The 57671-nt window shown below is 63.9% G+C and carries 46 protein-coding genes, 4 tRNA genes and 1 pseudogene (1 of these 51 running past the window's edge); 22 read left to right on the plus strand and 29 right to left on the minus strand.

Going from position 1 to position 57671, the window contains the following annotated elements; genetic code table 11:
• Nucleotides 1–155: 155 nt before the first annotated feature.
• Complete coding sequence (locus P3G66_RS29315; RefSeq protein WP_003945330.1) at nucleotides 156–518, plus strand: DUF3817 domain-containing protein; 363 nt, start codon at nucleotides 156–158, stop codon at nucleotides 516–518.
• Between the two features lie 105 nt (nucleotides 519–623).
• Complete coding sequence (locus tag P3G66_RS29320) at nucleotides 624–1520, plus strand: tetratricopeptide repeat protein (RefSeq protein WP_193604728.1); 897 nt, start codon at nucleotides 624–626, stop codon at nucleotides 1518–1520.
• An 18-nt stretch (nucleotides 1521–1538) separates the two neighbouring features.
• On the opposite strand, the gene P3G66_RS29325 is transcribed toward P3G66_RS29320, so the two are convergent.
• Genes P3G66_RS29325 through P3G66_RS29335 form a run of 3 tightly spaced genes read right to left on the minus strand, consistent with a single transcriptional unit; the run spans nucleotide 1539 to nucleotide 7212 of the window.
• The gene (locus tag P3G66_RS29325; protein ID WP_276117533.1) at nucleotides 1539–2987 is read right to left on the minus strand and encodes a neutral zinc metallopeptidase; all 1449 of its coding nucleotides are present in this window, start codon (nucleotides 2985–2987) and stop codon (nucleotides 1539–1541) included.
• Nucleotides 2987–5188 (minus strand): 1,4-alpha-glucan branching protein GlgB, encoded by a 2202-nt coding sequence (gene glgB / locus P3G66_RS29330; RefSeq protein WP_003945366.1) that lies wholly within the window; start codon nucleotides 5186–5188, stop codon nucleotides 2987–2989. The genes P3G66_RS29325 and glgB overlap by 1 nt, the downstream gene beginning before the upstream one ends.
• On the minus strand, nucleotides 5188–7212 hold the full coding sequence (locus P3G66_RS29335) for an alpha-1,4-glucan--maltose-1-phosphate maltosyltransferase (RefSeq protein WP_042925800.1): 2025 nt from the start codon (nucleotides 7210–7212) through the stop codon (nucleotides 5188–5190). The genes glgB and P3G66_RS29335 overlap by 1 nt, the downstream gene beginning before the upstream one ends.
• A gap of 177 nt (nucleotides 7213–7389) precedes the next feature.
• Between P3G66_RS29335 and glgP the strand changes: the two genes are divergently transcribed.
• Complete coding sequence (gene glgP, locus P3G66_RS29340) at nucleotides 7390–9990, plus strand: alpha-glucan family phosphorylase (protein WP_276117534.1); 2601 nt, start codon at nucleotides 7390–7392, stop codon at nucleotides 9988–9990.
• A 68-nt stretch (nucleotides 9991–10058) separates the two neighbouring features.
• Here glgP and P3G66_RS29345 read toward each other — a convergent pair whose 3' ends face one another.
• From P3G66_RS29345 to P3G66_RS29355, 3 genes are read right to left on the minus strand one after another with little or no spacing between them, the layout of a single operon-like run.
• On the minus strand, nucleotides 10059–12107 hold the full coding sequence (locus P3G66_RS29345; RefSeq protein ID WP_050656794.1) for an ATP-dependent DNA helicase: 2049 nt from the start codon (nucleotides 12105–12107) through the stop codon (nucleotides 10059–10061).
• Nucleotides 12108–12116: 9 nt separating this feature from the next.
• Nucleotides 12117–12764 carry a nicotinamidase gene (locus P3G66_RS29350; RefSeq protein ID WP_042925786.1) on the minus strand — a complete coding sequence of 216 codons (648 nt, stop codon included), beginning with the start codon at nucleotides 12762–12764 and terminating at the stop codon, nucleotides 12117–12119.
• Nucleotides 12761–14101 carry a nicotinate phosphoribosyltransferase gene (locus P3G66_RS29355; RefSeq protein ID WP_030537905.1) on the minus strand — a complete coding sequence of 447 codons (1341 nt, stop codon included), beginning with the start codon at nucleotides 14099–14101 and terminating at the stop codon, nucleotides 12761–12763. Before P3G66_RS29355 ends, P3G66_RS29350 begins: the two co-directional genes overlap by 4 nt.
• Before the next feature lie 121 nt (nucleotides 14102–14222).
• On the opposite strand from P3G66_RS29355, the gene clpS reads away from it, so the two are divergent.
• The 7 genes from clpS (at nucleotide 14223) to rdgB (ending at nucleotide 19303) form a co-directional block, all read left to right on the plus strand.
• A complete protein-coding gene (gene clpS, locus P3G66_RS29360; RefSeq protein ID WP_029255695.1) occupies nucleotides 14223–14534 on the plus strand; it encodes an ATP-dependent Clp protease adapter ClpS in 312 nt (103 codons plus the stop codon).
• Between the two features lie 56 nt (nucleotides 14535–14590).
• Nucleotides 14591–15181: a DUF2017 domain-containing protein gene (locus P3G66_RS29365; RefSeq protein WP_003945318.1), complete on the plus strand. Its 591-nt coding sequence runs from the start codon at nucleotides 14591–14593 to the stop codon at nucleotides 15179–15181.
• Nucleotides 15178–16245, plus strand: a complete 1068-nt coding sequence (locus P3G66_RS29370; protein WP_276117535.1) for a P1 family peptidase — start codon at nucleotides 15178–15180, stop codon at nucleotides 16243–16245. The genes P3G66_RS29365 and P3G66_RS29370 overlap by 4 nt, the downstream gene beginning before the upstream one ends.
• Nucleotides 16246–16337: 92 nt before the next feature.
• Nucleotides 16338–16997 (plus strand): rhomboid family intramembrane serine protease, encoded by a 660-nt coding sequence (locus P3G66_RS29375; protein WP_007733273.1) that lies wholly within the window; start codon nucleotides 16338–16340, stop codon nucleotides 16995–16997.
• A gap of 97 nt (nucleotides 16998–17094) precedes the next feature.
• Nucleotides 17095–17853, plus strand: coding sequence for a cyclic nucleotide-degrading phosphodiesterase (locus P3G66_RS29380; RefSeq protein WP_007733274.1), 759 nt, complete (start codon nucleotides 17095–17097; stop codon nucleotides 17851–17853).
• A gap of 52 nt (nucleotides 17854–17905) precedes the next feature.
• Entirely contained in the window at nucleotides 17906–18691 is a 786-nt protein-coding gene (rph, locus tag P3G66_RS29385; RefSeq protein ID WP_003945332.1) for a ribonuclease PH, read from the plus strand.
• Nucleotides 18692–18694: 3 nt separating this feature from the next.
• Nucleotides 18695–19303, plus strand: a complete 609-nt coding sequence (rdgB, locus tag P3G66_RS29390; protein ID WP_019749148.1) for an RdgB/HAM1 family non-canonical purine NTP pyrophosphatase — start codon at nucleotides 18695–18697, stop codon at nucleotides 19301–19303.
• Between the two features lie 62 nt (nucleotides 19304–19365).
• Here the strand turns inward: rdgB and P3G66_RS29395 are convergent, their stop codons facing one another.
• Together P3G66_RS29395 and P3G66_RS29400 are read right to left on the minus strand one after the other, a co-directional pair.
• Nucleotides 19366–19746: a DUF3817 domain-containing protein gene (locus P3G66_RS29395; protein ID WP_003945334.1), complete on the minus strand. Its 381-nt coding sequence runs from the start codon at nucleotides 19744–19746 to the stop codon at nucleotides 19366–19368.
• Entirely contained in the window at nucleotides 19743–20150 is a 408-nt protein-coding gene (locus tag P3G66_RS29400; protein WP_020970031.1) for a hypothetical protein, read from the minus strand. Before P3G66_RS29400 ends, P3G66_RS29395 begins: the two co-directional genes overlap by 4 nt.
• A 210-nt stretch (nucleotides 20151–20360) precedes the next feature.
• Here P3G66_RS29400 and P3G66_RS29405 point away from each other — a divergent pair, with 210 nt between their 5' ends.
• The gene (locus P3G66_RS29405) at nucleotides 20361–21080 is read left to right on the plus strand and encodes an aspartate/glutamate racemase family protein (protein WP_030537908.1); all 720 of its coding nucleotides are present in this window, start codon (nucleotides 20361–20363) and stop codon (nucleotides 21078–21080) included.
• Nucleotides 21081–21139: 59 nt separating this feature from the next.
• Here the strand turns inward: P3G66_RS29405 and P3G66_RS29410 are convergent.
• Together P3G66_RS29410 and P3G66_RS29415 are read right to left on the minus strand one after the other, a co-directional pair.
• Nucleotides 21140–21221, minus strand: a tRNA-Leu gene (locus tag P3G66_RS29410).
• A gap of 73 nt (nucleotides 21222–21294) precedes the next feature.
• Nucleotides 21295–22011 carry a hypothetical protein gene (locus P3G66_RS29415; protein WP_030537909.1) on the minus strand — a complete coding sequence of 239 codons (717 nt, stop codon included), beginning with the start codon at nucleotides 22009–22011 and terminating at the stop codon, nucleotides 21295–21297.
• A gap of 419 nt (nucleotides 22012–22430) precedes the next feature.
• On the opposite strand from P3G66_RS29415, the gene P3G66_RS29420 reads away from it, so the two are divergent.
• Together P3G66_RS29420 and P3G66_RS29425 are read left to right on the plus strand one after the other, a co-directional pair.
• Nucleotides 22431–31742: a type I polyketide synthase gene (locus P3G66_RS29420; protein WP_276117536.1), complete on the plus strand. Its 9312-nt coding sequence runs from the start codon at nucleotides 22431–22433 to the stop codon at nucleotides 31740–31742.
• A 10-nt stretch (nucleotides 31743–31752) separates the two neighbouring features.
• Entirely contained in the window at nucleotides 31753–32151 is a 399-nt protein-coding gene (locus P3G66_RS29425) for a holo-ACP synthase (protein WP_003945362.1), read from the plus strand.
• Between the two features lie 58 nt (nucleotides 32152–32209).
• On the opposite strand, the gene P3G66_RS29430 is transcribed toward P3G66_RS29425, so the two are convergent.
• A complete protein-coding gene (locus tag P3G66_RS29430) occupies nucleotides 32210–32911 on the minus strand; it encodes a TetR family transcriptional regulator (RefSeq protein ID WP_003945379.1) in 702 nt (233 codons plus the stop codon).
• A 290-nt stretch (nucleotides 32912–33201) separates the two neighbouring features.
• On the opposite strand from P3G66_RS29430, the gene P3G66_RS29435 reads away from it, so the two are divergent.
• A complete protein-coding gene (locus tag P3G66_RS29435; protein WP_007733289.1) occupies nucleotides 33202–34551 on the plus strand; it encodes a dipeptidase in 1350 nt (449 codons plus the stop codon).
• On the opposite strand, the gene bcp is transcribed toward P3G66_RS29435, so the two are convergent.
• Nucleotides 34548–35021: a thioredoxin-dependent thiol peroxidase gene (gene bcp / locus P3G66_RS29440; RefSeq protein ID WP_007733290.1), complete on the minus strand. Its 474-nt coding sequence runs from the start codon at nucleotides 35019–35021 to the stop codon at nucleotides 34548–34550. The genes P3G66_RS29435 and bcp overlap by 4 nt on opposite strands.
• A gap of 145 nt (nucleotides 35022–35166) precedes the next feature.
• Here bcp and P3G66_RS29445 point away from each other — a divergent pair, with 145 nt between their 5' ends.
• Complete coding sequence (locus tag P3G66_RS29445; protein ID WP_007733292.1) at nucleotides 35167–35388, plus strand: DUF3618 domain-containing protein; 222 nt, start codon at nucleotides 35167–35169, stop codon at nucleotides 35386–35388.
• A 66-nt stretch (nucleotides 35389–35454) separates the two neighbouring features.
• Here P3G66_RS29445 and P3G66_RS29450 read toward each other — a convergent pair.
• The 3 genes from P3G66_RS29450 to P3G66_RS29460 all read right to left on the minus strand — a co-directional run bounded on the left by P3G66_RS29450 (nucleotide 35455) and on the right by P3G66_RS29460 (nucleotide 37235).
• Nucleotides 35455–35527, minus strand: a tRNA-Lys gene (locus P3G66_RS29450).
• A gap of 93 nt (nucleotides 35528–35620) precedes the next feature.
• Nucleotides 35621–37051 (minus strand): amidase, encoded by a 1431-nt coding sequence (locus tag P3G66_RS29455; RefSeq protein ID WP_276117537.1) that lies wholly within the window; start codon nucleotides 37049–37051, stop codon nucleotides 35621–35623.
• 111 nt (nucleotides 37052–37162) lie between these two features.
• A tRNA-Lys gene (locus P3G66_RS29460) sits at nucleotides 37163–37235 on the minus strand.
• 302 nt (nucleotides 37236–37537) lie between these two features.
• On the opposite strand from P3G66_RS29460, the gene P3G66_RS29465 reads away from it, so the two are divergent.
• Nucleotides 37538–38773 carry an Ig-like domain-containing protein gene (locus P3G66_RS29465; RefSeq protein ID WP_050656803.1) on the plus strand — a complete coding sequence of 412 codons (1236 nt, stop codon included), beginning with the start codon at nucleotides 37538–37540 and terminating at the stop codon, nucleotides 38771–38773.
• A gap of 133 nt (nucleotides 38774–38906) precedes the next feature.
• Here P3G66_RS29465 and P3G66_RS29470 read toward each other — a convergent pair whose 3' ends face one another.
• Entirely contained in the window at nucleotides 38907–39869 is a 963-nt protein-coding gene (locus P3G66_RS29470; protein WP_039973324.1) for an oxidoreductase, read from the minus strand.
• Nucleotides 39870–39924: 55 nt separating this feature from the next.
• On the opposite strand from P3G66_RS29470, the gene P3G66_RS29475 reads away from it, so the two are divergent.
• Entirely contained in the window at nucleotides 39925–40335 is a 411-nt protein-coding gene (locus tag P3G66_RS29475) for a MerR family transcriptional regulator (RefSeq protein WP_042923889.1), read from the plus strand.
• Nucleotides 40336–40627: 292 nt separating this feature from the next.
• Here the strand turns inward: P3G66_RS29475 and P3G66_RS29480 are convergent.
• Nucleotides 40628–40700, minus strand: a tRNA-His gene (locus tag P3G66_RS29480).
• Nucleotides 40701–40784: 84 nt separating this feature from the next.
• Complete coding sequence (gene orn, locus P3G66_RS29485) at nucleotides 40785–41384, minus strand: oligoribonuclease (protein WP_024487359.1); 600 nt, start codon at nucleotides 41382–41384, stop codon at nucleotides 40785–40787.
• A gap of 120 nt (nucleotides 41385–41504) precedes the next feature.
• On the opposite strand from orn, the gene P3G66_RS29490 reads away from it, so the two are divergent.
• The gene (locus P3G66_RS29490; protein WP_210377402.1) at nucleotides 41505–43244 is read left to right on the plus strand and encodes a helicase HerA-like domain-containing protein; all 1740 of its coding nucleotides are present in this window, start codon (nucleotides 41505–41507) and stop codon (nucleotides 43242–43244) included.
• A gap of 19 nt (nucleotides 43245–43263) precedes the next feature.
• On the opposite strand, the gene lysA is transcribed toward P3G66_RS29490, so the two are convergent.
• From lysA to P3G66_RS29515, 5 genes and pseudogenes are all read right to left on the minus strand, one after another.
• Complete coding sequence (lysA, locus tag P3G66_RS29495) at nucleotides 43264–44607, minus strand: diaminopimelate decarboxylase (protein WP_058038878.1); 1344 nt, start codon at nucleotides 44605–44607, stop codon at nucleotides 43264–43266.
• A 150-nt stretch (nucleotides 44608–44757) separates the two neighbouring features.
• Nucleotides 44758–45195 (minus strand): hypothetical protein, encoded by a 438-nt coding sequence (locus P3G66_RS29500; protein WP_210377400.1) that lies wholly within the window; start codon nucleotides 45193–45195, stop codon nucleotides 44758–44760.
• 172 nt (nucleotides 45196–45367) lie between these two features.
• On the minus strand, nucleotides 45368–46171 hold the full coding sequence (gene cmrA, locus P3G66_RS29505) for a mycolate reductase (RefSeq protein WP_019749133.1): 804 nt from the start codon (nucleotides 46169–46171) through the stop codon (nucleotides 45368–45370).
• Nucleotides 46172–46190: 19 nt separating this feature from the next.
• Nucleotides 46191–48221, minus strand: a complete 2031-nt coding sequence (locus tag P3G66_RS29510; RefSeq protein ID WP_276117538.1) for an NADPH-dependent 2,4-dienoyl-CoA reductase — start codon at nucleotides 48219–48221, stop codon at nucleotides 46191–46193.
• 110 nt (nucleotides 48222–48331) lie between these two features.
• Nucleotides 48332–48856, minus strand: a pseudogene (locus P3G66_RS29515) (PadR family transcriptional regulator); the annotation flags it as partial.
• A gap of 128 nt (nucleotides 48857–48984) precedes the next feature.
• On the opposite strand from P3G66_RS29515, the gene P3G66_RS29520 reads away from it, so the two are divergent.
• Nucleotides 48985–50346, plus strand: a complete 1362-nt coding sequence (locus P3G66_RS29520; protein WP_007733331.1) for an MFS transporter — start codon at nucleotides 48985–48987, stop codon at nucleotides 50344–50346.
• On the opposite strand, the gene P3G66_RS29525 is transcribed toward P3G66_RS29520, so the two are convergent.
• From P3G66_RS29525 to P3G66_RS29535, 3 genes are all read right to left on the minus strand, one after another.
• The gene (locus P3G66_RS29525; RefSeq protein ID WP_276117539.1) at nucleotides 50336–51157 is read right to left on the minus strand and encodes a thioesterase family protein; all 822 of its coding nucleotides are present in this window, start codon (nucleotides 51155–51157) and stop codon (nucleotides 50336–50338) included. The genes P3G66_RS29520 and P3G66_RS29525 overlap by 11 nt on opposite strands.
• Nucleotides 51158–51232: 75 nt before the next feature.
• Nucleotides 51233–52072 (minus strand): alpha/beta hydrolase, encoded by an 840-nt coding sequence (locus tag P3G66_RS29530; protein ID WP_276117540.1) that lies wholly within the window; start codon nucleotides 52070–52072, stop codon nucleotides 51233–51235.
• A gap of 35 nt (nucleotides 52073–52107) precedes the next feature.
• Nucleotides 52108–52803 carry a TetR family transcriptional regulator gene (locus P3G66_RS29535; protein WP_003945327.1) on the minus strand — a complete coding sequence of 232 codons (696 nt, stop codon included), beginning with the start codon at nucleotides 52801–52803 and terminating at the stop codon, nucleotides 52108–52110.
• A 168-nt stretch (nucleotides 52804–52971) separates the two neighbouring features.
• Between P3G66_RS29535 and P3G66_RS29540 the strand changes: the two genes are divergently transcribed.
• From P3G66_RS29540 to P3G66_RS29550, 3 genes are read left to right on the plus strand one after another with little or no spacing between them, the layout of a single operon-like run.
• Nucleotides 52972–54105 (plus strand): ferredoxin reductase, encoded by a 1134-nt coding sequence (locus P3G66_RS29540; RefSeq protein WP_276117541.1) that lies wholly within the window; start codon nucleotides 52972–52974, stop codon nucleotides 54103–54105.
• 35 nt (nucleotides 54106–54140) lie between these two features.
• The gene (locus P3G66_RS29545; RefSeq protein ID WP_276117542.1) at nucleotides 54141–55313 is read left to right on the plus strand and encodes an acyl-CoA desaturase; all 1173 of its coding nucleotides are present in this window, start codon (nucleotides 54141–54143) and stop codon (nucleotides 55311–55313) included.
• 13 nt (nucleotides 55314–55326) lie between these two features.
• Nucleotides 55327–55572 (plus strand): hypothetical protein, encoded by a 246-nt coding sequence (locus P3G66_RS29550; protein WP_276117543.1) that lies wholly within the window; start codon nucleotides 55327–55329, stop codon nucleotides 55570–55572.
• A gap of 154 nt (nucleotides 55573–55726) precedes the next feature.
• On the opposite strand, the gene P3G66_RS29555 is transcribed toward P3G66_RS29550, so the two are convergent.
• The 3 genes from P3G66_RS29555 to P3G66_RS29565 form a co-directional block, all read right to left on the minus strand.
• The gene (locus P3G66_RS29555; protein WP_003945367.1) at nucleotides 55727–55894 is read right to left on the minus strand and encodes a hypothetical protein; all 168 of its coding nucleotides are present in this window, start codon (nucleotides 55892–55894) and stop codon (nucleotides 55727–55729) included.
• Nucleotides 55895–56137: 243 nt separating this feature from the next.
• Nucleotides 56138–56281, minus strand: a complete 144-nt coding sequence (locus tag P3G66_RS29560; protein WP_003945326.1) for a hypothetical protein — start codon at nucleotides 56279–56281, stop codon at nucleotides 56138–56140.
• A 363-nt stretch (nucleotides 56282–56644) separates the two neighbouring features.
• Nucleotides 56645–57671, minus strand: the 3' portion of a protein-coding gene (locus tag P3G66_RS29565; protein ID WP_003945374.1) for a helix-turn-helix domain-containing protein. It continues 233 nt past the right edge of the window; only the last 1027 of its 1260 coding nucleotides appear in the window; the start codon falls outside the window, past its right edge — the gene reads right to left on this strand; it ends in the stop codon at nucleotides 56645–56647.

Raw genomic sequence — 57671 nt, forward strand, 5'->3', positions numbered from 1 at the left:
CTGCGGCGGCGGCGGACAAGGCGACGCACTCATCGTCCGCGTCCCCAAGGCCTGAGTGTCTAAATACACCTGAACGAGCACTCTCGCTCTGCGACGCCCCGTGGTTTTCCTCACACAACTACGGGGCGTCGTAGTTGTTCGGGCACAATGGCCTCATGGCGAACATCTTTGACGTATCCACTCCCGCGAAACGCTTCCGTCTGGTGGCGTGGTGGGAAGCTGTGACCTGGGCGGCCTTGCTGGTTGCCATGTTCTTCAAGTGGGTCCTCGGACACGAAGAAGCGATTCGCATCCCCGGAATGGTCCACGGAACCGCCGGCTTCCTGGTGTTCATCGTTGTTGCACTCCTGACCGCGTGGTCGCTCAAGTGGGACGTCAAGACCACGATCCTTGCGCTGATCTCGAGCGTTCCGCCCTTCGGCACCGTCATCTTCGAACGCTGGGCAGTGCGAAACGGCAAGCTCGGTGAGCTGTCCACGGAGTTCGAGGCGTCCAAGGGCAACGCGGCGCTCGTCTGAGTGCTGCATCCCTCTACGTAGCTTCTCGCAACTCGTGACAAACTGGGAGCCGTGACTCGACCAGGTTCCAGGCCCCCCGCGCGTTCGTCCGCAGTTGCTGCCGCCATGAGCGGCGCAGTCGACTTGTCCGCCTTCAAAGAGCGGGCCACGGCCCCACCACCGCCGCGTAACACCAGCGGCGACGGGGCCGTTTCTGCTGTCTCCGGGGCAGTGATCGAGGTCACCGAGGAGAACTTCGAAAGCGAAGTCCTGCTGAAGTCGAGCCAGGTGCCGGTGATCGTCAACATCGGTGGCCGCGCATACGAGCCCTCGGTCGTATTCACCGAAGTTCTCGAATCATTTGCAGCGCGAGCCGGCGGCAAGTGGATTCTTGCCAACGTCGACGTCGACGTGAGCCCTCGTATCGCGCAGGCATTCGGTGTCCAGTCGGTTCCGACGGTTGTTGCTGTCGCGGCTGGTCAGCCGTTGGCCGATTTTCAGGGCGCTCAGCCAGAGGCGCAGCTCAGCCAGTGGTTCGACGCAGTCCTCCAAGCTGTCGAGGGCAAGTTGAGTGGGCCGGTCTCCGACGCGGACGAACCGGTGGAGGAGGTCGAGGATCCTCGCTTCGTGGCCGCTGAAACCGCGCTGGACGAGGGCGATCTCGACGCCGCCATCGCTGCGTACCAGGTGATTCTCGACGCCGAACCCAACAATGCGGAGGCCAAGAGCGCTGTCCGCCAGGTGAAGTTCATGGCTCGGGTTCAGGGTGTCGATCCCGAGTCGATTGCGGCCGCGGATGCTGATCCGTCCGATCTCGAACTGCAGTTCGCTGCGGCCGACCTGGAAATGTTCGCCCAGCAACCCGAGGCGTCGTTCGCCCGCTTGATCTCGGTGGTCTCGCGAACTGCCGGCGACGACAAGGCTGCCGCTCGGACGCGCCTGCTCGAACTGTTCGAACTGTTCGACCCGGCAGAACCGATCGTCATCGCGGCCCGTCGTAAGTTGGCTTCCGCTCTCTACTGACGTGTGGACCGGCGGTCGCTACTCCGTGTAGCGGCTGTCGCACACTTCCCGGCCACCGAGAACGCCGGTCCGGAACGCGTCGACACGTGCGAACCCGCTCGGAACCGTCTCACCGTTGACGTCACTGGCAGCCAGGCCGTCGGTCAGCAGCCCCGATACGGCTTCGTCGAGGTCGCCGGGGGAGAGTGTGACCTGTGCTCCGGACGCCGCGGCGTTGGTGGGACTGAGCGCTGCGGTGATGACGCCGGACAGGCAGGCGGCGCGCAAGGCAGTCTGCGGAGTGTCGAGCGATTGGCCGTTCTCCTTCTGCATCGCGAGGGTGTACCTCGACGCGAGCAGGACATAGGCGTTGTAGTCACCGGTGATGTTGGTCTGGATCAACTCGCGTCGCCCGACGCGACCCGGCGTGCCGCGCTCGGCAAGGTCGTCGACGCTGATTCCGATGGTGTTCGTCGACGGGCAGTACGAGACGGGTTCGGTCGCAACGGCATCGCTGCACCCGGTGTCTGCGCCGGTGAACACGACCTTCGGTGGCTGCGGTAGATCGAAGATCGCTTGGAAGGTCGTCACGAACTCGTCGAGAGTTGCCTCGGTGACGGGCAGTTCTCCGGAATCGTTGCCCTCGGCGAACTGCTGCGGGAGGTCTGCACGTCGTGACTCGATTTCGTCGGCGTCCATCTTCGCGCACGCACCGGCGCCGTCGGTGAAGCCGATCTGAGTGGCGGTGACGCGCTCGAACGCCGAACCATGGTGGCTCTCAGGATCATTAGGGTCTTCGTCGCGGATGGCGACCGCCGACGCCAACACCTTGTTGAGTCCGTCGGAGGTGTTCATCGTGAAGTGCGCGGCCTTGTCCTCGGCGACGTGCCGCAAGAAGGCGCCACCGAAACAGTCGGCTTGCTGTTCTCGCACCAGGGCTGCGTCTCGTTTACCGCCGACGATCCCGGCCTTGCGTTGAACGGCATGGCCGTACTCGTGCGCAAAGATGAACGCGACGGCCACTTCACCGAACTTCTCCCGCACCTCGGGCAGCAGCAATTCACGATCCCAACCGATGGTGTGATCGATGCTGCAGTACCCGGCGTTGATGAGTTCTTCGGTGGTCTCCTCACAGAAGTCCGGGCCGTTCGATTCGGTGGGGTCCCACGAGATCAGCTCGTCGACCGGTTCGAAGGGCTTGTCGAACAGAGCCGGGTACTCGGCGGCCCAGTAGGTTTCGATGTCTGTGATGGCGTTGGCTGCCAGCGCGTCGATGTCCCCGCCGTCGGTGCCGGTGATTGCTCGGTCGGCGTTGGGGGCTCCCGGACGCAACCCACTTGGTCCTGCCGTTGCGTCGAGTCCGGCGACGCGGAAGGGATCGTGATAAATCGAGACGGCGTGGCCACTCGTTCCCTGGGCACAACCGGCGAGCAGTGCGGCCACTGCCAACAGTGACGACGTGACAATGACTACTCGCCGGCCGACCATCAACGCTCCAGACTTATCCAAATCGCTCCAGCAGCTGGCAGCGCCACCTGTGCGGAGGCTGGCCGACCGTGCCACGAATGCGACGTTGCTGTGACCGCTCCGAGGTTCCCGACTCCGGAGCCGCCGTACACCTCGGCATCGGTGTTGAGAATTTCCACCCATCGGCCGGGCTCTGGTAGCCCGACGCGGTAGCTCGAGTGCTCACTGCCCGAGAAGTTGAACAGGCAGGCGACAATCGAACCGTCAGTACCGTAACGCAGAAAACTGAGGACGTTGTTCTCGGTGTCGTTGGCGTCGATCCAGGAGTATCCACCGGGCGAGGTGTCGAGGGTCCACATGGCCGGATGACGTCGGTACGCGGAGTTGAGATCGCCGACCAGTCGCTGGACGCCGCGATGGAGAGTGCCGGTGTACTGATCGTCGAGCTGCCACCAGTCGAGGCCGCGTTCTTCCGACCATTCCGCACTCTGACCGAACTCCTGTCCCATGAACAGCAGTTGCTTGCCTGGATGCGCCCACATGTATGCAAGCAGTGAGCGCAGGCCGGACGCCTTGGCGAAGTCGTTCCCGGGCATCCGGGTCCACAGAGTTCCTTTGCCGTGCACCACTTCGTCATGGCTGATCGGTAGCAGGTAGTTCTCACTCCACGCGTACATCAGTGAGAACGTGATCTCGTGATGGTGGTAGGTCCGGTGTACCGGGTCGTGACCGAGGAACCCGAGGGTGTCGTGCATCCACCCCATGTTCCACTTCATGTTGAATCCGAGGCCGCCGACATTGGTCGCCCGAGTGACTCCGGGCCACGCCGTCGACTCCTCGGCGACGGTGACGACTCCTCGATGGTTCTTGTGGACGGTGGCGTTCATCTCCTGCAGGAACGCAACGGCTTCGAGATTCTCGCGGCCGCCGTGAATGTTGGGAGTCCATCCACCTTCCGGGCGTGAGTAGTCCAGGTACAGCATCGATGCGACAGCGTCGACGCGAAGTCCGTCGATGTGGAACTCCTCGAGCCAGAAGAGTGCATTGGCGACGAGGAAGTTCCGCACCTCGCGGCGACCGAAGTCGAATACGTATGTGCCCCAGTCCAACTGCTCGCCGCGACGCGGATCGGCGTGCTCGTACAGGGGAGTTCCGTCGAAACGAGCCAGGGCCCACTCGTCTTTGGGGAAGTGTGCAGGCACCCAGTCGACGATGACACCTATCCCTGCGGCGTGCAGGTGGTCGACGAACCAGCGGAAGTCGTCCGGGGTGCCGAAGCGGGAGGTCGGTGCGTAGTACGAGGTGACCTGGTATCCCCACGAACCACCGAACGGATGCTCGGAGACGGGCAGCAGTTCGACGTGGGTGAATCCGGTTTCGGTGACGTAGACGGCGAGTTGCTCGGCCATCTGCCGGTAGTCGAGTCCCGGACGCCACGATCCGAGGTGCACCTCGTACACGCTCATCGGGGACTGCGAAGGATCGACACCGGCGCGGGTTTCGAGCCAGGCCGCGTCGTTCCACTCATGCGAACTGGTGGTCACTCGCGATGCAGTCGCCGGCGGGACCTCGGTACCGAATGCCATGGGATCGGCCTTGTCGCGAACGGAGCCGTCGTGGCCGTGGACCCGGAACTTGTACAGCGAACCGACTGCGATGTCGGGCAGGAAGAGTTCCCAGACCCCAGTGGATCCGAGGACTCGCATGGGGGCGAATTGCCCACTCCACCCGTCGAAGTCGCCGACGACGGTCACGCCGCGGGCGGCCGGAGCCCAGACGGCGAACGAGGTGCCGTCGACGGGTCCATCCGGTGTCTCGTAAGAACGCGGATGTGCACCGAGGATGTCCCACAGTCGTTCGTGCCGACCTTCGCCGAACAGGTGTAGGTCGAGTTCACCGAGAGTAGGCAGGAACCGGTAAGGGTCGGCTGCGAGAACCGTGTGTCCACCCGGGTACGTCACGGAATAGCGATAGTCGATCAGGTCGGGGTAGGGGACCAGAGCCGCGAAGATTCCGTTCGAAACATGTTCGAGAGGAAAGTTTTTGCCGCCGATGACGGCACTGACGGACTCGGCGTTGGGACGCAACGCACGCAGAACGGTGCCGTCGGCGTGGGGATGGGCGCCGAGGACACTGTGCGGATCGTGATGTTCACCGCGCGCCAACAGCTCCAGATCGTGATTGTCCGGTGCGATACCCGAAGGGAACTTCTCGGTTGACATCACTTGCCTCCACCTGCGCGGTGCGCATTGCGTGCTTGGTAGGCCAGAGAGATCCGGGCCGGATACGGAACGGGTGGGAGCGCGAGGATGTGCGCCACCGAACGCCAGGGCTCGAGGCGGACGAAATTGGCTTGGCCCCAATTGAACTGCTCACCGGTTACCTCGTCGAGCACGGTCATGTGGTCGTGCCATTCGCGTCCGAGCGCCGGCATGTCCAACCAGACGGTGCCCTCTTCTGCAGCGAACGGGTTGAGGTTGATCACCGTCAGGACGGCGTCACCGGTCGAGGCGTCGAACTTCGAGTAGGCGATCAACGCGTCGTTGTCGATGTGGTGAAAGTGCAGGTTCCGCAACTGTTGCAGGGCCGGATGTGCACGCCGGATGCGGTTGAGCGCGGTGATCCACGGCTCGAGAGACTCGCCTCGCGCTGCTGCTTCGGCGAAACGGCGCGGCCGAAGTTCGTACTTCTCGGAGTCGAGGTATTCCTCGCTGCCGGGGCGAACGGCTTGGTGTTCGTAGAGTTCGTAACCGGAGTAGACGCCCCACGTCGGCGCCAGGGTGGCGGCGAGAGCTGCTCGCAGTGCAAACATTCCGGGCCCACCGTGCTGGAGGGACTCGTGCAGGATGTCCGGCGTGTTCACGAAGAGGTTCGGTCGGGCTTCGTCGGCCTTCGCCGCCAGCTCGTTACCGAATTCGGTGAGCTCCCACTTCGCAACTCGCCAGGTGAAGTACGTGTACGACTGTGTGAACCCGCGCCGGGCAAGGCCGTACATGCGCGCCGGACGAGTGAAAGCCTCGGCGAGGAACAAGACGTCGGGGTCAGTTTTCTTGACCTCCGAGATGAGTGTCTCCCAGAAGTTGGGCGGCTTGGTGTGCGGGTTGTCGACACGAAAGATCTTGACGCCGGCACTGATCCAGTGTCGGACGACTCGCAAGATTTCCTTGTCCAGACCGCGAGGATCGGTGTCGAAGTTGATCGGGTAGATGTCCTGATACTTCTTGGGCGGGTTCTCGGCGTAGGCGATGGTGCCGTCGGGAAGGACGTTGAACCACTCCGGATGCTTCTTGGCCCATGGATGATCCGGGGCACACTGCAGCGCGAGATCCAGTGCCACTTCGAGATCGAGCTTGCGGGCCGCAGCGACGAAGGCCTTGAAGTCCTTGAGCGTGCCGAGTTGCGGGTGAACAGCGTCGTGCCCGCCGTCGACCGAGCCGATGGCCCACGGCGAGCCGACGTCACCGGGTTCGGGAGTGAGAGTGTTGTTGCGTCCCTTGCGGTTGATCTCGCCGATGGGATGGATCGGCGGAAGGTAGACGACGTCGAAACCCATTGCGGCGATGCGGGGTAGTTCTTCGGCCGAGGTTCGGAAAGTACCGTGTTGCGGCACCCCGTTCTCGTCCCAACCGCCCGTCGAGCGGGGGAAGAACTCGTACCACGATCCGAACAGTGCACGGTTGCGATCGACGACGACAGGGTGGGACTCGCCCTTGGTGACCAGTTCACGGAGCGGAGTGGCGCGGAGCAGTTCGGCGACGTCGGAGGCGAAGGCCGGCGCGACGCGAGCAGTCAGCGCCTGATCGCTGCGCAGCGACGCCGTGACGGCCTCGAGCCTGGACCTGTTGCCCCGCGGTACCTCGTGCGCGGCCTGTTCGAACAGGCGCGCACCGATTTCCAGGTCGTTGGCCAACTCGGCCGCCCCTTGCCCGACGGCGAGCTTTGCTTCCACGGCGTGCTTCCAGGTGGCGATGGGATCGCTCCACGCCTCGATCCGGAACGACCACATGCCTTCGGCGGACGGCGTGAACACCGCGTCGACGGTGTCCGGTTCGGTGCCGGGGTCCATCGGAATGCGCAGCGGCTTGGTACCGCGCGGACCACGCACGACCAAAGTGGCGGAAATGGCGTCGTGGCCTTCTCGCCACACGGTTGCGTGCACTGGGAAGACTTCACCGACCACGGCCTTTGCCGGATAGTTACCCGAGATCTCGGGTACCACGTCGTCGATACCGAGGCGTCCTGACACGGGAAGCTCCATTTCTGGTGATGGATCGCGGTAAAACTTTCTTTCGCCGGGTTCAACCGTAGTGGGTGCGGCGCTGGAGTGCTGATAACGACGAATTCGGGTCTGTCGGTGGTCAGGTCGGCTCGGGCGTTCGGTTCCACCGGACAGAGTGCGAGGAACTCGACTAGGGTTCGCGGGGTGAAAGCCTTGCGTCGGTTCACTGTCCGAGCCCACCTTCCGGAGCGCCTCGCCGCGCTCGGCCCCCTGTCCACCAACCTTCGGTGGTCGTGGCATCCCGAGACACAGGATCTGTTCTCGCGACTCGACCCCGAACTCTGGCAAGCAGTCCAGTTCGATCCGGTCCGCATGCTCGGGGAAGTCGACCCCACCCGTCTCGACGAACTCAGCAGTGACGAGGCATTTCTCGGTGACCTCGACACTGCAGCAGCCGATCTCGATGCTTATCTGAGCACCCCGCGTTGGTATCAGTCCCAGCAGGCCAAGGGCACATCGTTAGCCGGCGGAATTGCGTACTTCTCCATGGAGTTCGGAGTCAGCGAAGTTCTGCCCAACTACTCCGGCGGATTGGGCATCCTCGCGGGCGATCACCTCAAGGCCGCGTCCGACCTCGGACTGCCGCTCATCGGCGTCGGACTGCTCTACCGATCCGGCTACTTCCGCCAGTCACTGACTGCCGACGGTTGGCAGGCCGAGCACTACCCGCCGCACGACCCTCAAGGGTTGCCTCTTCGTTTGCTGACGGACGCAGGCCCGGCTTCCGAAGACGGATCGCCGGTCGTCATTCACGTCGCCATGCCCGGTGGCCGGGTGCTGCGTGCGCGAGTGTGGATCGCTCAGGTCGGACGAGTGCCGTTGCTGCTGCTCGATTCCGACATCGCCGAGAACGACGCGGATCTGCGCGGCGTCACGGACCGTCTCTACGGCGGGGACCAGGATCACCGCATCAAGCAGGAGATCCTCGCGGGTATCGGCGGCGTCCGCGCGGTGCGCGCCTACACCGCGGCGTACGGATTGCCCGATCCCGAGGTGTTCCACATGAACGAGGGGCATGCCGGATTCCTCGGCATCGAACGGATTCGGGAACTTGTCACCACCAGCGGTCTGGACTTCGATTCGGCTCTGGCCGCGGTCCGTGCCGGAACGGTCTTCACGACGCACACTCCGGTTCCCGCCGGAATCGACCGCTTCCCGGCGGATCTGGTCCGTCACTACTTCGGCGGAGCGAACGGCGAGAACGAGTCGAGTTTGCTTCCCGGCCTGACCGTCGACCGCATCGTCGGGATGGGGCGTGAAGCCGATCCGTCGATCTTCAACATGGCGCACATGGGTCTTCGCCTGGGCCAGCGAGCGAACGGCGTCTCGAAGTTGCACGGCATCGTCAGCCGCGACATGTTCAACGGTCTCTGGCCGGGCTTCGACGCCGACGAGGTGCCGATCGGTTCGGTCACCAACGGTGTTCACGCGCCGACGTGGGCGGCGCCGGAGTGGATGGACGTGGCCAGGCGGATCGTCGGTCAGGAGCAACTCGAAGAAGCACGCGGGTGGGAGCGCCTGCACGAGTTGTCGGCAACCGAACTGTGGGAAACACGTAATGCGTTGCGCGGCAAGTTGGTCGACGAAGTCCGTCGTCGCGTCCGAGCGTCCTGGCTCGAACGCGGCGCGACCGAGGCCGAACTCGGCTGGACCACTGGAGTTTTCGATCCCAACGTCTTGACAGTCGGATTCGCGAGGCGCGTTCCGACGTACAAGCGGTTGACGCTGATGCTGCGTGATCCCGAGCGTCTGCGTGCGATGTTGCTCGACGAGAAACGTCCGGTGCAGTTGGTGGTGGCCGGCAAGTCGCACCCCGCCGACGACGGCGGTAAGGCACTCATCCAGCAGGTCGTGCGGTTCGCAGACGAAGCGGATGTGCGTCACCGCATCGTCTTCCTGCCTGATTACGACATGTCGATGGCCCGCTACTTGTACTGGGGCTGCGACGTGTGGCTCAACAACCCGCTTCGCCCCCTCGAGGCGTGCGGTACTTCCGGCATGAAATCCGCGCTCAACGGCGGCCTCAACCTCTCCATTCGCGACGGATGGTGGGACGAGATGTACGACGGCGAGAACGGGTGGGCCATTCCGACGGCCGACGGTGTTCTCGACGACGTGCGGCGTGACGATCTGGAAGCCAGCGCCCTCTACGAACTTCTCGAGCACGCGGTACTGCCGACGTTCTACGACCGTGATGCAGCCGATCTGCCGACGCGCTGGGTCGAGAGGGTTCGCCACACCCTCGAGAATCTGGGCCCGAAGGTGTTGGCATCACGCATGGTTCGTGACTACGCCGTCGACTACTACGCCCCTTCGGCAGAATCAGCTCGAGCGGTAGTGGCGGACGATTTTGCCGGCGCGCGTGAGGTGGCCGGGTTCCGTCGTCGCATCGAATCGCAGTGGCCGTCCGTCGCCGTCGAGCAGGTGGACGGTTCCGGCTTGCCGGACACTCCGGAGATCGGTGCGACCATCTCTTTGAAGGCCAAGGTCCGCCTCGGCGGCTTGTCGGTCTCGGATGTGGAGGTTCAGGCAGTCCTGGGACGCGTCAGCCCAGGCGAGGAACTCACCGACGTGGTGACGTTCCCGATGACACACTTCGGCGCCGAGGACGGAACCGAGATCTTCGAAGCCGAGGTTGCGCTTCCGGTCTCCGGCTCCGTGGGATACACCGTGCGGGTGCTGCCGCATCACCGGTTGTTGGTCGATGCGTCCGAACTCGGGTTGGTGACCACTCCGAGCGTCTGACGTAATACATTCTGCCCCGGTCCGTTCGGTCGGTACCGGGGCAGAATTGTGCCCGCGTGAGAACCGGCTCAGGGACGTGAGTCGCGGATGCGGGTGAGCGCCTTGCGGACGACTTCGGGGTTGGTCGTCTCCCAGAACGGAGGCAGCGATGCGCGAAGGTAACCCGCGTATCTCGCCGTGGCCAGACGCGGATCGAGCACGGCCACCACGCCCTTGTCGTCGGTGCTACGAAGCAGACGGCCGACGCCCTGTGCCAGGAGCAGCGCCGCGTGATTGGCCGAGACGCTGAGAAAGCCGTTACCGCCATGGGATTCGATAGCCTGCTGGCGAGCCATCAAGAGTGGGTCGTCCGGGCGCGGGAACGGAATCCGGTCCAAGATGACGAGGCTCAGTGACGGACCCGGAACATCGACGCCCTGCCACAGGGACAACGTGCCGAACAGTGACGTGGGTTCGTCCTTGGCGAAGGCCTTGACGAGGGTGCCGGTGGCGTCGTCGCCCTGGCACAGGATGGGGGTGTCGAGGCGTTCACGCATCGCCTCCGAGGCGGCTTTGGCGGCGCGCATCGACGAGAACAGGCCGAGGGCGCGTCCGCCCGCAGCCTCGACGAGTTCGGCGATCTCGTCGAGATAGACCGGGGAGAGGCCGTCGCGGCCGGGCGTGGGGAGGTGGCGGGCAATGTAGATGATGCCGGCCTTTGCATGGTCGAAGGGCGACCCGACGTCGAGTGAGTTCCAGCGGAAAGCCGAAGCGTCAGAAGGTGCTTCGGTGCCGATGGCGGTACCCGAGTCGGGGCGCGCGGACGATTCCGCAGGAAGACCCCAGTTGACGGCGAGACCGTCGAACGATCCGCCGACGGTCAGTGTCGCGGAAGTGAGAACGACGGTGGATTCGGCGAACAGTCGCGAGCGCAGCAATCCGCCGACGGAGAGCGGAGCCATCCGGACGGAGCGCCGCACCGATCCGCGGAACTCGTCCGAGGACAGCCAGACGACGTCCTTGCGTTTTGCCGGGTCTGGTTCGTCGAAAGCGGTGAGAATACGCACGGCACTGTCGTGGACGTCGTCGACGGACGAGAGCGCAGCGTTGCGGGCCGCAGCGGCTTCGGGGTCTGCGGCTGCCATGCCCGGTTTGGCCGGACCGATCGCGGTGCGCAGCGACCAGGCCGCGTCGCGTATCGCGGCCAGTGCGGGCGCCGCACCGTCCGGGAGGCCTTCCCATCGACCTGGGCGCAATTCCTCGAGGAGTCCAGCCCAACCCTCGCCGGCAGCTTCGAGTCGGTCGGCGTCCTGCTCTTCGGCGATCTTGCCGCAACGCCTGGCCGCGGCACTGATCGAGGCGGCAGTGAGATCGGCCGTGGCGACGCCGGTGACGCGGTCGACCAACTCGTGGGCCTCGTCGATCACCACGACGTCGTGGTCAGGCAGGATCTGGATGCCGGTGATGGCGTCGATAGCGAGCAGTGCGTGGTTGGTGACCACTACGTCGGCCTTCGACGCCTCGACTCGGGCGCGCTCGGCGAAGCAGTCCTCACCGACCGGGCACTGGTTCTTACCGATGCATTCGCGGGAGGTGACACTGACCTGCCGCCACGCCTGATCGGATACGCCCGGCACCAATTCGTCCCGATCACCTGTTTCGGTGTCGGAGGACCATTCGGTGAGGCGGACGACCTCCCGGCCGAGACGCGAGACCGTGAACGGATCGAACAACTCGTCCTCGGGTGGCTGTTCGGACGCGCCTGTGTGGATCTTGTTCATGCACAGGTAGTTGTTGCGGCCCTTGAGGATTGCGAACTCTGCGCGTCGGCCGAGTGGCTTCTTCAGGGCATCGGCGAGCCGAGGCAGATCTCGGTCGACGAGCTGACGCTGCAGCGCGATGGTGGCGGTGGACACGACCACGGTGCGTCCCGATTCGACCGCGTGGCGCAGGCTCGGAACGAGATAGGCGAGCGACTTACCGGTACCGGTGCCGGCCTGGACGGCCAGATGCTCGCCGGTGTCGATCGAGTGCGCCACGGCGGACGCCATCGTCAGCTGACTGGTTCGTTCGGCACCGCCGAGCGACCGCACCGCTGTCTGGAGCAGTTCGGGAACGTTCGGGAGTTGATCGGCCACCCACGAAGGTTAATGGATCCCTACGTCAGAAACGTCCACGGATGATTCCCGGGGTAGTTCCCCGGCATTCGAGTCTTCTTCCGACGAGGCCTCGTCTCGCCCGATCAGCTGCACTCCCGCCTCCCGCATCTGCACCAATGCCGACTCGATCGTGGCGGTCGACACACCAGCGGTGAAGGGGAGAAGGACAGTCGTGGCGAATCCCGCGCGCGCGGCATCGACGGCCGTGGCCTTGACACAGTGATCCGTGGCAATTCCGATCACGTCGACGTCGGTGATCTCGTGGGCGCGGAGCCAGTCCTCGAGCGTCGTTCCGTCCTCGGCTGCTCCTTCGAAACCGGAGTAGGCCGCGCTGTAGGCGCCCTTGGAGAAGATCGCCGACCCGGCGACGGAAGCATCGAACGCCGGATGGAACTCGGCGCCGGCTGTCCCGACGACGCAGTGAACCGGCCAGCTGTCGATGAAGTCGGGATTCTCGGAGAAGTGCGCCCCAGGGTCGATGTGGAAATCGCGAGTCGCGACTACGGCGTCGTACTCGTGGGAGTTGACGAAATCGTTGACGGCTCCCGCAACCGCAGCACCGCCGTCGACTGCAAGAGCGCCACCTTCGCAGAAATCGTTCTGAACGTCGACAATTATCAGTGCTTTTGCGCTCACTGGTGCTCACCTCCGGTGAATCGAACGGGCACAGCCGAGTCTCCGCGCGAGAGTTTGAGGCCTTCCCACGGCAGGCTCACGAGCCCTGCCTTCAGAACTGCTCTGCTCTCTTCGAGCGTCGGCGCGCTGTCGACGACCTTGCCTTCGCGAACCAGCGGGATCAGCAGTTCGGTCGCTCCGTCCGCCTCGGAGACAGGTGACGGTGATCCGGCGGGGTAGATGACTTCTTCGACGATCGTGCCGGTCGGACGCACTACGCGCAGTGCCTTCTTTGCGCCGCCTCGAGATGCCTTGTTGGTGCTTCTCTTCTCGACCGCGATTCCGTCGACCTCGACCAGCTTGTAAACCATGCCTGCGGTGGGTGCGCCCGATCCGGTGACCAGTGAAGTACCGACGCCGTACGAGTCGACGGGTTCGGCGCGCAGAGCCGCGATCGCGTACTCGTCCAGGTCGCCTGAGACGACGATACGTGTCTTGGTAGCGCCGAGATCGTCGAGTTGTTGGCGTACCTGACGAGCAAGAACGCCGAGATCGCCGGAGTCGATGCGAACTCCACCCAGTTCGGGACCGGCAACGGCGACAGCCGTTTTCACGCCCTCGGTGATGTCGTAGGTGTCGACCAACAAGGTGGTGGATACGCCCAGAGCGGCGACCTGACCGCGGAATGCCGCGGCTTCGTCCGGACCGTCCTCGGTGGTGTGCAGGAGCGTGAAGGCGTGCGCGCTGGTACCTGCGCTGGGTACGTCGTGACGCCGCGCGGCTTCGAGGTTGGAGGTGGCGTCGAAACCGGCGAGATAGGCGGCACGTGAAGCGGCGACGGCGGCCTGTTCGTGTGTACGACGCGAGCCCATCTCGATCATCCGTCGACCGCCCGCTGCGCTCACCATGCGGGCTGCGGCCGAAGCGATCGCGCTGTCGTGGTTGAGGATCGAGAGAATCAAGGTTTCGAGGATGACGCACTCGGCGAATGTTCCGCGGACCGAGAGGATCGGTGAGCCGGGGAAGTAGAAGTCGCCCTCGCGGTAGCCGTCGATGTCACCGGAGAATCGATAGTTGCGCAGCCACTCGACGGTCGTGTCGTCGAGAAATTTTGCAACGATCGCCAGTTCCGGTTCACCGAACCGGAACTGCTCGAGTGCGTCGAGAAGGCGTTCGGTACCGGCGACGACGCCGTAGCGACGACCGTCTGGCAGCCGCCGTGCGAATACCTCGAAACTGCAGTTGCGGAAGGCAGATCCGTCGGCGAGAGCCGCCGAGAGCATGGTCAGTTCGTACTGATCGGTGAGCAGTGCGGTGCTGGCACCGGCGTCGCGGATGTCGGAAATTTGCGTAGGCACGCACACAACTCTATGCGCGAGACGACGTGGGTGGGTGTTGTCGCCTCTCGTCGCGCCGTACCCTGGATACATGGTTTTCGGCGGCGCGACCGTGTCCGGCACTTACTCGGCGAACGTAACGATGAGAGGCGCTACGGCTTCCTCTCCTCAAGCCACGCCCGAGCAGTCGGAGGCTGTTGCGACCATCGAAGCCGCAGATCGGCCCTGGGTGACCATCGTCTGGGACGACCCGGTCAATCTCATGCATTACGTGACTTACGTGTTCCAGAAGTTGTTCGGCTACAGCAAAGCCAAGGCTACCGACCTGATGATGCAGGTCCATTCGGAGGGCAAGGCCGTGGTCTCGAGCGGTTCGCGCGACAAGATGGAGGCCGATGTTCGTCGCCTCCACGCTGCCGGTCTCTGGGCCACGATGCAACGCGACGACACCTGAGAAAAGCACTTTTTCGACCGATTTGTTCGCCTAACTCGTAGACGGGAGTCCGACGCGTGCGGACGTGGAGTAGGAAGAGTTCACTCGGCGGAGTGAAGTTCAAGTCCGAGATGGACGGCCACGAGGCGGCGGTTCTGCGCTCGCTCGTGGAGTCGGTGACCGGGCTTCTCGACGAGCGTGCGTCTTCGGCGCCGCAAGACGAGCTCGCCGCCCTGACGGGCCTTCGTACCGGAAATTCGGAGACACCCGACAATCCGGTATTGGCGCGTTTGCTGCCCGACTTCCAGCGCACCGATCCGGACAAGGTCGCTCCGGACAGTGACGATCTCGACGACGCCGGCGCCAATGTCAACGGCGCGCTGCGAAGTTTGCACGAACCCGAGATCATCGACGCCAAGCGTGAGTCCGCTCGCATGTTGTTGGCTTCGCTTCCGGAGGCCGGCGGCAAGGTCGTTCTCACGCAGGAACAGGCCGACGCCTGGCTGTCCTCGCTCAACGACGTCCGTCTCGCGCTCGGAACCAATCTCGGCATCGACGCCGACACACCGGAGAGCCTCGAACCCGACGACCCGCGAGCCCCGCATCTCGACGTCTATCACTGGTTGACGTGGATGCAGGACTCCCTCGTCCAGGCGCTCATGCCATGACCACGACGCGGACCGGGCCCACTGATTCACTGACAGATGTCGCCGGCCTCGCCGTCGGTCATCACCACAAGCTCGACGAGGGAGCCACTCTCGGAAGCGGCGCAGCCACCGGCTGCACGGTCGTGCTCGCATCGGCCGGTGTGGTCGCCGGAGTCGACGTCCGGGGCGGCGGTCCGGGTACCCGCGAGACCGATCTGCTCGACCCGAGCCATTCGGTCCAGCAGGTCAATGCCGTGCTGTTGACCGGCGGTAGTGCCTACGGACTTGCCGCGGCCGACGGAGTGATGCGCTGGCTCGAGGAACACGATCACGGGATCGCGATGGGCGCTCGCGGCCAGGTGGTACCGATCGTGCCCGGCGCCGTGATCTTCGATCTGCCGGTGGGGGACTGGACCGTTCGTCCGACCGGCGATTTCGGATTCCTCGCTGCCGACACTGCTTCGCGCGAATTCGCCACGGGCACGGTCGGCGCGGGGGTAGGTGCCAGAGCCGGAGCGCTCAAGGGTGGGGTGGGAACGGCCAGCGTCGTGATCGCCGACGGCCCCGCCGAGGGGACTACGGTCTCCGCCTTGATCGTGGCGAATCCGGTGGGTTCGGTCTTCGACCCCAGAACAGGCCTGCCGTGGGGCGTCGGCTCGGACGGCGCGGAGTCTTTCGGCCTCAGGCTCCCCGACGCGTCCGAACTCGCGGCGGCCAATGCCGTTGCAGCCAAGGGAACTGTCCTCAACACCACGATCGGTGTGGTCGCCACTGACGCCGCCTTGACGAAAGCCGGGTGCCGACGCGTCGCCGTCGCAGGTCATGACGGCCTGGCCCGAGCGATTCGGCCCGCACATTCGCCGCTCGACGGCGACACGATCTTTGCGCTCGCCACCGGTGAACACACTCCGAATTCGGAGATCACGGTTCCGGACGCTTTCCCGAACGATCTGCCGATACTCGACGCGGTGTGCGCGGCTTCGGCCCAGGTGGTCGAACGTGCGATCGTCACAGCGATTCTCGACGCCACGTCGGTAGCCGGAATCCCGAGCTACCGCGAACTCTTCCCGTCCGCATTTCTCTAGGCAGCACTCCTGGAATCGGCGGTAATCTCGAATTGAGCCTGGTCGCGAGTGACCGGATCAGAAGACCGGATCGACGGTGGAGGACGCACACGATGACGATGGATTTCAACAGTCCGGACTTCGGCACCCGGACGCCGGCACCGAAATCCGGTCCGCCCTCGGTGTGGAAGCAGTCGGCCGTGTTGGTGGGCGGCTTCGCGATCCTGCTCTACGTGATCGAGATCGTGGATGTCATCTCCGGTCAGAATGTCCAGAACGCCGGCGTCACCCCGCGCACGCTCGACGGCCTGTGGGGAATCCTGTTCGCCCCGGTGCTGCACGACGACTGGGGTCATCTGATCGCCAACACCATTCCGGTGCTGATCCTCGGATACCTCGTGCTGGTGTCGGGAATTGCGCGGGGACTCGCGGCGACCGGCATCATCTGGGTGATCGGCGGCGTCGGGACCTGGTTGTTCGCCGGCTCGAACTCGAATCACGTCGGTGCGTCCGTGCTGATCTTCGGCTGGGTCACCTACCTGCTGGTGCGCGGGTTCTTCACGCGGAGCTTCACACAGATCCTGATCGGCGTTGCCGTCTTCGTCGTGTACGGCGGAGTGCTGTGGGGCGTTCTGCCGAGCGATCCACGGGTTTCCTGGCAAGGGCATCTGTTCGGAGCGATCGGCGGCGTGGTTGCCGCCTGGGCGTTGACGTCGGGGGAGAGGGCCAAGCGCGCCGGGTCGGCGCCGGCCGTTCGACCACCGAGTTTCTGAACGGACGTGGGTCACACCCTCACTGCGGTGTGACTTCGACGCGCCAAAACCACCAAGAGCTTTTTCCCAGACGGGTAGACGTGGCAGCATGACCGGTATGCGCATGACCGTCCTGGGGTGTTCCGGCAGCGTCACGGGTCCGGATTCACCGGCTTCGGGATACCTGCTCACGGCACCGGGAACTCCGCCGCTCGTGATCGACTTCGGCCCGGGAGTTCTTGGGGCGTTGCAGCGATACGCCGATCCGGGCGAGGTGACGATCCTGCTTTCGCACCTTCATGCGGACCACTGTCTCGACATGCCCGGCCTGCTCGTCTGGCGTCGCTATCACCCCAACCCGCCGGTCGGCCGTGCTCTGGTTTACGGCCCCACCGACACCGCGTGCCGCATCGGAGTGTCCTCCGCCGAGTGCGCCGGCGAGATGGACGACATCTCCGACACCATCGACGTCCGGCTCTGGGCCGAGAACGAGCCGGTGACGTTCGGTGAACTGAGCGTCGTCGCCCGCCGTATGAATCATCCACCCGAGGCCTACGGTTTCCGGATCACCGGCGCCGACGGCCGCGTCCTCGTCTATACAGGCGACACCGGTATGTGCGACAACGTCGTCGAACTCGCGCGTGGTGCAGACGTGTTGCTCTCCGAAGCGTCGTGGACCGACAGTCCGGATCGCCCCGAGGGAGTTCACCTCTCCGGTAAGGAAGCCGGCCGTGTGGCTGCCCTCGCCGGCGTCAAGGAACTTCTCCTTACGCACATTCCGCCGTGGACATCGCGTGAAGACGTGATCGCCGAAGCGAAATCCGAATTCTCCGGACCAGTGCATGCCGTCTCCGCCGGAAGTGTCTACGACATCTGATTCCCCTCACATTCGGTGCAGCGCTCACCGGGCGACCGCTAGGCTCACGAAGGTGACTACACGAGAAGACGGTAGGGCGGACGACGAGCTCCGCACGGTCAAGATCACCCGCGGGTTCACCAGTCACCCGGCCGGATCCGTTCTGGTCGAGTTCGGGAACACTCGCGTCATGTGCACCGCCAGCGTCGAAGAGGGTGTACCCCGCTGGCGCAAGGGCTCCGGCTTGGGTTGGCTGACAGCCGAATACGCGATGCTTCCCGCCGCCACGCACACACGCAGTGGCCGCGAATCGGTCAAGGGCAAGGTCGGCGGCCGCACGCAGGAGATCAGTCGACTCATCGGCCGATCACTTCGAGCGTGCATCGATCTCGCGGCGATCGGTGAGAACACCATCGCCCTCGACTGTGATGTCCTCCAAGCCGACGGCGGCACTCGCACCGCGGCAGTGACGGGGGCATACGTAGCCCTGGTCGACGCCGTGACGTACCTGCGCGCAGCCGACCTGCTCTCCGACCCACAGCCCATCTCGTGTGGCATAGCGGCCGTCAGCGTCGGTGTCGTGGACGGACGAGTGCGTCTCGACCTTCCGTACGAAGAGGATTCGCGTGCCGAGGTCGACATGAATGTCGTGGCCACCGATACCGGCACGCTGGTGGAAATTCAGGGAACCGGTGAGGGCGCCACCTTCCCACGCTCGACGCTGGACAAGCTGCTCGACTCCGCTCTGGCTGGTTGTGAGCAACTTTTCGAGATCCAGCGTCAAGCGTTGGCCGAGCCGTATCCCGGGGTGCTACCCGAACCGAAGAATCCGGAACCCAAGAAGAAGTTCGGTGCCTGAGCTGTGAGCGTACGAGTGTTGGTTGCCAGCCGAAATGCCAAGAAACTGAAGGAACTTCACCGGGTGCTCGACGCCGCCGGAGTGAACGGAATCGAACTGGTCGGGCTCGACGAGGTCCCGCCGTTCCCCGAAGCCCCCGAGACCGGAGCGACGTTCGAGGAGAATGCGCTCGCCAAAGCGCGTGACGGAGCAGCTGCAACCGGAATGCCTTGCATCGCAGACGATTCCGGTGTCGAGATCGACGCACTCAACGGTATGCCCGGTGTGCTGTCCGCGCGATGGTCGGGCACTCACGGAAACGACGGCGCCAACACGGCTCTGGTCCTGGCTCAGCTGGGAGACGTGCCGGACGAGCGTCGAGGCGCGGCATTCGTCTCCGCCTGTGCACTGGTGATCCCTGGCGGCGACGAGACCGTCGTGCGCGGCGAATGGCGCGGGGTGATCGGCCGCGAACCAGCCGGCGACGGCGGCTTCGGATACGACCCCATCTTCCGTCCGGACGGCGACACCCGCTCGGCCGCAGAACTCACCCCGGCCGAGAAGGATGCGGCGTCACATCGAGGGCGCGCGCTCGTACAGCTCGTTCCCGCGCTGGCGGCACTGGCCGGCTGAACCGAATCCGAAAAGTAGAGCCCTGAACGCGTCTGCGTTCAGGGCTCTACTTTTTGAAACTCTCAGAGCTGATAAGCCTGCTTCACCTGGGCGGTTCGCTTGTGCTCGAACACGAACGACAGGAACGGGATCGTGCCGGCGAGCGCGGTGGCAACCGTCGTACCGGGCTTCCACCGGGCCTTGATCGCCAAGTCGATCGTGAATACGAGATAGAGCATGTAGAACAGGCCGTGGATCTGGCCGATGTAGAACAACCACGACGGTGCGTCCGCCGAATTGTCGAGAATCAGGTACTTGTAGACCATCTCACCGGTCAGGAACAGCAGCCAGAGGCCGGTGATCCAGGCGAGAACGCGGTATCGGACCAGCGCCGACGCAACCTTCTTCTGCTTTTCTGCGTTGACTGCGGGGGTAGCGATGCTCGCTTCCGAACCGGTACTCACGTCGTGCTCCTATCGGACTCGCGAGCGGCGAGCTGCGCAAGGTAGTCGTTGTATTCCAGCATTTGGCGGGCTTCAGGGTCGTCGACGTCGAGGTTCACATCGTCGAACTCGGCCCGCGGGCGTTGCGGCAAGAGGTCGGCGGGAATCTCACGCGGCTCAGCGGCGGCTTCCTCGGCTTCGGCCTCTTCGGGGTCCACGTCTTCGAGCTGAACGAACTTGCGATACGCGTACACGACAAACGCCGCGAACAGCGGCCACTGGAACGCGTACCCGAGATTCTGTCCCGAGCCTCCGACGGCTTCGAAGCGCTCCCACTGCCACCAGCCGAGCGCGAGGCAGCCGGCAGCTGACACGATGACCAGCAGAATCAGCGCAGGTCGGCGTTTAGTAGCGTTCTTGGACACACTAAGACGGTACCTGAGAGCTATAGTGCCTCGCCCTGCGATCTCCGACACGGTGTCGTAGAAGCCGTGCCACGGCGTGTCGTAGAAGCCGTCCCGCAGCACCTGTGCGCTATGCCCATCCTCACCCGCAACGCCAGGGCACTGAACACATTCTCCCGGCTGTGCTGCATCGATAACCTCGGCGCGTATCCGAAAGCAGGGGAGTGTTTCATGCACATCAGAGTGATTCGCCCGGTCATCGACACCACACTGACTCCGGCGGTGACAGCCGAGGTGGAGCACTGGGCGGCGCCCGGTACGACGGTCGACGTCGTGTCACTGCTCTCTGGCACGGCGAGCATCGAGTCCGAGTACGACGAGGCACTTGCCGGCCCCGGGATCGTGCAGCGGGTCGAGGAGGCGGCAGCCGACGGCGTCGACGGTGTGTTCATCACGTGTTTCGCCGATCCCGGAGTGCATGCCGCCCGAGAGATCATCGACGCTCCGGTGGTCGGCGGCTTCGAGCCGTCATTTCTGACAGCGATGAGTCTGGGCGATCGCGTCGGTGTCGTGACCATCCTGCCGAATGTCGTGCCGATGCTCCGATCGCTCACTCGGCGGTATGGGCTGGACAATCGGCTGGGCAGTATTCGAGTCGTGGACATGCCGGTGCTGGGCCTCACCGATCGGGAGGAACTGATCGATCGACTGGCCGCTCAGGCGTCTGCGGCAGTGGAGAACGGCGAGGCCGACACCGTCGTTCTCGGTTGCACCGGGATGCTCGGTGTGACCAGTGCGGTCCGAGACAGGCTGCATGGCAAAGGGATTCACGTTCCGGTTGTGGATCCGACGGCCTCGGCGATCACCTGGTTGGAGAGCTCGGTCCGTCTGGGGCTGACACCGAGTCGGACGACGTACATGACTCCACCGGTCAAGGATCGAAAGCGCTGACCTTGCTCACGAGAACCGAAAAAGCCCCGCCGGATCAGATCCGGCGGGGCTCTTCGTTGTGCGCGAGGGGGGACTTGAACCCCCACGTCCTGAGACACTGGAACCTAAATCCAGCGCGTCTGCCAATTCCGCCACTCGCGCGCGGAATTCAAAGGATACGCGAGTGGAATCGCTCGCGGGCACACCACCCTGGTCGGGATGCGCCCGCCCGCTCTCAGGCCGTTTCGGCGAGTGGATCCGCTGCGGGCGGCATGGTGGATTTCTTCGACCGGCGAGGTTGCTCGGCCGTGCGTTGATACCGCCACGCAGCGTGGGTGAGCGTTTGAACATCGACATCGAGATGTTCGGCAACCGCAACGAGCAACTCGGCTGCGTCGGTGCTCGACAACAATTCCTCACCACTGCTTGCTTCGGTGGCGAACCGTGCAAGTAGATCTATCGAAGTTACCGTCAACTTCCCGGACAGGAACACCAGCGTCTCGAAGGTCCTGGGGCCGAGCCCCGGAACGGAGACAACTGCCGAACGGAGGCTTTCGGTGTCCTCGACGTCGGCACTGGACCTGCAACCGGATTCGACGAGCGCCTTGGCCGCACGAGCCGCACCCTCGGCTTTGGTGAAGTAGTTGCCCGGCACGCGCTGGCGATTGCCGAGAATCGTTGCGAGCTCGTCGCCACGGTCGGTGAAGGCGGCGAGAGCGGACAAGCTGTCGAGGCGATCGTCGGCGGCTACCGAGCGGTGTGTGCGCCAACGGTCGACGACGGCGCGGACTCCGGTCTTCGGTGTTCCGTAGGCGGCGCGCGACGAGAAGATCGCGTCGAGAAGGGCGGATTCGGACTCGCGCGGCCATCCCTGATTCCAATGCGGCCACGCCTCGCGCGGAAGCTCGGCGCCGATGAATTCGGCCGCTCTGACTACGTCTGTGTCTTTCATGATTTCTCCCCCCGAGAAGTTGTCCGGTGTGGACGCGCTGAACGTAGCGAGGGGGTCCGACAGATTGTGGCCCGGAACGCACGGGATCGACCGTCCGTCAAGGAGGTCACGAATTGGTAACAATAAATATGAGGGGTTCCTCAGGTTTCTGAAAATCCCGGTAACAGTCCCAGGCAGGGCGTTCGCGACCTACTCGCGAGTCACTTTCTCGAAGTCTCGTGAGGAAGATCACGGCCCCGAAAGTCCAGATTTCCAGGGTGCCGACAAACGTGAGGAAATCCTCATGATTCTGTGTAAACCTTGTCTTGCACGAACGCCCTGACTCCGTCGATTCTCTCGACGAATTCGCGAGCACTTCAGCCGGGCAGCACACCGCAAATCCCACCTCGCCGCAGAGGTGACCAGGAGAGGACGTACGCGTGACGATCGATGACACGACACCTACAGGAAACGGACGCGACTCGAAGGGTGGACGCCGTTTCGGCGTCGATGGGGGACAGTCCCGCACGACCAGCAAAGGTGCCCTCGTCGATTCGCTGAACAACGGCGTTTCCTACGCAATCGCTTTCGGTGGACAGGGCGCTCCCTGGCTCACCTCGCTCGAGGAGCTCAGCCGTGACAACGGCCTGGAGCCCGTTCTGACCGATCTGGTCAACGACGCAGCAGCACGCCTCGCGCCCGTCGCGCAGGATCTCCTCGTGGTTCGCCCGGTCGGATTCGATCCGATCGCGTGGATGCTCGAAGCCGAGATCGTCGACGAAGAAGAAGGTGAGAAGTCGGCCGGGCCTTCCGCTGCCGCGCTCACCGCAGCTCCGGTGTCACTCCCCGGCGTCTTCCTCACGCAGCTTGCGGCGTTGCGTGCACTCTCCGCTCAGGGTCTGGATGTAGCCGGTAACCCGCCGGCTGCCGTCATCGGCCACTCGCAGGGCCTTCTGGCCACGGCTGCCGTAGCCGCGCAGGGCAACGACGACGGTGAACTCCTCGCCGTCGCACAGCTCGTCGGTGCTGCTGCCAGCTTGGTCGGCCGTCGCCGCGGCGTCATCGCCGGCGCCTCCGCGAAGCCGATGGTTGCGGTCTCGGGCGTCGATCCCGAGCGTCTCGCGGCCATCGTCGCCGAGCTTGCCGAGGGTGTGGCGCCTGAGCGCGCGGCTGTCCTCGCCATCCGCAACGGCCGTCGCCGCGTCGTTCTCGCCGGGCCGCCCGCTCAGCTGGCACGCGTGCAAGAGCGTTGTGAACAGATCGAAGCCGAGGAAGCCCGCGAGCGTGAGGGTAAGAAGCGTGGCGGTTCTGTCTTCGCGCCGTCCTTCGATCCGCTCGACACCGAAATCGGCTTCCATCACCCCGCATTGACCGAGGCCGTCGAACTCGTCGGCAGCTGGGCGACCCGTTGCGGTCTCGACGCGGACCGTGCGCGTGAACTTGCACAGGGTGTCCTCGTCGATCCGGTCGACTGGGTCGAGGCTGTCGACGGCGCAATCTCCGCCGGCGCCAAGTGGATTCTCGATCTCGGACCCAGCGATCAGCTGACCCGTATGACGTCCTCTTCGCTGCGTGGACAGGGCATCGGCATCATTGCCGCAGCCACCCGCGGCGGACACCGCAATCTGCTCACCCCCGGTGCAGCACCTGAGGTCTCACGTTCGTGGTCCGAGTTCGCGCCGAAGCCCGTTGCGCTTCCCGGCGGCCGTATCGGCGTCGAGACCGCGTTCACGAAGCTGACCGGTCGTTCACCCATCCTGCTCGCAGGTATGACGCCGACGACGGTCGACGCCAAGATCGTTGCCGCGGCAGCCAATGCCGGTCACTGGGCCGAGCTTGCCGGTGGCGGGCAGGTCACCGAAGAAATCTTCGAAGACCGTGTCGCAGAGCTGAAGATGCTGCTCGAGCCGGGCCGCGCGGTCCAGTTCAACTCCCTGTTCCTCGACCCGTACCTGTGGAAGCTGCAACTCGGTGGCAAGCGCCTCGTGCAGCGTGCCCGTACCGCCGGTGCTCCCATCGACGGCGTCATCGTCACCGCCGGTATCCCGGAACTCGAAGAGGCTGTTGCTCTCATCGACGAGTTGTCCGAGATCGGCATCACCAACATTGCATTCAAGCCCGGCACCGTGGCGCAGATCCGCTCCGTGATCCGCATCGCCAACGAGGTTCCGAACTTCCCGGTCATCGTCCACATCGAAGGCGGCCGCGCCGGCGGACACCACTCGTGGGAAGACCTCGACGACCTGCTCCTCGACACGTACGCCGAGCTGCGTACACGCCCGAACCTGGTCATCTGCGTCGGTGGCGGCATCGGAACACCCGAGCGCGCAGCCGATTACCTGACCGGTCGCTGGTCTGCCGCAGCCGGTTTCCCGGCCATGCCCGTCGACGGCATCCTGGTCGGCACCGCAGCCATGGCGACTCTCGAGGCCACCACCTCTCCCGAGGTCAAGCAGCTCCTCGTCGACACACCCGGTACGCCGGACTGGGTCGGTGCAGGTACCGCTGAAGGCGGAATGGCCTCCGGCCGTAGCCAGCTCGGTGCCGACATCCACGAGATCGACAACGCGGCTTCGCGTACCGGGCGCCTCCTCGACGAGGTTGCCGGCGATTCCGAGGCAGTGGCCGAGCGCCGCGACGAGATCATCGCCGCCCTCGACGTCACCGCCAAGCCGTACTTCGGCGACGTCGAGACCATGACGTACGCACAGTGGCTGCGCCGCTACCTCGAGCTGACCGTCGGCATCGACGCGGCGAAGGAATTCGACTGCGGCGCCGATCTTCAGGACGCCATCGTCGAGGCGACGTCGAGCCCGTGGCTCGACATCACCTGGCGTGCTCGCTTCGGCGAGATGCTCCAGCGCACCGAGGCGCGTCTGCACCCGGTCGACCGCGGCCCGATCCCCACGCTGTTCGCTGACGCCGAGACCCTCGAGCGCCCCGAGGCTGCAATCTGCGCACTGCAGGCGTCGTACCCGGACTACTCGACCACCGTTCTGCATCCCGCAGACGTCTCGTTCTTCATCTCGTTGTGCAAGACGCCGGGCAAGCCGGTCAACTTCGTTCCCGTCGTCGACGGTGACGTGCGTCGTTGGTGGCGCAGCGACTCCCTGTGGCAGGCACACGACCCCCGCTACACCGCCGATCAGGTTTGCGTCATCCCCGGCACCGTTGCCGTCGCCGGCATCACCCGTGTCGACGAGCCGGTCGGTGACCTGCTCGATCGCTTCGAGAAGGCGACCTACGACGAATTGGTTGCTGCCGGAACCACTCCGGTTGCACTCGCGAGCCGTCGCCACCAGGATTCCGCACCCGGACTTCTCGACGCCGTTCTCTCGGCTCCTGACCTCCAGTGGGCCGGCCGCCTGACCCAGAACCCCGTCCGTCGTCTCGGCGACCTCGACGAGTGGAGTGCAGAGTCTGCCGACAAGGCAGTTCACGGCACCACCGGTTCCAGTCTGACCGTCGTCGATTCCTCGCACGTGCTGCTTTCGGTTCCGTTGGTGGCAGGCAAGTCGGTCGACATCACGATCACGATCCCCGAGTCCGTCGTCGACGGCGGCGCTCCGGTTGTCACCGAAGCCGATGCCGAAGGTGCGATGTCCGCGCTCCTGGCAGTTGCTGCCGGACAGGAACTTCCGACAGTCAAGAACGGCAAGGCTCGCCTCAACGTCGCGTGGGTTCCCGATCGCATCGCCGATCACGCCGGTGTCACCGGTTCGGGTCTGCCCGCCACGCTCAGTGTCAGCGGCAAGGCTGTTCCGGACGTCGTCGTCGGAGCATGCTGGCCTGCAGTGTTCGCAGTCCTCGGCGCAGCCAAGCTCGACAGTCTTTCCGTTATCGAAGGCATGCTCGACCTGGTCCACCTCGACCACACCGTCGACTTCGTCGGTGAACTTCCCTCCGAGACAAGCATTCTCGTGGTCAATGCCGAGGTCGCCTCGGTTCTCGACACCGACCTCGGTCGTGTCGTCGAGGTCAAGGTCGAGGTCGGTGCCATGCTCGGCGAGGGCCTCGACGCCCCCGCAGTCGTCACCATGACCGAGCGTTTCGCGATCCGCGGACGCACCGGTGCAGGCGAACTCGCCGACCCGGCTCGCGCCGGTGGATCGATCAGCGATGCGGCTGTCGACACCTCGCGTCGTCGTCGCCGTGACGCGAAGATCCTCGCGCCGGTCAGCATGGGCGCGTTCGCTCAGGTTTCCGGTGACCACAACCCGATTCACACCTCCGACAACGCCGCTCTGCTGGCCGGCCTCGGAACCCCGATCGTGCACGGCATGTGGCTCTCCGCCGCAGCGCAGCAGGTAGTCACCGCAGTCGACCCGGCCGAGACCCGCGTCCCGCCGCGCCGCCTGACCGCCTGGACCGCCCGCTTCCTCGGGATGGTTCGCCCCGGCGCCGAGATCGACGTCCGCGTCGACCGTGTCGGCATCGACCAGGGCGCAGAAATCGTCGAGGTCGGCTGCCGCATCGACGGCGAACTGGTCATGGTCGCCACCGGCCGCACTGCCGCACCGAAGACCGTCTACGCCTTCCCCGGCCAGGGCATTCAGCGCCCGGGCATGGGCCTCGACGCTCGCGCACGCTCCAAGGCCGCCCGCGACGTCTGGGAGCGCGCGGACAAGCACACTCGTAAGGCACTCGGATTCTCGATTCTCGCTGTCGTGCGCGACAACCCGGTGACCGTCAAGGCCCGTGGTGTGGAGCACAGGCATCCCGACGGTGTCCTGCACCTGACTCAGTTCACCCAGGTGGCCATGGCCGTTCTCGGTGTTGCCCAGGTTGCCGAGCTGCGCGAATCCGGAACCTTCATCGAGGATTCCCTTCTGGCCGGTCACTCGGTCGGTGAGTACAACGCACTCGCTGCTGTCGCCGAGGTTTTCCCGCTCGAAGCACTTCTCGAGGTCGTCTTCCAGCGTGGCTCCGCCATGCACCAGCTCGTTCCCCGTGACGAAGCCGGACGCTCCGACTACCGCATGGCTGCTATTCGCCCGTCGCAGATCGGTGTTTCCGACGACGACGTGCAGGGCTTCGTCGCCGGTGTCGCCGAGACCTCCGGTGAGTTCCTCGAAATCGTCAACCTGAACCTGCGCGGCAGCCAGTACGCCATTGCCGGTTCGGTAGCCGGTCTCGACGCACTCGAGGTCGAAATCGATCGTCGCCGAGCAGAATTCGGTGGCAAGCGGGCATACATCCAGGTTCCCGGCATCGACGTGCCGTTCCACTCCACGGTCCTTCGCGGTGGCGTGGCGGACTTCCGCGTGTGCCTGCAGGACTTGCTCCCGCACGACATCGATCCGGACATCCTGATCGGCCGCTACATCCCGAACCTGGTTCCGAAGCCGTTCTCGCTGCGTCGTGACTTCGTTCAGGAAATCGCCGACCTGGTGCCGTCCGAGCCGCTGCAGGAAGTCCTCGCAGACTTCGACAGCTACGCAACGCGCACTCACGAGTTGTCCCGCATCATCCTGATCGAGCTGCTGGCTTGGCAGTTCGCCAGCCCGGTCCGTTGGATCGAGACGCAGGACCTGCTCTTCGGTGACGAGTCCGAAGGTGGACTCGGGGTCGAACGCTTCGTCGAGATCGGTCTCGGCGCTGCCCCGACCGTTGCAAACCTCGCGTCGCAGACCCTCAAGCTGCCGGGCCGCTTCGGCTACCCGGTCGAGGTTCTCAACGTCGAGCGCGAAGCCGCGATCGTCTACGGCACCGACGTCGACCCCGCTGTCGATGACGACGACGAGATCGAAGCGCCTGCCGCGCAGGCTGCTCCGGCCGCCGCGGCCGCTGCTCCGGTTGCCGCTGCCGCGCCGGCTGCACCTTCGGGTGGACCGCGTCCGGACGACCTCACCTTCAAGGCGCCCGACGCCACGAAGGTCCTGATCAGCCTGTGGACCAAGCTCCGTCCCGATCAGGTCGGCCCCGCGGACACGATCGAGGCACTGTGCGACGGCGTTTCCTCGCGTCGCAACCAGCTTCTGGTCGACCTCGGCTCCGAGCTCTCCCTCGGTGCCATCGACGGGGCCGCAGACGCCGACATGGGCTCCCTGGGGGCAACCGTCGACAAGCTCGCCCGTACGTACAAGCCGTTCGGACCGGTGCTCTCCGATTCGATCAACGATCACCTGCGTAAGGTCTTCGGCCCCTCGGGCAAGCGTCCCGGCTACATCGCCGACCGCGTCAAGAAGGTCTGGGAGCTGGGCGACGGCTGGGCGCATCACGTCACCGCAGCAGTGGCTCTCGGTACCCGTGACGGCGCCAGCATCCGCGGCGGCGACCTCGGTGGCCTGAGCTCCGGCGCACTGGCCGACGCTGCAGCAGTGGACGCAGTCATCGACAGCGCAGTTGCCTCGGTCGGGTCTGCTCGCGGAGTCAGCGTCTCGTTGCCGGCTACCGGCGGCGGAAGCGGCGGAACCGTCGACGCAGCCGCTCTGGGTGAGTTCACCGAGAACATCACCGGTCGCGACGGCGTTCTGGCCTCGGCCGCACGCCTGGTACTCGAGCAGCTCGGACTGAACGAAGAAACGGCAGTCGGGACGGTCGAGGACACCGAACTGGTCGACCTGGTCTCGGCTGAACTCGGCTCCGACTGGCCGCGTCTGGTTGCTCCGGCATTCGACGCGCAGAAGGCCGTTCTGCTCGACGACCGCTGGGCAAGTGCGCGTGAGGATCTCGCTCGCATTTGGCTCGGTGACACCGCGTTGTCGGTCGAGAACTTCATCGGTGCCGGCTCCACCGTCGCCGCACAGGCGAAGTGGTGGGCCACCCGTGCGACCGACGAAGGCCGCACCGCACTCGCCGAGGTCTACACCCGCATCGCTGATGCGGCTGCTGCGGCAGAATCCGACGCACCCGAGTGGGCAGGCGAGGTCGCAGTAGTGACGGGCGCCAGCAAGGGCTCCATCGCGGCAGCGGTCACAGGCAAGCTCCTTGCCGGTGGCGCAACGGTATTCGTGACCACCTCGCGACTCGACGGTCAGCGTCTCGGCTTCTACCGCGACCTGTACCGCGAGAATGCTCGCGCCGGTGCCGCCCTCTGGGTGGTTCCCGCGAACATGGCGTCGTACACCGACGTCGACGCGCTGATCGACTGGATCGGCAACGAGGCCACCGAGAACGCAGGCGGCGCAAAGAAGCTCATCAAGCCGGCCATGACGCCGACGATGCTCTTCCCGTTCGCAGCTCCCCGTGTCGGCGGCGAACTCTCCGACGCCGGCGCTCGCGCCGAAATGGAAATGCGCGTGCTGCTCTGGTCGGTGGAGCGCCTCATCGGCGGTCTGTCGAAGATCGGTTACGACAGCGATGTCGACACGCACCTGCACGTGGTGCTGCCCGGTTCGCCGAACCGCGGAACGTTCGGCGGCGACGGTGCATACGGTGAGGCCAAGGCTTCGCTGATCGCAGTGGTCAACCGCTGGAAGGCCGAGCGCAACTGGGCCGAGCGGGTCACGTTGGCACACGCCGTCATCGGTTGGGTTCGCGGAACCGGACTCATGGGTCACAACGATCCGATCGTCGACGCGGTCGAAGCAGCGGGCGTCCGCACCTGGTCCACCCAGGAGATGGCGACCCAGCTACTGAAGACGGCAACCCGCGAGTCGCGGCGCGCTGCTGCCGAGGCCCCGCTCGAGGTCGACCTGACCGGTGGGCTCGCCGAGGCGAACCTCGACCTCGCCGCACTGGCCAAGGAAGCTGCCGAGGTGGCCGAGATCGCCGAAGCTGTCGACGAGGCAGTCGACGAGTCCAGCATCCTGGCACTGCCCGCGCCGGCTCGCATCGACGACTCGGTCAAGGCTCCGAGTTGGCCCGAACTGGACGTCACCCCCGCGGACCTCGTGGTCATCGTGGGTGCCGGAGAGCTCGGACCCTACGGTTCCTCGCGTACCCGCTTCGAGATGGAGGTCGACGAGCAGCTGTCTGCCGCAGGCGTTCTCGAATTGGCGTGGAACACCGGACTCATCCTCTGGGAGAACGACCCCAAGCCGGGCTGGTACGACGTCGAATCCGGTGACCTGGTACCCGAGGCGGAAATCGCCGACAAGTACCACGACGCAGTCGTCGAGCGTTGCGGCATCCGTCGCTACGTCGACGAGGGCGCGATGATCGACAACACCGCTCCGCTGCTCACCTCCGTGTTCCTGGACAAGGATCTGAGCTTCGTGGTCGGCAGTGAGGCAGAGGCTCAGGCCTTCGTCGAATCCGATCCGGAGAACACGACGGCGACGGTTTCCGCCGAGTCCGGCGACTGGACGGTCACCCGCCGCGCAGGCACCGAGATCCGCGTCCCGCGCAAGATGAAGCTGACTCGTAGTGTGGGCGGTCAGATTCCGACCAACTTCGACGTCACCAAGTGGGGCATCCCCGCCGACATGGCAGATTCGGTCGACCGCGTCGGACTCTGGAACATCGTCGCAACGGTGGACGCCTTCCTGACGGGCGGCTTCACTCCGAGCGAACTGCTCCGCTGGGTACACCCGAGCCTGGTCGCCAACACGCAGGGCACCGGCATGGGCGGCATGACCTCCATGAGGAGCTTGTACATCGACACGCTGCTCGGCGAGAACCGTCCGAACGACATCCTGCAGGAAGCGCTGCCGAACGTCATTGCAGCGCACGTCGTTCAGTCGTACGTCGGCGGTTACGGCGCGATGGTTCACCCCGTCGCCGCCTGCGCCACGGCAGCGGTATCCGTCGAAGAAGGCGTCGACAAGATCCGACTCGGCAAGGCGCAGTTGGTTGTTGCCGGCGGGTTCGACGATCTGAGCACGGAAGGCATCATCGGCTTCGGCGACATGTCGGCCACTGCCAAGACCGAGGACATGCATGCCAAGGGCATCGAGGATCGCCGCTTCTCGCGGGCCAACGATCGTCGCCGCGGCGGATTCGTCGAGTCGGCCGGCGGCGGAACGATTCTCCTCGCTCGCGGTGACCTGGCACTCGAGATGGGTCTTCCCGTCCTCGGTGTGGTCGCCTGGGCCGGATCGTTCGCCGACGGTGTCCACACCTCGATCCCGGCACCGGGACTCGGAGCACTGGGCGCCGGACGTGGGGGAGCGGATTCACAGCTTGCACTCTCGCTCAACGCTCTCGGCGTGAGCGCCGACGACATCGCCGTGATCTCCAAGCACGACACCTCCACTGCCGCCAACGATCCCAACGAGGCAGAGCTGCACGAGCGCCTCGCCGGGGCATTGGGACGCAGTGAAGGCGCGCCGATGTTCGTGGTCTCGCAGAAGAGCCTGACCGGTCACGCCAAGGGTGGTGCCGCAGCCTTCCAGCTGATCGGGCTCTGCCAGGTACTGAGCCAGGGCATCGTCCCGCCGAACCGCAGCCTCGACTGCGTCGACGACAAGATGGCCGAATTCGAGCACCTCGTGTGGGCACGTCAGCCGCTCAAGTTCGGTGAGCATCTTCCGCTGCGCGCGGGCCTGCTGACCAGCCTCGGCTTCGGTCACGTCTCCGGACTGATCGCAGTCGTGCACCCGCAGGCATTCGTCGAGTCGGTTCCGGCCGACAAGCGTGACGCCTATGTTGCTGCGGCCCAGCAGCGGACGATCGACGGTCAGCGTCGCCTCGCGAAGGCGATGTGCGGTGGCGACAGCCTCTACGAGCGCCCGGCGGATCGTCGCCTCGGTGCCGACGGAACGCCGGCCAAGGCGTCGCGTCAGCTCGAAGCGGACATGCTGCTGAGCGAGGACGCACGACTCGGCGCAGACCAGGTGTACCGCTCGAATCTGCCCGGCTGCAAGTAGTAGTCACGGTATGGGAGTTCTGGGTATCGGTTTCGACCTCGTGACGGTGTCGGAGTTCGCCGAGCAATTGAACAGGCCGGGAACGGCAATGCTCGACAACTTCACACCGGGCGAGCGTCGAGACGCCGCTACCCGGAGCTCCGAACCGGCACGACATTTCGCCGCCCGGTGGGCTGCGAAGGAAGCAGTGATCAAGGCATGGTCCACTGCTCTCTTCGCCGGCCCACCGGTGCTGGGGGAAATGATCCACAATCAGATCGAGGTCGTCTCGGACGCCTGGGGGCGCCCCGGCATCCGGCTTCGCGGTGACGTGGCCAAACACCTGACCGGAGTGAAGATTCATATTTCGCTCACGCACGACGGGGACATGGCGGGCGCTTTCGCGGTCATCGAATCCGACCCGGAGTAGCACTGCCGGACACGAAAGAGCCGGTCTCCCAAGGGGAGACCGGCTCTTTGTCGTTCGACTAGTCCTTCGTGCGGGATTCCTTCTCGGCGACGAGGAGATACGCGATCATCAACCTTTTCAGTTCGGCGACGGCGTCGGCATGCGACTGACCGTCCTGAACCGAGAAATTGAGCATCGAATACACCACGTGGACAAGAACTTCCGCCATCATCAGGCGACGATCTCGCCGCGTACGAGGCGTCAACGGGCCGAGCATTTTCGCTACGGTCTCGGCGAACTGCTTTTCGTGAATGACTCCGGTTGCCCGCGTGGACGGCGTCGACTGCATCGCCAGCCAGACCTCGCGGCGCGACGGATCTGACGTCCACAGCCCGGCCATGTGATCGACGAAACTGTTCAGGAACCGCAACCAGTCGAGCGAGGGTACTTCGCCGCCGAACTGAGCAAGCTCGTGCTGGACCCCGACGAGGTCCTGGCGGTTCAATTCGCACACGATGACGTACTTGTTCGCGAAGAACTGGTAAAGCGTCCCAATCGGGACGTCAGCACGTGCCGCGACTTCTTCACAGGTGAACGATTCGAAACCGACATCGGTGAGGAGTTCCCGTGACGCAGCCAGGAGTGCGTCGAATTTACGCTGGCTGCGCTCTTGCGTCGGACGCTTGCGCGGCAGCAGTTCCTGCGGTTCTTCGAGGCTCTGGGGATTCTCCAGTGCTGGGTCGACTCGTCGCCGCGCGCGGTGACGAGTCGTGGGCTGCACGTCTTCCAGGCTATCGGTGTTTTCTGTCGAATTTGGGACTTGTGCATTATCCGGTGTCATCGGCCACCTACTTCGGCGGTCGTGATCGGTCGAAACGCACCGCGCAGGTGCGCGCACACGAGTCCCGATGCTGTTGCCACACCTCGATACTAGGTGACCAACTGTCCAGTAGCCGAAGAGGTTGCTGCGCGGTGTGGCGCAACGGCGATCCTGGCGCCTGCCTACGTCCGATTCGGGCAGACTGAGATTCTTCGGGCACACCGAGATTCGATGCCGAGGAGAGGGAGACGATGACGGAAGAACTGCGAACCGCGGTAGGTGAACTCATGCCGCGTGCCCGTGAGGATCTGAGTGCACTTGTGGCGATGAAGTCCGTTGCCGATGCACGGCAGTACCCGCCGGAAGAATGCGCGGCCGCTGCGCATTGGGTCCTGGAGGCATTCCGGGCTCAGGGTTTCGCCGATATCGAGGCGATCGAGACCTCCGACGGTTCGGCCGCGGTTGTCGGGCGTCGACCAGGCCCGGGCGGTGCTCCGACCGTTCTGCTGTACTGCCACTACGACGTTCAGCCGCCCGGAAACGAAGAGCTCTGGGGCTCCCCGCCTTTCACGCTCACCGAGCGCGACGGACGGTGGTACGGACGGGGCGCTTCCGACTGCAAGGGCAACGTCGTCATGCATCTGACAGCTCTGCGAGCGCTCGCCGCAGCCGGTGTGGACCCGAGCGTCCACCTGACGCTCGTCGCCGAAGGATCCGAGGAGATGGGCACTGGCGGTCTCGAGGATCTGGTGCGAGAGCGGCCCGAACTTTTTGCAGCTGACATGATCCTGATCGCCGATACCGGCAACACCGAAGTCGGGGAGCCGACGATCACGACGTCATTGCGCGGGATCGCGAATGTTGTGGTCCACGTGTCGACGCTCGAGGGTGAGATTCACTCCGGTGTCTTCGGTGGACCGGCGCCCGATGCGATCACCGCGCTGGTGCACATACTCTCGACGCTGCACGACAGCGCCGGAAACACCACTGTCGAAGGCTTGACCAACGACCAGGAATGGGCGGGTGTCAGTTATGACGGCGATCAGTTCCGCTCCGACGCCGGGGTGCTCGAAGGGGTGCAGCTGACTGGTTCCGGTTCGGTCGCCGAGCAGGTGTGGGCTCGTCCGGCGCTGACCATCCTGGGTATCGACTGCCCGCCGGTCGTGGGTTCGGCGGCGGCGATCACGCCCCGCGCGTCGGCGCGCCTGAATCTTCGTGTCCCGCCTGGCACGGATCCGGCGCAGGCACAGAAGTTGTTGACGGACCACCTCCGCGCGGCGGCGCCGTGGGGCGTCCACATCGAGGTCGTTCCGGAATCGACGGGATCGCCGTTCTCGTCCTCGACGGAGGGTGCAGGTTTCGCGCAGCTGAAGTCCGCGCTCACCGATGCCTACGGCCGCGAAGTCGGATTTGCCGGCCAAGGGGGATCGATACCGCTGTGCAGTGCACTGGCCGAGCAGTTCCCCGACGCGGAGATCGCGTTGATCGGCGTCGAGGAACCGCAATGCCGCATTCATGCGCCCGACGAAAGCGTCGACCCGTCGGAGATCGAGAATCTCGCTTTCGCGGAGGCTCTGTTCTTGAGCCGGTACGGGAGTTAGACCGACAGATCGCGTCGTAGCTTGGCGACGTGGCCGGTGGCCCGGACGTTGTACTGGGCCACCTCGATCTTGCCTTCCTCGTCGACGAGGAACGTCGAGCGGATGACGCCCTGGACGGTCTTGCCGTACATCTTCTTCTCACCGAACGCGCCCCAGGCTTCGAGCGTCGCCTTCTCGGGATCGGAGAGCAGCGGGAAGGTCAACTCTTCGGTATCGCGGAACTTCGCGAGTTTTGCGGGCTTGTCCGGCGAGATTCCGATGACTTCGAGGCCGGCGCCGTTCAGCTCGGCGAGGCTGTCACGGAAGTCGCAGGCCTGCTTGGTGCACCCCGGGGTGCTGGCCGCCGGGTAGAAGTACACGATGACCTTGCGGCCGCGGTAATCGTGAAGGGAAACCTCGTTGCCATCGGCGTCTGGGAGCGTGAAATCCGGCGCGACGTCGCCGGCGGACAATCTACTGTTCTCGGTCACGGGAATCGAGGTTAGTCGAGAAATTGCGCGGCAGGTGGGCGCGAGGGCATTCTGCTCCTCTACGGTAGAGCGAAGTGTCGGCGCGCTGCGTCCGCACAGCAGACCCGCACACAGAGCAGCAGAACACAGACAAGTTGGAGGACACGTGCCCAGGGACACCGAGAGCATCGAACGCGAGATCGAGAAGGCGCGTAACCAGCTCGCGAGCACACTCGACGAACTGACGGTCCGCACCAACCCGAAGCGGCTGGTCGAGAACACCAAGAAGACGGTGCTCGCCAAGCTCAACGAGCCGGCAGTGAAGTACGCGCTGATCGCAGTCGGTTCAGTGGTGGGAATACTCGTGGTCCGGAAGATCATTCGCTGACCCGAGTTGTCGAAGACAGAACATGAAGAAGGCCCCCACCTGGTGAGGTGGGGGCCTTCTTGCAAGTGCGCCCACAGGGACTCGAACCCCGGACCCAGTGATTAAGAGTCACTTGCTCTACCAACTGAGCTATAGGCGCTCGCTCTTGCGAGACAGAACATTAGCCGACAGGCTCAGGAGTTTGCAAAACGCGTGTTCATCGTGGTGACGATGGTTACATCGCTTCCGGAATTCACGAGTGTGGAGGGTGCGAATCCGGCCAGCGGACGGTGCTTTCCAACTGCTGTGCGACGGCGAGAATGGTCGGTTCACCACCGCTGCGCCCGACCAGTTGGACGCTCAGGGGGAGTCCGCGTTCGGAGAACCCGGCGGGCACAGCGGCCGCCGGGTTGCCGCAGACATTCCAGATCGAACAGTAGGCGGCGATCGGCAACGCCTTGCGGACTGCTGACAGAAGGCCGGTTCCTTCGAGTTGTCCGATCGGGCGTGGCAGCGCGGGCGTGGTCGGCATCAGGACCAGGTCGAAGGTGTCGAAGACCTGGTTGACCGTCGCTGCGATTCGCTCACCTTTGCGGTAAGCGAATTTCCCGACGCGCGCGGGAGCGGCTATCCGGCCGATGGACGCGAGTGCGCGCGTGCGCTTTTCGAGGAGCGCCGGATGATCGACGCGCAGTGCTTCGTCGCGGACGCCGCCGAGTACCTGCGGGAGAAATGCTGCAGTTGCGTCCGGGTACTCGGGGTCGTGTTCTTCGACGTGATGTCCCAACGCGCTCAACATCTCTGCGATCGAATGCACCGCGGCAACGACCTCCGGGGACGGGCGGACGCCCCGGACCGGACTCCGGGTGGACACTGCAATGCGAAGCGGCCCGGGCGCCGACGCGGCTGACTCGGCAAAGCTGGTGCGGAGCGTTTCGGCTGTGTAGTCGTCGGTCCCGGTGGTACCGGTGATCACGTCGTACACGAGCGCGCTGTCCTCGACGGAACGAGTGAGAGGCCCTAGTGTGCCGAGTCCGCGCCAGAGGTTTCGGTTCGGCGCGGTGCTCACCCGACCGCGCTGCGGTTTGAGTCCGAACAACCCGCAGAACGCCGAAGGCAGTCGGATGGAACCGCCGCCGTCGCCGCCGATTGCCGCTGCGACCATGCCCGACGCGACGGCCGACGCAGATCCTCCGCTCGATCCGCCGGTGGATATGCCGGTGTCCCAAGGGTTTCTCGTGTATCCGTTTGCGGCAGTCTCCGTGAAGGGCCAGATGCCGAACTCGGGCATCGTCGTCTTGCCGACGATCACCGCGCCGGCCTCGCGCAACCGCCGGACGACCTCTGAATCGGCCGATACGATGCGAGTTGCTGCCGCACCGCCGTACGTCGTCGGCGTTCCGGCGACGTCGTTCTCGTCTTTGATCGCGATCGGGACTCCGTGCAGTGGGCCCAGGCTGTGGCCGTCGGCCTGGCGCTGATCGAGACGTGTCGCTTCGTCGAGCGCTTCGTCTGCGAGAACCCGCACAAAAGCATTGAGCGTCGAATCGAGGCGTTCGATACGGCGAAGTGTGTTCTCGGTGAGCTCGCGGGCCGATAATTCTCCGGACCGGATCAGAGCGGCCTGACCCGCAACCCCGGCAAATGCCAGCTCGCTGCCCGGTGTGGTTTCGCGCTCGGTCATCAATCCTCCAGGCCGTGGTTCCGATAACTGTGAAGTCTATTCACCACAACCTGTCCACCACGACACAAAGAAAAATCCCCACCTTCCGAAGAAGGTGGGGACCTTTGCAAGTGCGCCCACAGGGACTCGAACCCCGGACCCAGTGATTAAGAGTCACTTGCTCTACCAACTGAGCTATAGGCGCTCGCTCTTGCGAGACAGAACATTAGCCGAATCGCCGGTTCGGGAGCAAATCGCCAGGTGGAGGCGTCACCGCTGTAGTCCGATCGGAGGAAATCCGCTGAAAGCGGTAACAAAACGGACGGTTCGGAGCGATTGATACTTGAACGTTACTGACGGCGTGGCCTTTCATGACCGTTGGTAACGAGCGCGCCTGGCATCATTGGTGCAGCGCAGTCATACCGCAAGTCCCACTTGCCTTCCGGTAAGTGGGATTCGCATGTGACGCGGAAGTTAGTCGGAGAAATTGTGAAGCGGAGTCGAACGATGAGTCGTCAAAGGTGGGGTCTGTCCGTGCGCGGGGGGAACGGTCGAGCGTCGAAGGGCGCGGCGATGATCGCGGCGTCTCTCGGTGCTCTCGTTCTGATGACCGCGTGCACGTCGGGCGGCAAGGACGTCAGTACCGAAGGGTCGGCGCCGATCGATTCCAATCCGCTCACCGAACTCATCAAGCCGAAGCTCACCTCGACCGCTGCCGACGGCGCTGTCGGCTTCTCGCCGGGCGACCCGGTCAAGATCAACGTCGCTGACGGCGCTCTGTCCGACGTGACGATGGTCAATCAGGACGGCAAGGCAGTTGCCGGCGCGATTGCTGCCGACGGTGCGTCGTGGACCACCACCGAGCCACTCGGCTACAACCGCAAGTACAAAATCGAGGCCCGCGCATTCGGATTGGGTGGCGCCAGTACGACGGTCACGTCCTTCACCACCAGCGCGCCCGGCAACGTCACCAAGCCGTACGTCTTGCCCAACGAGGGTGACGTGGTCGGCATCGGTCAGCCCATCGCGGTGCAGTTCGACGAGAACATCCCCGATCGCAAGGCTGCCGAAGCCGCGATCACCGTCACCACGACTCCGGCCGTCGAAGGTGCGTTCTACTGGGTCAACAATCGTGAGGTCCGTTGGCGTCCGGAGAACTACTGGGCACCGGGCACCAAGGTCGACGTGAGCGTCAACGTGTACGGGCGCAATCTCGGCAAGGGAGTCTTCGGGCAGGAAGACGCGAAGAGTTCCTTCACCATCGGTGATGCCGTCATCGCCACGGCGGACGACAACACCAAGCAGGTCACTTTCCAGGTCAACGGTGAGACCGTCATGACCATGCCCACCTCCATGGGCAAGGACAGCACTCCTACCGACAACGGCGTCTACATCATCGGTGACCGCTTCGCGAACATGATCATGGACTCGTCCACGTACGGCGTCCCGGTCACCTCGGCGCAGGGTTACAAGACCCCCGTCGACTGGGCGACCCGAATGTCCTACAGCGGCATCTTCTTCCACTCGGCGCCGTGGTCGGTCGGGCAGCAGGGCTACTCCAACACCAGTCACGGCTGCCTCAACCTGAGCCCGTCCAACGCCAAGTGGGTCTACGACAACACCAAGCGTGGGGACATCGTCGTCGTCAAGAACACCGTCGGCGGCACTCTCTCCGGCACCGACGGCCTCGGTGACTGGAACATTCCCTGGAGCGTCTGGAAGACCGGCAACGCGGACGTCTGAGTGCGTCCCTGAAGCCTTGAACGGCAGAATGCCCCCGACCGTCCGGTTGGGGGCATTCTGCATCTGTACACCTTTTGTGAGCGAAAGTGCCTCTCGGTCTATCTGAGGCGACGGGAGGTACGTTCGCTCGGTGTCAGCGTCGACCGAACGCGTCCACTCCGGTCATCTCAGCGGACAGTGCCCACAATCTGCGTGCGTCGGCGGGATCGGTAGCCCAAGGTTTCACTCCGCCGACGCTCATGTCATCGGTCTGCGCGACGTCCGCGATGTTGCAGTCCTGGAGATACGCGCCGGAGTGATCGGCGAGTATCGGTGCCGTCGCTGCCCACACCGTTGTAGCGGCGCCCTGGGAGGGAGTCTTGAACCCCGGCACGGCGTCGCCATTCGACGTCGTCCATCCGAGATCGTGTTTCTCCAATGTGGAGAAGTGACGTTGAAGCGGAGTGAGGATGCTCCCGGGATGGACGGAGAACGCACTGATACCGCGTGAAGCACCGGAGCTCGCCAGCTGTACAGCGAATAGAGCATTTGCAGTCTTGGCTTGACCGTACGCAAGCCAGCGGTCGTAACCGTTGCGGAAATGTATGTCATTCCAACGCACTCCCGACAGAAAATGTCCCGCCGACGAGACAGCGACTACGCGAGAACCGTTTGCGGGCATGGCTGGCACAAGCAGGTTCACCAGTACAAAGTGCCCGAGGTGATTGATCGCGAATTGTGATTCCCATCCGGAGCCGACACGGAGTTCCGGGCAGGCCATGACCCCCGCATTGCAGATGATGATGTCTGGAGTGATCCGGGATTCGAGAATTTCTCGCGCACACGATCTGACACTGCTCGGGTCCGACAGGTCGCACGCTCGCACTTCGATACCCGGAAGGTCGGCCACCGCCCTCCGTGCCTGTTCTGGTCGGCGGGCAAGAACTACAACTCGCGCGCCGACCGAAGAAAGTGACTGCGAAACCTCATATCCCAGTCCGGAGTACCCGCCGGTGACCAAAACCGTAGTGCCTGTTAAATCTTGTCCGGCAAGTACGTCGTCGGCAGTGGAGACTCGGGAGTATCCGGTGTTGATTTTGCGCTGGATGGAATTCATGGCTGCGACCGTAAAATCTGGAGTGCACTCCAGGTCAAGGAAAGGTCGCCAGGCAATGCGCGAACTGTCAATCGGTGACGTCGCTGTCCAGACCGGAATCAGTATCGATTCCCTTCGATACTTCGAACGTGAGGAATTGCTCGTTCACGAGGTGGCGCGCTCGGCAGGTGGGCGTCGGGTCTACTCCGAAAGCGATGTCTCTTGGTTGAAGCTGTGCAATCGCTTCCGAGACTCGGGTATGCCGATCGCCACGATCCGCGAATTCGCCGCTCTCGTCAGGTCAGGGCCGGGAAACGAGAAGGAGCGGCTTTCACTTTTACAGTCGCATGAGGAGTTGATTCGATCCAGGATCGCTGCGATGCAGGAAAACCTGAACGTCATCCACGACAAGGTTTCGGCGTACGAGCGACATGTTCGCGAGGGGACCGTCGTAGGTGTCTGGGAGCCGGAACCGTCGCCCGAGTGATCGACGGCTGGGCCATTTGCGGCGAATTCCAGCTACCCCGATGCGAGCGAAAGTGGCTTTCGGTCTATCTGAGGCGACGAGAGGTACGTTCGCTCAGCTCGGGCACGGGTTGCTCGGGAGCGCGCGATTTGTCGCGGTCGCCACCCCACCCACTTCGGGTGAACGTATCGCTGCCCCTGCCAGAGAAGGGGAGCGATACGTTCACCCGGCTGTGGAAGGGGAGATTGGGGCTGGCGCACAAACCAAAAGAACCCCCGAAAATGTCTTTCGACATCTTCGGGGGTTCCGCTTGGGTGAGCGACGGGACTCGAACCCGCGACAGCCAGGATCACAACCTGGTGCTCTACCAACTGAACTACGCCCACCATTGCCTCGGCCACCGGTTTGACCCGGCTGCTTTGACGAAAGAGATACTAGCGCGAAAGTCGGTCAGGAAGCCAATCGGCAGGTCAGGCGGGACCCAAGCCCTCTACGACGGCTGCAATCTCCGCGCTCGACGGTCCGGGCGCCGCGACGAATGCAGTGCCGCGGTAGTACTTGAGTTCGCGGATGGATTCCTTGATGTCGGCGAGTGCCCGGTGGGCGAGACCTTTTTCGGGCTGGCCGAAGTAGATTCGCGGGTACCAGCGGCGGGAGAGTTCTTTGATGGAGCTGACGTCGATCATCCGGTAGTGCAGGTATGTGTCCAGCGCCGTCATGTCCCGCGAGATGAATCCGCGGTCGGTGGCGATTGAATTACCCGCCAAGGGAGCCGTACCGGCGACGGGAACGTGCTTGCGGATGTACGCGAGCACCTCTTTCTCCGCCTCGGCGAGGGTGACCGTCGACTTACGAACCTCTTCGGTCAGTCCCGACTTCGCGTGCATCTTCTTCACGACGTCGGGCATTGCAGCCAACGCGTCGTCGTCGGCGTGGATGACGATGTCCACACCTTCGCCCAAGATGTTCAAGTCGCTGTCGGTCACCAGAGCCGCAATCTCGATGAGTTTGTCCGACTCGAGTCGCAGCCCGGTCATTTCACAATCGATCCATACCAATTTGTCCTGCACCAGGAACACAGTAGTGCGCGCGGGAGCGGGATAAGGTCTGCGGTGGAAACTCGACGTGTGTAAGACGGCGTTCGGGTGATGACAAGAACTTCGCCGCATTGCAACGAGGAGGGCTTTTCGATGACCGTGGATCCGAAGGACGGAGCCGCGCCGCCGACGCCGGCGGAGAAGGCGAAAGCTGCCAAGGCTGCCGCTGCCGAAGCCGCTCGGATTGCAGCTGAAGCCGCTGCAGCAGCTGAGGAAGCAGAGAAGGAAGCGGCTGCCGCCGAGGCCGAAGCATCGGCCGGAGCCACCCCCGCTGCTCAAGTGCCCTCGGGTGCTGCCGCTGAAATCGCGGCGGGCTATTCATCCGAGGGGCGGGCACTCGAGCTCGGCTCGGTGGTGATCGACGGGGTGGCAGATCCCACCGCACGGGTGCGGATTCCGTTGGCGACGATCAACCGTCACGGTCTGATCGCCGGTGCGACGGGTACCGGCAAGACCAAGACGTTGCAGGGCATCGCCGAGCAGCTGTCCGCCGCGGGTGTGCCGGTTGTGATGGCCGACGTCAAGGGCGATCTCTCGGGTCTGTCGAAGGCGGGGGATCCGAGCGAGAAGATGAAGTCTCGCGCAGTCGAGACGGGCGACGATTCGTGGACTCCCGCTGGGATGCCGGTCGAGTTCTTGTCGTTGGGTACCGACGGAATCGGTATCCCGGTGCGCGCGACGATCACCAGTTTCGGACCGATCCTGCTCAGTAAAGTGTTGGGCCTCAACGAGACCCAGGAGTCGACTCTAGGGCTGATCTTCCACTGGGCCGACACTCAGGGCCTCGCCCTGCTGGACCTCAAGGATCTGCGTTCGGTCATCGCGCACCTGACGAGCGCTGAGGGCAAAGCGGATCTGAAGGGTATCGGCGGAGTTTCCTCCGCGACGGCGGGAGTGATTCTGCGCGCGTTGGTCAACCTCGAAGCAGATGGTGGTGACACCTTCTTCGGTGAACCGGAACTCGAAACCGAGGATCTGCTGCGTGTCGTCGGCGGTGCCGGTGTGATCACGCTGTTCGAACTCGGTGCCCAGGCGGCGCGCCCGGCAATGTTCTCCACCTTCCTGATGTGGGTGCTCGCGGACCTGTTCCAGACGCTGCCCGAAGAGGGAGATCTGGACAAGCCGAAGCTCGTGTTCATCTTCGACGAGGCGCACCTTCTGTTCGCGGACGCGTCGAAGGCCTTCCTGCAGCAGGTGGAACAGACGGTCAAGCTCATTCGTTCCAAGGGCGTCGGCGTGTTCTTCTGCACGCAACTTCCGACCGACATTCCGAATTCGGTGCTGTCACAGTTGGGTGCGCGGGTTCAGCACGCCCTGCGTGCCTTCACGCCCGACGATCAGAAAGCCCTCAACAAGACCGTCCGCACGTACCCGAAAACCGAGCACTACGACCTGGAAAAGGCACTGACTTCACTCGGCATCGGTGAAGCCATCGTGACCGTACTCTCGGAAAAGGGTGCGCCGACGCCGGTGGCCTGGACCAAGATTCGTCCTCCGAGGTCGCTGATGGACACCATCGGCAACGACGCGATCAAGGCGGGAGCGTCGTCGAGTCCCCTGAATCAGAAGTACGGCCAGACCATCGACCGCGAGTCGGCGTACGAGAAGCTGACGGCCAAGGTGGCCGGAGCTCCGACAGCGGATCAGTCCCTGGATCTTCCGTCGCTGCCCGATCTGCCGCCACCGCCGCCGGCCGAACCGGAGGGCCCCAACATCGCCGAGCAGATCTTGGGCAACTCGGCTGTCAAGAGTTTCCTGCGCTCGGCGGCTTCGGCTGCGGGACGCGAGATTTCGCGAAACATCTTCGGCACCGGTAGTCGCCGCAGGCGCTGAGGCTCAGGCGCCCGCGAGGTCAGATGCCGACCTCGCGGGCCAGCAGGTCGTTGATCGATTCGCGCCTGATCAACGGCCGCGCAATCCCTCCCAGCACGGCGACGACCGGCGGCCGGCCGACGCTGTTGTAGGTGGAGGCCATGCTGTGGTGGTATGCGCCCGTACACGGCACTGCCAACAGGTCACCTTCATGTAGGTCGGCGGGAAGCCTTGCTCCGACGGCGATTTCGTCGCCCGATTCGCAGTGCCGCCCGGCGACGGTGACTTCCTGGAGCGGTGCGCGCGAATGTCGGTTCACCAGTTCGACGTCGTAGTGGCTGTCGTACAACGACACACGAGGGTTGTCGCTCATCCCACCGTCGACGGAAACGAAGGTTCGTCCCCCGCTGATCGACTTGATGTTCTGTACGCGATAGAGCGTGACTCCGGCCCGCGCAGCGATCGCTCGGCCAGGCTCGAGCACGATTTCGGGGCGAGGGAAGCGGTTTCGGGTGCACGCGTCGTCGAGAGTTTCGTCGATGACGTGAGCGAGGCGGGTCAGATCCAATTGGGCATCTCCCGGCACGTAGGCGATCCCATGGCCACCGCCGAGATCGAGTTCGGTGAGGATGATTCGATGCGTGCGTCGTATGTCGTCCATCTGTGCGATCATCGTCTCGATCGCGGGGCGGAAGAGTTCGGGATCGGTGATCTGGGAGCCGAGATGGCAATGCAGGCCGATGAGCTGCAGGTGCGTCGCGTTGGCGACGACGGATACCGTACGTTCCAGTTCTTCGGAAAACGCTGGTAGGCCGAACTTTTGGTCCACGATGCCCGTGGACACTGCCTTGTGTCCGTGTATGTCGATGCCGGGTGTGACTCTGACCAACACCTTCTGTCGGTGGGTGCACACCGACGCGAGCCGTACCGCTTCGCTGGGGGAGTCGAGGACGATCCGGCCGACACCCGCGTTGACCGCCGCCCTCAGTTCGGAAACCGATTTGGCATTGCCGTGCAGGATGATTCGATGGGGGTCCACGCCCGCGGCAAGCGCGACGGCGAGTTCACCGGCGGAACAGACATCCACCCCGAGTCCCTCGTCGGAGACCCAGGTAGCCATCGCTCGAATCATCAGTGCCTTGCCGGCGTACACGATCTCCGAGTCGGGGAAGATCTCTCGATACGTGCGGCAGCGGTGCCGCACGTCCGCCTCGTCGACGACGTACGTCGGTGTGCCGTACTGGTCCGCGATCTCTTCGAGGGAGACGTCGCCGATGCAGACACGCCCGCTGTGGTCGTGGCGAGTACTGATGGGCCACAACGCAGGATCCATACGCGGTGTCATTGCGCCGCGTAGGGAGGGGAAGATTTCGAGTAGCGTCACGTCGATCTCCTGAAGGTGACCCGCCGTGTTGCGGGCTACTTTCAGATCTACTCCCGAAGATCACCGGTGGGGCGGATCTTGACGCTTACTTGACGCGCCGCCGAACGAGGTTGACGCGGCTCTGACGGCCTCGGCACTGTGCCCGTGGACTCACTGTGCCCGCCGCCGCCTCCATCCGAACCAACCGAGCACCGCGAGCAATGCCACCGCGGCGCCTCCGCCGATGACCGTCGATCGGTCGGCGGACACACCAACGGACGGAGTTCCGCCGGCACTCGGGGCGTAACCGGCGCCGTACACGGACTCGACCGCCGCTTGGATGTCGAACCCGGTATCGGTAGCCGGCCCGCAGCTGTGCCCCTCGTGCTCGGCGTCGACGTCGTACGGCGCAGAAACGAACATCAGCTGCTCGGTGCCGAGCACGTAGCTTGTGCCACAACCGTTCCCGTTCGCGAGTGTCCCCACCGACGTCACCGATGCCAGATCGCCTTTGTAGACCCGGCTGACGTCGAACAGGTAGGTGTCCTCGAATCCGTCCGAAGTTTTCTCCGTCGGAGTCCCGAGGAAAACGGTGCTGGAGACGCTCACGGCTTCTTCCGGGGTAGCCGATGATGCGCACGAACATGCATTCGCTGCCGTGGGCAGCAGTAAGGGCAACCCTCCGGTCAAAAGAAGGATTGCCCCGACTGCCAGTGTTCTTCGCATCGCCATTAACCGACTATATGGTCTGCTATGGCCTGCTCTGAGAAGTTTGAGTGAATCAGCCGCCGAGCTTCTTGTAGAACGTGCCCACGATGGGCGCAACGACGGCACGCGGGCTGTAACCGCCCGCGACGGACATCGCCTTGCTCAAGATGCCCGGTACGACGCGCATCTTGTTCTCGGCCAGGCCGTCGAGCGAGACCTTGGCGGTGTACTCGCTCGAGATCCAGAAGAAGTCCGGGACGAGCTTGTCGACGATCGACGCTTCGGCCGGGTCCGGGGTTTCGGTGCGTACGGGGCCTGGGGCGAGCAGGGTGACGTTCACTCCGGTGCCCTTGAGTTCACCTCGCAACGATTCCGCGAAGGTGTTCACGAACGCCTTGGTGGCGGCGTACGTCGCGTTGTTGGGGATCGGCATGTTGCCGGCCGCGGACCCGACCATCAGGATGGCTCCGGACTTGCGCGCGAGCATGCCCGGCAGCACGGCCAGCGTGAGATCGTGCACTGCAACGGCGTTGAGCTCGACCTGGTCGCGCTCGTATGCCGGGTCCAGCTCGGCGATCGGCCCGAAGGTGGCGATACCGGCGTTGTTGCACAGGATGCTGATGTCGCGGCCACCGAGTTCCTCGACCAGAACGGCACGCGCCGCGCTGTCGGAGAGGTCCGATGCACGGACCTCCACCTCGACGCCGTGCGCGGCGCGAAGCTTCTCGGCGAGGACCTCCATGACCTCGCCACGACGGGCAACGAGGATCAGGGAGTGTCCGCGTGATGCCAGATCAGCGGCCAGTGCCTCTCCGATGCCGGAGGAGGCGCCGGTCACGACGGCGCGGGCTGTGGTTGTGGGTGTCGGCAGGCTCACGATCAGTCAGCGTAGCCGGTCAGATCTTCGCGGCCAGTCGTGTGCCCTGTTCGATGGCACGCTTGGCGTCGAGTTCTCCAGCGACATCCGCGCCGCCGATGATGTGGGTCACCACGCCCGCGACGGTCAGTTCGTCCACTAGATCGCGAACCGACTCCTGCCCGGCGCAGATGACGATGGTGTCGACCTCGAGAAGTCGGGGCTTCTCGTGCTTCTCACCGAAGGTGATGTGCAGGCCGGCGTCGTCGATGCGCTCGTAGTTGACGCCCGAGAGCTCGTGGACGCCCTTGTTCTTGAGGGCCGCCCGGTGGACCCAGCCGGTGGTCTTCGCGAGGCCGGCGCCGATGCGTCCTGGCTTGCGTTGGAGGAGGTAGACCTCCCGCTCGGAGAGCTCCGGTACCGGAGTGGTGAGAGCGCCCGGGGCCATTTCGGGTTCGGTGACGCCCCATTCCTGCTTCCACTCCTTGAGATGAAGAGTGGGGGAAGTGGGGTGCGTGAGGAATTCGCTCACGTCGACGCCGATGCCGCCGGCACCGATGACGGCGACGGACTTGCCGACGGGCTTGCCCTCTCGGACGACCTCGGCGTAGGTCAGCACCTTCGGGTTCTCGATGCCGGGGATCTTGGGAACCCGCGGCGTCACGCCGGTGGCAACCACGACTTCGTCGAAGGAGCCGATGAGATCTGCCGGTGCGACGCGGGTTTCGAGCTTGACCGTCACTCCAGCCACGTCCAGCATGCGGGTGTAGTAGCGAATGGTTTCGGCGAACTCTTCCTTACCCGGAATGAGCTGTGCGATCCCGAATTGCCCGCCGATCTTGTCCGAGGCCTCGAACAACGTGACCGAATGACCACGCTGAGCAAGATTGAGTGCTGCGGAAAGTCCGGCAGGACCGGCGCCGACGACGGCGAGATTCTTGGTCTGCCGAGTGGGGGAGAGGATCAGCGTGGTCTCACGGCCCGCGCGCGGATTGAGCAGGCAGGAGACCTGCTTGTGAACGAAGGCGTGGTCGAGGCAGGCTTGGTTGCAGGCAATGCACGTGTTGATCTCGTCGGACGCTCCGCGTTCTGCCTTGTTCACCCAGTCGGGATCGGCGAGCATCGGCCTGGCCATCGAAATCAACTGCGCGTCACCGCGGTTGAGGATCTCTTCGGCAGTCTCGGGCATGTTGATCCGATTCGAGGTGGCTACCGGAATGTCGACGTGCTTCTCGAGCTTGCTCGTGATGTCCACGAAGGCTGCTCGGGGAACCGAGGTGACGATGGTGGGCACCCGTGACTCGTGCCATCCGATGTCGGTGTTGATGATCGTGGCGCCGGCAGCTTCGACTTCCTTTGCCAACGAGACGATTTCATCCCAGGTCTGACCGCCCTCGACCAGGTCTGCCATCGACAACCGGAACACGATGATGAAGTTCGGGCCGACGGCCTTGCGTGTGCGTCGCACGATTTCGACTGCCATGCGTCGACGGTTCTCGGAACTGCCGCCCCACTGGTCGGTGCGCTTGTTCGTGCGCTCGCAGAGGAACTGGTTGATGAAGTAGCCCTCACCGCCCATGATTTCGACGCCGTCGTAACCCGCGGACTTGGCCAGACGCGCGCAGCGAACGTAGTTCCGGATCTGCCAACGCACCCCACGGCCGGTCAGCTTGCGCGGACGGAACGGATTGATGGGCGCCTTGATCGACGACGCGGATACACTGAACGGCTGGTAGCTGTAGCGGCCGGCGTGCAGGATCTGCATGGCGATCTTTCCACCCGCGTCGTGAACCGCCTTGGTGATCCGGCGGTGACGGCGCGCTTCGATGCGGTTGGTCAGCTTGGCGCCGAAGGGCAAGAGCCAACCGGTGCGGTTGGGCGCGTAGCCGCCGGTGATGATCAAGCCGACTCCGCCACGGGCACGTTCGGCGAAGTACTCGGCCAAGCGGTCGGTGTCCTTCGCGCGATCTTCGAGGCCGGTGTGGATCGATCCCATGACGACGCGGTTCTTCAGCGTCGTGAATCCGAGGTCGAGCGGTTCGAGCAGGCGGGGGAACTGTGTATCCGTCATGACTGAAGATGTCCTTCCGTGGCGTACTCGCCAGTGTCTTCGGTGGCGGGCTCGCCAGTGTCTTCGGTGGCGTACTCGCCAGTGTCTTCGGTGGCGTACTCGCCAGTGGGCAATGCGTCCAGAACTTCCTGGCACCAGTCGGTGAATCCTTCCTCGACGCGGATGCCGCCGCGAAGTACGAGGTACTGGTGCAGTGAAGAGCCGGAAAGCGCTGCTGGATTGGGGAAGTCACGCTTTTCGATGAGTCGGTAGACGTCGAGGCGGGCGGCGTGGCCGTCGCGGTGGCGAGCGACTTCGCGTCGTAGAGCGGGGAGATCGGCGTGCGCAGCGGCCCTGATCTTGATGGCCAACTCGTTGCGCAGGTGGTTCGGTTCGGACGGCTCTGCGATCCATCGGGTCAGTTCGGCGCGGCCGGCATCGCTGACGCGGTACATCTTCTTGTCCGGTCGGCCGTCCTGCGCGATGGCCTCCACCTCCACCCAGCCTGCCTCGTCCATTCGCTTGAGGACTCGGTAGATCTGCTGGTGCGTCGCGCTGTGGAAGAAGCCGATCGACTTGTCGAACCGGCGTGTGAGGTCGTATCCGGACGCATCCTGTTCGGAAAGGGAGACGAGCAACGCATGTTCGAGTGCCATGGAAAAAGTATCTATGCACTCAGGTGCCTATGCAACTAAGTGCGTACTAACTCGGGTGCATAGAGCGTCTTGTATGTCGACTTCGGAGAGAGGCGCCGAGTCGCCCGCGCGCAGTTAGGCTTCGCCGTATGAGCGCCGAGTCCACGAGCACGCAGGCAGAGCCACCCGCAGGCATCGGCGGTGCGGCCACGAAGAGTCAAGTGTTCGCATGGGGGCTGTGGGATTGGGGATCGGCCGCATTCAACGCAGTGATCCTCACGTTCGTCTTCTCGGTCTATCTCACCGACGCGGTCGGTGACGACCTTCCCGGCACGATTTCGGCAACTACGTGGCTCAGCTGGGCACTCGGAATCGCCGGCTTCTTCATCGCGATTCTCGCTCCGATCACCGGACAACGTTTCGATGCGTCGGGTAAACGTAAACTCTCGCTCGCGATACTGACCGGCATCACCGTGCTCTCGATGGCGGGCCTCTACTTCGTCGAGGACAACTACCGCTATCTGTGGCTCGGATTGGTTCTGCTCGCAATCGGTTCGGTGATCTTCGAGCTTGCCGGCGTTCCCTACAACGCCATGATGCGGCAGGTGTCGACACCGGAGAATCTGGGTAGAGTCTCCGGCTTCGGCTGGGCCATGGGATATTTCGGCGGAATCGTGCTGCTGTTGCTGTGCTACTTCGGGTTCATCGTCGGCGACGGTGACACTCGGGGATTCCTGGGATTGACCACCGACGGCGGCATGAACATCCGGATGGTGGCACTGCTGGCTGCAGTGTGGTTCGCGGTCTTCGCAATTCCGGTGTTCTTCAAGGTTCCAGAGTTGCCCAGCCCCGCGGTCGATCCGGGAGCGTCCAAGGCCGGGTTCCTCGACTCCTATCGGGTGTTGTGGCGCGATCTGCGCGAACTCTGGAACGTCGACAGGCGCACGATCTGGTACCTGATCGCGAGCGCGCTCTTTCGTGACGGTCTCGCGGGCGTGTTCACCTTCGGAGCCGTGCTGGCTGTCAACGTCTACGGGATCAGTGCGGCCGACGTGCTGTTGTTCGGTGTTGCGGCCAACGTGATTTCCGCAATCGGTGCATTGGTGGCCGGACGTTTCGACGATCGGATCGGACCGAAACAGGTCATCACCGTCTCGCTGGCGTCGATGATCGTGGTCGGCGCAATATTGATCGCGGTGTCAGGGCCGGTGATGTTCTGGATCTTCGGTCTCGCGCTCTGCCTCTTCGTCGGGCCCGCTCAGTCTTCGGCACGAACCTTCTTGGCGCGCATCACCCCGCCTGGGCGTGAAGGTCAGATGTTCGGCCTGTATGCGACCACAGGCCGAGCAGTGTCGTTTTTGGCGCCGACACTGTTCGGCCTGTTTGCTTGGCTCTTCGGTGCAGACCGTGCCGGCATCATCGGACTGCTGGTGGTTCTCGGCGTCGGTCTTGCCGCATTGTCGATGGTGAAAGCGCCGGAAGGGGACAGTGCGCTTCCCGTCAATCCTTGAAGTAGACCAACTGGTGTGTCGTAGCGAGCAATGCGCCGTCACTGCCCCAAATTTCGGCCGACTGATCGAAGTACCCGTTGCCGAACCGTTGGGTCCGCGCGGTTCCCAGCACGGAATTGTCTGCCTGTTCGGTCAGCGTCTGAGCGTCGGCGTGGAAGTAGATGGTCATCGAGACCGTCCCAGCCGGAGCCATCTTGCCTCGGCGCAAGAAAACTCGTGGGAAGAAGACATCGCACAGTGCGGTCAGCGACGTGAAGTCGAGAGCGCGTGCCGGTTGATCGCGCACCCAGAGCGTCGTTGTCGAGTCGGGATGCTCGCCCGACTCCAGGTCGGGGATCGCACCCTCGACAAAGCGCATCTCGTAGTTCTGTGCCCAGGCGATGAACTCGGGGAACGGCAGCAGCGTAACGTCTTCGGCCGACGGAACTTCCGGCATCGTGATCTCGGTAGACGACCAGGTTTCACGCCTGGTACCGAACGCTGCCGTCGCGGTAGTGGCGACGGTTCCGTCCTGAGAAAGTTCGATGGACCAGTGTTGCGTCGAGCGGTTGGTGCGCACCGGCCGGGCGGAGATCTCGAAGGCGCCCTCGGTGATCGGACCGGCAAAGTTGACGGTCAACGACAGCGGATCGCCGAGGCGTTCGGGGTGCTTCAGTACAGATTCGAGCAACGTGGCAGCGGTGACGCCGCCGAACGGCCCGACCATGTTGTTGTACGCCGGATTGGTCTCGCCGGTCGACAAGCCGGCGGTGAGTGGCGTCAATCCGACAGCAGCGTCGAAAGGATGGGGTGGTGCAACGGTCTCGGTCATCGCAGAACTCCTGGTGATGGAATCAATTCGGCTCTATGTATGACAACATACATAGAGCCGAATTCGTCGCGGCGATCAGGATCCTGCACGTGCGAGGATCGCCTCGGCCAACTCTTCGGCTCGCTCTTCCGGAATCCAGTGACTTCCGCCGTCGAGCACGACGAACTCGTAGGGGGCGTCCACGAATTCACCACAGCGTTCTGCGCCTGCGCGGCCGAGCGCTGTGTCGCCGGTGCTCCAGACATACGTGGTCGGCACGGTGGTGCGATCGATGTCGCCGAAGTCGCGGGTCATCGCGCGGTACCAGTTCAAGGCGCCGGTCAGCGCGCCCTCCCCGCTCAGGACACGAATGTGCTCGTCGGCGAATTCAGGATCGATCTGGCCGTCGAACATGGCGCGCAGCCGGCGAAAGTTGTCCTCCGACAACACTTCCTCGGCTTTGCCCTCCTGTCGGAGAAGTCCGATGTACGCCGAGCGTTGTTTTTGGTCCTCGTCCTCGCGGAGTGCCCAACCGAAGGCGGTGGGGTGGGGGACCGAGATCGCCGTCAGGCTGCGGATCCGGTTCGGATGGCGACCGGCGACCTGCCAGGCGACCGCCGAACCCCAGTCGTGACCGACAAGATGCGCGTCGGACAGGCCGAGCGCGTCGAGCAATCCGACGACGTCGGCTACCAGGTGCTCGATCTTGTAGGCATCCACCCCTTCGGGGCGTGCGCCGGCGGAGTAACCGCGCTGATTCGGTGCGATTACGCGGTAGCCCGCTGCGGTGAGCAGTGGTGTGACCTTGCCCCAGGATGCGGCGCTCTCCGGGAAGCCATGCAGCGCTACCAGCGGAATGCCGTCGTCCGGGCCCGAGATCAGTACGTCGAAGGTGAGGTCGCCAACGGGGATTTCGTATGTACTCGTGGAAGACATGACTCTCACCGTACGTCGAAAAGGTGAACCCGAGGTCAGTTTCGAGGTGGATTCCAGGTGGCCATTCCGAGCATGATGACTCGCAGTTGCTTCTCGGCTCGTGTGATGACGGCGGCTTCGTCGCGATACCCGGCGGTCCCGGCGTCCAGCAGTTCGACGACAGCACTGAACATCGTCGAGACGATCAGGTCGGCAGCCATTTCCAGATCGTCCGACGACCAGCTTTCCAGTCCGGCAATTCTGGAGAGGTCGATGGTCAGTTCGCTGACGAACAACCGCATTTCAGTGGCTATCGCACGTCGTACCTCACTGACGCCGCTGTAGCGTTCGCGGCAGAGGAACCGAAACTGTCGCTCGTGTGTATGCACTTGTCGCACAAGGATGCCCAGGGACGTAGCGGCGTCCTTGGTGCTGGGATTGCGCCTTGCGTCGCGCAGCATCTGGCGCAACATACGCATGCTCTCTTCGACGAGGACGACACCGACGTCCTCCAGTGAAGCGAAGTGGCGGTAGAACGCCGTCGGAACGATCCCGGCTTCCCTGGCTACCTCTCGCAGGCTGATTCCGGCGAAGCCGCGATCGGCCGAGAGGTCCATGGCAGTGTCCAGGAGCGCTTGGCGTGTGCGTTCCTTCTTGGCGGCACGACTTTCCGGTTCCCTGTTGTCGGGTTCCCTGCGCTCGGGGTTCACCGGTCCGGCCTTCGTCACGACGTCGAGTGTAGGTACAGGCATTCCGGCTCCTTTCGGCAACTCGTGTAACTCGGATCACATTCTTGTTGACATGTACTTGTGTGCACCTGTCACACTATCTTCGGTGAACATTTGTACACTGAATTCACGCAGTCGGGGGAAGCTAGCCCAGCAATCGAGATACCCGGCAATCGAAGTACGAGGAGGGTCATGACAATCGCATCTGCTCCTGAGAACACGACACCGAAGTCCACACCTCGGCGCGGACTGTCCTTGGTGGGACTGATCGAAGCCATGGCTGCTCCACATCAGATCGACCGATACCTCGAGTTGGTCAACCCGATGGCGACCGTTCGTGACATTCGCGCGCAGGTTGTCGCTGTCGACCATCCGACGGCTGACTCCGTCACTCTCACGCTGCGCCCGACGCGCCAGTGGCGCGGTTTTCAGGCGGGCCAGTTCGTGCAGTTGGGCGTGGTGATCGACGGTGTTCGTCACACTCGCTGCTACTCGCCGGCCGGGGGCGCGTCTACGCGCAGCGGGCTGATCGAGCTCGCCGTCAAAGCGCATCCGGGTGGCTTGGTGTCGCAGTATCTGTACGCCAACGCAGCGCCCGGGCTCGTTGTCAGCCTCTCGCAGGCAGACGGGGTGTTCTCCCTTCCCGTCGACCGCCCGCGTCGGGTGTTGTTGATCAGTGGCGGCAGTGGAATCACCCCGGTCATGTCGATGCTTCGGACGCTGGTGGAGGAGCAGCACTCGGGCGAGATCGTGTTCGTGCATTACGCGAACACCGATGCCGACGTGGCGTACACGCGCGCGCTGAAGACCATCGCCGAGCAGAACCCGAACGTGAAACTGGTACTCGTGTACACCGAAAGCGGTGGAGGTGACCTCGAAGGTTTCTTCGATCGCGGGCACCTCGACGCGGTGGCTCCGTGGATCGCCGATCCGGACACGATCGACGCTCAGGCTTATCTCTGCGGACCTCCCGGACTGATGCGGGGAGTGCGTGAGGTGTTCCGTGAGGTCGACGTCGAGCACTTGCTCAACACCGAGGAGTTCGCGCCGGCGGTGGCCGAGCCGGGGGAGGCCGGCGGCGAGGTGTCATTCACCAAAAGTGGGGTGGCGGCCGAGAACTCCGGCGAAACACTTCTCGAACAAGCAGAAGCTGCGGGCCTCAATCCCGAGTACGGATGCCGGATGGGAATCTGCTTCTCCTGCACCTCCGTCAAGAAGGCGGGCCGTACCCGAAACGTGCGCACCGGTGAGACAGACGACGAGCCGGACAAGAAGATCCAGCTGTGCGTCAGTGCTCCCGTCGGCGACGTCACCGTCGACATCTGAAGTCCCATTTTCCACACGACTGTCTGGAGACCGACATGTTTGGACTTTCACTTCCCACCCTCCCGTTCCTCGGCAACGGTACCGATGCGAAGGACGACGCTCCCGTCGTCCTGACGTACGAGCAGGTCGAGGAGATCGGCCGCGAGTTGGACGCATTGCGCGATCGCACCGTCGCCTCGCTCGGGGCGGAGGATCGGGAGTACATCTACAAGATCATCAAGGCTCAGCGCGGGTTCGAGGTCGCAGGTCGCGGCTTGATGTACCTCGGCTTCCTGCCTCCGGTGTGGCTCGCGGCAGTCGGTGCATTGAGCGTGTCCAAGATCCTCGACAACATGGAGATCGGCCACAACGTCATGCACGGTCAGTACGACTGGATGCGTGAACCAGGGCTCAATTCCGAAGTCTTCGAATGGGATACGGTGTGCCCGGCCGACCAGTGGCGTCACTCGCACAACTACATGCATCACACGTACACCAATATTCTCGGCAAAGACCGTGACATCGGATACGGCATCCTGCGTATCGACGACGCGCAGAAGTGGAACCCCTATTACCTCGGTAATCCGGTCTGGGCCTTCGCCTTGATGGTGCTCTTCGAGTGGGGCGTGATGATGCACGATCTCGAGATCGAGAACGTCATCCAGGGCAAACGCAAGTGGCACGACGTCAAGCCGCTCCTGAAGGGCTGGTGGAACAAGGCGGGCAAGCAGGTCCTCAAGGACTACGTCATCTTCCCGGTTCTCACGGGGCCGCTGTTCGTGACCACTCTCGCGGGGAATGTCACCGCCAACCTGGTCCGGAACGTGTGGACGTACTCGATCATCTTCTGTGGCCATTTCCCCACCGGTGTCCAGAGTTTCACCGAGGACGAGACGGCCGACGAGACTCGCGGGCAGTGGTACGTGCGTCAGATGCTCGGCAGCGCCAACATCGAGGGAAGCCCGCTCTTCCACATCATGTCTGGCAACCTCTCGCACCAGATCGAGCACCACCTGTTCCCGGACCTGCCTGCGCATCGTTATCCGGAACTCGCTCCCCAGGTGAAAGAATTGTGTGGGAAGTACGGTTTGCCGTACAACACTGGTGGGTTCTTCAAGCAGATCGGTTCGGTATGGGGCAAGATCTTCAAGCTCGCTCTTCCGCCCGGTTTGGTCAAGTCGACGACCCCTCCCGGTGTTATCGTCGAGCGCCAGCGAACTGCAGCCTGAGAGGCACACACTGATGGTCGGGAAATTCGAACGCCGCAAGGACACGGTCCAGGAACTGACCGAAAGTGCAGCCAACCACGTGGGCTCGATCGCGATGATCATCGCCGGGGCCGTTCGAGACGTGACGCGCGAGATCGGCGACTGGGTGTCCGACGGAATCGAGATGCGTGAAGCAGCGAAAAAGGCTGCAGCTGACGATCGTTCGGAGTCCGTGACCATCGAGGACGACGACAGCGATCCACCTGAAGACTGGCGTTGATTCACCGCGGCGGACGGCCTGATCGCGCAACCGCGAGCCGTCTCGCCTGAACGACCACGTTGCCCTCCGTCACAGATGACGGAGGGCAACGCGGGTTTCGTGGACTGCCTCGGCGGCCGAAGACGCGGATCGAACGCCGATCACAAGTGAGGTCCTAAGCAGCGCTGCCGAGGCTCGCCGAGTCGAAGCTGCCGAGCCCGGTGCTACCGAGACCGCTGCTACCGACTCCGCCCAGTGCGAGTGCATTGCTGCTGCCCGCGCTCAGTAGCTGGACGATGATGTTGATGACGATGGGGTCGCCGGTGAGCGGAATTGTAGGCACAGGGGGACCTGCTTTCTGTTTCGAGATGTGGTGAGAAGGTGAGCGGCGACGGGATCGTCGACGTGGTCAGGCGGGCTGTTTCAGCCACTTCCGGTGCTGCCGAGCGACACGATGGAGCCGTTGCCGAAGCCGAGTGCTCGGGAGAGTGAGCCGAAGTCGATGACCAGGCTGCCCAGGGTGTGCTGGTTTATCACGGTGGTTCCTGTCTGTGCCGCGACTGTGTGATGCGAGCGGGTAAGTCGATCAGGGAGCAGGCGTCGTGGGAGTTTCGCCGCCGCCGCCAATCGGAGAGTTGTCGGTGTAGAGGAAACTGCTGCCGGCGTTGAACATCTGTAGGACGGTGTTCAAAACGACGGCCAAAGCGCCTGTGGTTGGTGCGGCGATCATGTGCTTGCTCCTGGTTTCAGCGGTGGCGACGTGGTGGTCACCGTGGTCACCGCCATCACAGTGTCAGGCGGCTTGGAGCGGGCCCTGTGCGAGAGATTCTCTCGCACAGGGCCCGAGATTCGTCCTAGGAGACGCCGCCGCCATCCGTCGAGCCCGTGCCGGTGCTGCCCGCGTTGAAGAGCTGCAGGATGGTGTCGAAGAAGGCACCGAGGAGAGCGTTATCCTGGCCGTTGATCATGTGTTTCCCCTTAATTGTTACTGGTTTGCGCGGTGATTCGCACCACACTTTTATAGCCCGGTTCGGAGCGGAAAAGTGGGGTCCAGGCGCCACACGTGGACAGCTAATAGCGAGGATGTGAGTGTTCACATTTTCGCTGGACGATTGTCCACATCAGTGCTTGCGAAGGTCAGCGAGATCATGGCAGCGCGCAGTTTGAGCAGTTCAGAGGGCAGGGCCGGATCCAATCCGGTCAGGGTTGCGATGCGCTTGATTCGATTGTCGACGGTGTTGGTGTGCAGGCCGAGCGCCGACGCGGTGCGCTGACGATGCTGGCCGTTGGCGAGATGTATGGACAATGTCTGCAGCAGTTCCGGATTGCCGTCGAGTGGCTTGAGAAGATTGATCAAGCTGTCGCGGCCTGCGCCACCCCGAGTGAGTTGATACTCGAGCGCGAGGTCTTCCATTCGGTAGGACCGCGCCGGCAGTCTCAGGCGCCGCACGAGTTGCGCCAATTCGTGAGTGGTTGCTTGGGCGGCGGCGATATCTCGTACCGCGGCGTTCTCGGCGATTGCTGTGATCTCCACCCCGACCGTCGCGCGTGCGCGTTGGATGACCTCGCACACTGTTCCCCAGTCGGGCGTGCCCTCGATCAGCACCAGACCACGTTGCGGTGCAGGAGCTTCGAGCAGTGCCGACCCGAAGTGGGCCGCGATTTTCGATTGAGCGACGGAGAGGTCACGGTAGGCCTGTATGCGCTGGTGGTTGCCGTTGCGTGCTCCCGGGCGGATGGGCGGCAGGTTCACCAGGAGCCGCAGGACGAGATAGCGGGGTGCGAGTTCAACGCCCATCTGCAACGCAAGCTGGGTGGGATCGTCGCCGTCCAGCATGGCCTTCACGAGGGCGCCGGCGGAGTATTCCCCGAGTTGGGAACCGGCTGGAAGAGCCGAGAGATAGCTGATCGAGATGAACGAGTGAAGCCGCTGCGCAAGTGCGAACAAGAACTCGTTGAGATCCCCGAGATTGGCGGAGTCCTCGGCGTCGGCCCGGCTGAGGATGAGGGTGCGAAAAGTGCTGATGCCCTCGTTGGTCAAGTTGAGGATCGCGCTGAGTGGCACGCCTTTCAATGCTTGTTGGACGGTCATCGTGTGAATGCCGTCCAACTCTTGGTCG

It is taken from the genome of Rhodococcus sp. C3V (assembly GCF_029269915.1).
GTDB classification, from domain to species: Bacteria; Actinomycetota; Actinomycetes; order Mycobacteriales; family Mycobacteriaceae; genus Rhodococcus_F; species Rhodococcus_F qingshengii.

Bases quoted from the DNA above. Each gene is read 5' to 3' on its own strand.
- P3G66_RS29315 (WP_003945330.1), top strand. From the start codon at position 156: ATGGCGAACATCTTTGACGTATCCACTCCCGCGAAACGCTTCCGTCTG.
- P3G66_RS29530 (WP_276117540.1), bottom strand. From the start codon at position 52,072: ATGTCTTCCACGAGTACATACGAAATCCCCGTTGGCGACCTCACCTTC.
- P3G66_RS29470 (WP_039973324.1), bottom strand. From the start codon at position 39,869: ATGAATTCCATCCAGCGCAAAATCAACACCGGATACTCCCGAGTCTCC.
- P3G66_RS29435 (WP_007733289.1), top strand. From the start codon at position 33,202: ATGACGGAAGAACTGCGAACCGCGGTAGGTGAACTCATGCCGCGTGCC.
- P3G66_RS29510 (WP_276117538.1), bottom strand. From the start codon at position 48,221: ATGACGGATACACAGTTCCCCCGCCTGCTCGAACCGCTCGACCTCGGA.
- P3G66_RS29545 (WP_276117542.1), top strand. From the start codon at position 54,141: ATGTTTGGACTTTCACTTCCCACCCTCCCGTTCCTCGGCAACGGTACC.
- P3G66_RS29375 (WP_007733273.1), top strand. From the start codon at position 16,338: ATGACGATGGATTTCAACAGTCCGGACTTCGGCACCCGGACGCCGGCA.
- P3G66_RS29425 (WP_003945362.1), top strand. From the start codon at position 31,753: ATGGGAGTTCTGGGTATCGGTTTCGACCTCGTGACGGTGTCGGAGTTC.
- P3G66_RS29320 (WP_193604728.1), top strand. From the start codon at position 624: ATGAGCGGCGCAGTCGACTTGTCCGCCTTCAAAGAGCGGGCCACGGCC.
- P3G66_RS29475 (WP_042923889.1), top strand. From the start codon at position 39,925: ATGCGCGAACTGTCAATCGGTGACGTCGCTGTCCAGACCGGAATCAGT.
- glgB (WP_003945366.1), bottom strand. From the start codon at position 5,188: ATGTCAACCGAGAAGTTCCCTTCGGGTATCGCACCGGACAATCACGAT.
- P3G66_RS29540 (WP_276117541.1), top strand. From the start codon at position 52,972: ATGACAATCGCATCTGCTCCTGAGAACACGACACCGAAGTCCACACCT.
- P3G66_RS29525 (WP_276117539.1), bottom strand. From the start codon at position 51,157: ATGACCGAGACCGTTGCACCACCCCATCCTTTCGACGCTGCTGTCGGA.
- P3G66_RS29560 (WP_003945326.1), bottom strand. From the start codon at position 56,281: ATGATCGCCGCACCAACCACAGGCGCTTTGGCCGTCGTTTTGAACACC.
- P3G66_RS29490 (WP_210377402.1), top strand. From the start codon at position 41,505: ATGACCGTGGATCCGAAGGACGGAGCCGCGCCGCCGACGCCGGCGGAG.
- P3G66_RS29380 (WP_007733274.1), top strand. From the start codon at position 17,095: ATGCGCATGACCGTCCTGGGGTGTTCCGGCAGCGTCACGGGTCCGGAT.
- P3G66_RS29535 (WP_003945327.1), bottom strand. From the start codon at position 52,803: ATGCCTGTACCTACACTCGACGTCGTGACGAAGGCCGGACCGGTGAAC.
- P3G66_RS29370 (WP_276117535.1), top strand. From the start codon at position 15,178: ATGACCACGACGCGGACCGGGCCCACTGATTCACTGACAGATGTCGCC.
- P3G66_RS29520 (WP_007733331.1), top strand. From the start codon at position 48,985: ATGAGCGCCGAGTCCACGAGCACGCAGGCAGAGCCACCCGCAGGCATC.
- P3G66_RS29465 (WP_050656803.1), top strand. From the start codon at position 37,538: ATGAGTCGTCAAAGGTGGGGTCTGTCCGTGCGCGGGGGGAACGGTCGA.
- P3G66_RS29455 (WP_276117537.1), bottom strand. From the start codon at position 37,051: ATGACCGAGCGCGAAACCACACCGGGCAGCGAGCTGGCATTTGCCGGG.
- P3G66_RS29550 (WP_276117543.1), top strand. From the start codon at position 55,327: ATGGTCGGGAAATTCGAACGCCGCAAGGACACGGTCCAGGAACTGACC.
- clpS (WP_029255695.1), top strand. From the start codon at position 14,223: ATGAGAGGCGCTACGGCTTCCTCTCCTCAAGCCACGCCCGAGCAGTCG.
- P3G66_RS29405 (WP_030537908.1), top strand. From the start codon at position 20,361: ATGCACATCAGAGTGATTCGCCCGGTCATCGACACCACACTGACTCCG.
- P3G66_RS29415 (WP_030537909.1), bottom strand. From the start codon at position 22,011: ATGAAAGACACAGACGTAGTCAGAGCGGCCGAATTCATCGGCGCCGAG.
- P3G66_RS29325 (WP_276117533.1), bottom strand. From the start codon at position 2,987: ATGGTCGGCCGGCGAGTAGTCATTGTCACGTCGTCACTGTTGGCAGTG.